We start from the raw sequence: 57,180 nt of genomic DNA, 5'->3' as shown, positions 1-57,180 counted from the left end.
TGCGCACCGCCCTGCTCGCCGCCGTCTCGCACGACCTGCGCACGCCGCTCGCCGGGGTCAAGGCGGGGGTCAGCGCCCTCCGGCTGGAGGACGTCGAGCTCGGCCCCGAGGACCAGGCGGCGCTGCTCGCCGACGTCGAGGCCTCCGCCGACCGGCTGCAGCAGCTCGTCGACGACCTGCTCGACATGAGCCGCCTCGACGCCGGCGCGCTGGCGCTGCGACGACGGCCGACGGCGCTCGACGAGCTCGTGCCCCGCGCCGCCTCCGGCCTGCCCGCGGAGCGGATCCGGCTCGACGTGCCCGAGGACCTGCCGCTGCTCGACGTCGACGCGGGCCTGCTCGTGCGCGCCCTCGGCAACGTGCTCGAGAACGCCGTCCGGCACGCGCCGTCGTCCGCGCCGGTCGTCGTCACCGCCGGGCGGGCGGGCGGGCACCTCGTCGTCCGCGTCGTCGACCGCGGCCCCGGCGTGCCGGAGGACCAGGTGGACGCCGTCTTCACCGCCTTCCACCGCCTCGACGACAGCCGCAGCGAGGAGGGCAGCGGGCTCGGGCTCGCCGTCGCCCGCGGGTTCGTCGAGGCCCACGACGGCACCCTCGAGGCCGAGGGCACGCCCGGCGGCGGCCTCACCGTCGTGCTCCGGCTGCCCCTGACCGGGGCCGCGCCGGCCGCCACCGGCGCTGCGCCGGTCGACGAGGAGCGGGCGCCGGCGGGGAGCGCCCCGTGACGCGGGCGCTCGTCGTCGAGGACGACCGCGCCCTCGCACGCGCTCTCGCCATCACCCTGCGCGCGTCGGGGTACGAGGTCGTGACGGCGGCGACGGGCGCGGAGGGCGTGGCCGCGGCGGCCTCCGCGCACCCGGACGTCGTCGTCCTCGACCTCGGCCTGCCGGACATGGACGGCCTCGACGTGCTCGCCGCCGTGCGGGGCTGGTCGGCCGTGCCCGTCCTCGTCCTCACCGCGCGCTCGACGGGCGACGACGCCGTCGAGGCGCTCGACGCCGGCGCCGACGACGTCGTCACCAAGCCCTTCGGCATGGACGTGCTGCTCGCCCGGCTGCGCGCCGCCGTCCGGCGCGGCCCGTCGGAGGTCGCCGAGCCGGTGGTGCGCACGGCCTCCTTCGACGTCGACCTCGCCCGCCGCCTCGTCCTGCGCGACGGGGCGCCCGTGCGCCTGACGCCCACGGAGTGGCACCTGCTCGAGCTGCTGGCCCGCGCGCCGGGCCGCGTCGTCCCCCAGCAGCTGCTGCTCGCCGAGCTCCGCGGCCCGCACCTGCGCGGTGACGGCCACTACCTGCGGGTCTACGTCGCGCAGCTGCGCCGCAAGCTCGAGCCCGACCCGAGCCGGCCGCGGCACCTGCTCACCGAGCCGGGCGTGGGCTACCGGCTCGAGGTCTGAGCCGCGTCCCCGCGCGGGCGCGGCACGGGGCGCGAGCGCGGCCCCGCGACGGGCCCCGGGACGGTCCTCGCGGCGGGCGGCGGGGCGTCCAACCACCGCTCCAGGGCCGCCCGGTCCAGCGGGCGGCTGTGCAGGTAGCCCTGCGTCTCGTCGACGCCCAGCTCGCGCAGCGCCGCGAGGGTGCGCTCGTCCTCCACCCCCTCGGCCACCACCGACATGCCCAGCCGGTGCGCCAGGTCGACGGTCGTGCGCACGACGGCGGCCGTGCGCTCGTCGTGCAGCAGCCGGGTGGTGAAGGACCGGTCGAGCTTGAGCTCGGTGGCGGGCAGGTCCGTGAGGTACGTCATCGACGCGTACCCGGTGCCGTAGTCGTCGATGCTCAGCCCGAGCCCCCGCTCGGCGAGGCACCGGGCCGTCCGGACGGCCGCCTCGGCGTCGTGCATGAGCATCGTCTCGGTCACCTCGAGGACGAGCTCGGACGGCGCCGTGCGGCTCGCGGAGAGCACCTCGTCGACGAGGGGCAGCAGGTCTGGGTTGACGAGGCAGCTCGTGGAGAGGTTGACCGAGACGCGCAGCGGGCGCCCCTGCGCGCGCCAGCGGGCCGCGTCCTCGACCGCCTGCTGGAGCACCCGCGTGGTCACCGCGGCCATGAGGCCGTGCTCCTCGACGAGGTCGAGGAAGACGGCCGGCGGCAGGAGCCCGCGCCGCGGGTCCTCCCAGCGCACCAGCGCCTCGACGCCGGCCACCTCGCCGCGGGCGGCCACCTGCGGCTGGTAGTGCACGACGAGCCGGCCGACGCCGGCCGCGGGGTCCCCGCCGGCGAGACCGGCGCGCAGGTCCTCCACCAGGGCCCGGCGCTCGCGGAGCTCGGCGTCGACGGCGTCGTCGTGGGCGACGACCGCGTCGGCGCCCCCGTCGCGCTTGGCGCTGCGCAGGGCGGCCTCCGCGCGGCGGAGGAGCTCGTCGGCGCCCAGGGCGCGCCCGTCGACCCCGGGCGAGGTCGCGACGCCGGCGACCACGGCCACGCCCACGACCCGCTCCCCGACGACGACCGCCCCTGTGGCGCGCGCGACCGCCGCCCGCGCCGCCGCCGTCGCCGTCGCCGTGCCGGCGCCGGGCAGGAGGACGGCGAACTCGTCGCCCCCGAGGCGGGCGAGGTGGGCCCGGGCGGGCAGGCCGCCCGCCACGAGGGCGCCCACCCGGTGCAGCAGAGCGTCGCCGGTCGCGGTGCCGAAGCGGCCGTTGACGTCGGCGAAGCGGGCGAGGTCCAGCAGCACCAGCGCGAGACGGTCGCCCGCCTCGAGGCCGGCGCGCAGGCCCGCCTCGAGCGAGCGGCGGTTGCCCAGGCCCGTGACCTCGTCGGTCATCGCGAGGCGGTGGCTGCCCGCGAGCGCGACCACCTCGCGGATGACGAGGAGCAGCTTGACGCCCACGAGCGCGACGGCGGCGAGCAGCAGGAGCACGGCCGGGCGCGGCAGGGGGTGCAGCTGGTCGGCCACGAGCAGGGCGACGCCGACGGACAGGCCGAGGACGGGGGTGACGACGACGGCGAAGCTCTCCGAGCGCCACGACGAGGGGGGCCCGGCGGGGCTCGTCGCCGCTGCGGCCACGAGGAGCAGCGCCACCAGCCGGCCCAGGTCGACGGCGGGTCCCACGACCCCACCGGCGAGGAGGCCGGCCACCTGGAGGGCGCCCGCGGCGTCGCTGGCGAGCAGGGCCGTGAAGGCCGCGGCGAGGAGGGGCAGGCGGCGGTCCGCGCGCCACCCCGACAGCGACCAGACGGCGACGGCGAAGGCGGCGAGCAGCAGGTCCAGCAGCGGCCGAGCCGACAGCAGCACCGCGCCGACGGCGTCCATCCCCGGCTCCCGCGCGGCGGCGGGGACGAGGAAGCCCGTGCTCACCGCGGCGAGGAGGACGGCCGTGACGGCGCCGTCCAGCCAGGCGCTCGGCAGCACCCGCGCCACGCGCTCCCGCAGGAGGAGCATGAGGCCGAGGTAGAGCACCGGGTAGGCGACGAGGCCGACGGCGAAGGCGGCCGGGTGCTCGCGCAGGCCCCGCTGCCAGACCTCCTGGCTGCGCACGGGGTCGTAGTCGGGCACGAGCCACATCAGGGCGAGCTGGCCGCCGACGAGCGCGGCGGCGCCCGCACCGAGGAGCAGCCAGGGCGCGCCCCCGGTGCTGCGCCGCGCGGCGCCGAGGAGCACGAGCGCGACGCCCGCGACCGCCATGGCCGAGTAGAGGACGGCAGCGGCGGCGCCGCCCCCGGGAGCGGCGCCGAGGGCGGCCACCGCGACGAGCCCGGCGGCGGCCGCGACGACGGCGCCGCGACGGCGCGCGCGGGCGCCCGCTCGCGGGCCGCCCGGAGCGGTCGTCGGTCTCGGCATCGGGTCCACACCGGACCCTCGACGGGGCGGGAGGAGGTCTTGAGGGACCTCCTGGTCGGTGCGCCCGACGGAGCAGCGCGCCGGCCTCAGCGCGTGGCGGCCGCCGGCGCGGCCGTCCCGGAGCCGCCGGCGCCGCAGGAGCCCGCGCCGTGCGCCCCCGGGGCGTGCGCCCCCGGGCCGGGCGCGTCGACGCGCGGCACGGGGGCGCAGCGCCGGTCGAGCCACCGACCGAAGGCGGCGGCGTCGAGCGGGCGGCTGTGGAGGTAGCCCTGCGTCTCGTCGACGCCGAGGTCGTGCAGCGCCCGGAGCGTCGCGACGTCCTCGACGCCCTCCGCGACGAGGCGCAGGCCCAGCCGGTGGGCGAGGTCGACGGTCGTGCGCACGATGGCGGCGGTCCGCTCCCGCCGGCCGAGGCGGGCGGTGAAGGCGCGGTCGAGCTTGAGCTCGGTGGCCGGCAGGTCGTCGAGGTACCCCATGGAGGCGTAGCCGGTGCCGTAGTCGTCGATGCTCAGCCCGACGCCCCGCTCGGCGAGGCGGCGGGCCGTCGGCAGGGCCCGCTCCGGGTCCCGCATGAGCATCGTCTCGGTGATCTCGAGCACGAGGTCGGACGCCGCGAGCGGGGTGCGGGCCAGCACCTCCTCGACGAGGGGCATGAGCCCGGGGTCGACGAGGACGCTCGTCGAGACGTTGACGGAGACCCGCAGGCGGTGCCCCCGCCGCGCCCACCCGGCCGCGTCCGCGGCCGCGCGGCGCAGGACCCTCGACGTGAGCGCGCCCATGAGGCCGTGCTCCTCGGCGAGGTCGAGGAAGGCGGCCGGCGACAGCAGGCCCCGGTCGGGGTGGCGCCAGCGGACCAGCGCCTCGGCACCGACGACGACGCCGGACGCCGCGAGCTGCGGCTGGTAGTGCACCTCGAGGTCCCCGACGCCCGGCGCCCCCGACAGCACCGCGCGCAGGCCCTCGAGGGTCTCCCGGCGCTCGCGGCGCTCGGCGTCGGCGGCCTCGTCGTAGACGCCCCACGCGCCGGCGGCGCCGTCCCGGGGACCTGCGCGCTCGGGGGAGCCCTCCCGGCCCGCGCGCTTGGCGACGAACATCGCGGCGTCCGCGCGGCGCAGCAGCTCCTCGGCGGCGACGGACCGCCCGCTCGCGTCGGGCGTCGTCGCCACGCCGACGCTGGCGCCGACGGCCGGCCCTCCCGCGTCCGGCCCCGCCCCGGCGCCCGACGCCGCTCCCACCGCGGCGACGACCGCGCGCGCGGCCTCGGAGGCCGCGCCGACGTCCGCGCCGGGCAGCAGGACGGCGAACTCGTCGCCGCCGAGGCGCGCCACGAGGGCCGTGCGTGGCACCACGTCCCGCAGCGCCGTCGACGTGCGGCGCAGCAGCGCGTCGCCCGCCGCGTGGCCGTGGCGGTCGTTGACCTCCTTGAAGCGGTCCAGGTCCACGAGCAGCAGGCCAGCCCGCCGGCCGTCCCCGGCGGCGGCCAGCGCCCCGTCGAAGGCGCGGCGGTTCGCCAGACCGGTGAGGTCGTCGGTGAGCGCCTGCTGGCGGCTGCCCGCGAGCCGCACGACCTCGCGGATGACCACGAGGAGCTTGGCCCCCACGAGCAGCAGCGTCAGCAGCACGAGGCCGACGGCCGTCGGCGGCAGCGGCCGCACCTGGTCGAGCGCCAGGAGGGCGACGCAGAGCACGAGCGCGAGCACGGAGGTGGCGACGGCGCCGAGGGTGTCGACGCGGGCGCCCGTGGGGCGGCTCGCCCGCGTGGCGGCGGCCGCGGCGGCGACGCCGAGGGCGACGAGCCGGCCGACGTCGACGCCCGCCCCGACGACCGGCCCGCCGACGACGCCCGCCACGTGCAGCGCGCCCGCGGTGTCGCTGGCGGCCAGGACGGCGAAGGCGAGCACGAGCATCGGCAGCCGCCGGTCCGCCCTCCAGCCGGAGAGCCCCCACGTCGAGGCGGCGAGGACGAGCAGGAGGAGGTCGAGCAGCGGCCGCGCCGAGAGCAGGAGGGCGCCCAGCGGCTCGAGGCCCAGGGTGCGCCCCGCGGCGGGGACGAGGAACGCCCAGCTGGCCGCGGCCAGGAGGGCGGCGGCCGCCGTCACGTCGAGCCACGAGCTCGGCAGGACGCGGCTCACGCGCTGGCGCAGCAGCACGAGCTGGCCGGCGAGGAGCACCGGGTAGGCGACGAGGCCGACGGCGAAGGCGCCCGGCCGCTCCGCCAGGCCGCTGAGCCACACCTCGGGGCTGCGCTCGGGCGCGTAGTCGTCGACGAGCCACATGAGCGACAGCTGGCCCGAGACGAGGACGCCGACCCCCACGGCCAGCAGGACCCACGGCGCCCGCCCCGCCGGCTGGCGGCGCGCGGAGGCCGCGAGGACGACGAGGCCGGCGACCGCGAGGACGGAGTAGGCGACGGATCCCGCGAGGCCCCACCCCGCCGCGGCGAGCAGCGACAGCAGCGCGACGACGCCCACGGCGGCCCCCGCCCGGACGAGGCGCCGCGCGTCCCGCAGGGGGGCCGGGCTGGTCGGGCGCACGGGTCCTCCTCGGCACGTCGGGCCCCGACCTTGAGCCCTCGGCGCGGACGACCTCCGCGCGTCCCCGGACGGGCTCCTCAGACGAGCGCGCGCCCGCTGACGCCCACGACCGTGCCGCCGCCGACCCACACGTCCTCGCCCACGCGCTGCACGTGGACGCGGCCGCGGCGCCCCAGCGCCGTGCCCTGCGCGGCCGTGTAGGCCGCCGGCACCCGGCCGCTCGCCTGCAGCCACTGGGCCAGGCCCGCGTTGAGGCTGCCCGTCACCGGGTCCTCCGCGGCGACGGACGCCATCGCGAAGGCGCGGACCTCGACGGTCGCCGGACCGCCGCCGACGTGGGGGCCGACGAGGCCGACGTCGAGGCCGTCGAGGGCCGACCAGTCGGGCCGCACCGCGAGGACGGCGTCGGCGTCGCGCAGGAGCAGCGACACCCAGCCGGGGCCGTTGTCGGTCCAGGCGGCGTCGACGACGTCGTCCGCCGCCAGGCCGAGGCCGCGCCGGAGCCGGTCCAGGAGGTCAGCGTCGACGGGACCGCTGCGCACGAGCGGCGGGGCGGCGAAGGCCAGCCGCCCGGCGACGTCGGGGTCGCGCCGCACCCGGACGAGGCCGGCGCCGCACTCCTGCACGACGTGCTCGCCGCGCGGCCGCCCTCCCGCCTCGAGCCAGGCGCGCGCGGAGCCGAGCGTCGGGTGGCCGGCGAAGGGCAGCTCGCGCGCGGGGGTGAAGATCCGCAGCCGGTAGTCGGCGGACGGGTCCTCCGGCGGGAGGAGGAAGGTCGTCTCGGAGAGGTTCGTCCACCGCGCGAAGCGCTGCATCGCCGCGTCGTCGAGGCCCGCGGCGTCGTGGACGACGGCGACGGGGTTGCCGAGCCCGGGCGCGGGCTCGTCGGTGAAGACGTCGACCTGGGTGAAGGGGCGCACGCCCCCAGCCTGCCCCTCACCGGGGCGAGTCGTCGCCGGCTCGCCCTCCCCGGCCCCCTCACGGGGGCGAGTCGTCGCCGGCTCGCCCTCCTCGGCCCCCTCCCGAGGGCGAGTCGTCGCCGGCTCGCCCTCCCCGGCCCCCTCCCGAGGGCGAGTCGTCGCCGGCTCGCCCTCCCCGGCCCCCTCCCGAGGGCGGGTCGTCGCCGACGTGCCCGGCCGCGTCCTCCCCGAGGGGGACGCGCGGAGCCGTACCGGGGGATGACGACGCCGGGCGGCCGCGCGCGGTCGGATGGGTGCTGCGCGGGCGAGGGGCCCGCGCCTCGACGAGGCACCCGGAGGACGCCGTGCGCGCAGCAGCCCCGAGCCGGACGACGGAGGCCCCGCCCGTCCGCGTGCACCTGCCGCCGGAGGGCCGGGGGCCGGCGATGGCCGCGTGCGTGCGGAGCATCCGGCTCGCCCTGGCGCGCGGCGGCGTCGTCGTCGACGTGCGCCCCGCGCGGGCGTGGCCGCCGGGGTCCCGCCTCGTGCTCGAGCACCTGCGCACCACGGCCGAGCGCCGGGGCCTGCCCTGGGAGGAGCGGCCGCTCGCCTGACTCGCGGCGCGTCGGCCCGGTCCCCGTCCTGGCCCCTGACCGGGCCGAGCGGTCAGTCGAGCGCGCGGCGCAGGAAGCCCTTGAGCCCCGTCGCCGTGAAGAGCGCGAGGAAGCCGACGAGGGCCAGCGCGCACACCCAGGCGGGGATGTGCGGCGTCGCCGGCAGCAGCGAGCCCCGCAGTCCCTCGGAGACGTAGGTCAGCGGGTTGAGGGCCGTGACGACCTGGAACCAGCGCAGCACGTCGAGCGAGGCCCACGGGTACTGCGAGGCGCCGGTGAAGAGCAGCGGCGTCAGGACGAGCGCGAAGACGATGTTGATCTTGCTCGGCGGCACGAGCGTGCCGAGGGTGAGGCCGGCCGCCGCCCCGGTGAGCGCCCCGAGGACGACGAAGAGGACCACCCAGCCGAGCGCCTCGGTGCGCCAGGGGATCTCGCCGAGGATCCACACGCCCAGGGGGAACATCGCCGCCGCGGCGACGAGGGCCCGCAGCGACGAGAAGACGATCTTCTCGAGCGCGACGGCCGTGGTCGGCGTCGGCGCGAGCAGCCGGTCCTCGATCTCCTTGCTGAAGGAGAAGTCGATGACGAGCGGCAGCGCCGTGTTCTGCAGCGCCGTGAGGAACGCCGTCAGCGCGACGATGCCCGGGAAGAGCAGCGCGGCGTAGCCCTCCTGCAGGAAGCCCAGCGAGCCCAGCACCTGCCCGAAGACGAAGAGCAGGAAGACCGGCTGCAGCAGCACCTGCGCGAGGAAGGCGGGCAGCTCGCGCCACGTGACGAAGAGGTCGCGGCGCAGGATCGCCAGCGCCGGGGCGAGGTGGCCGACGCCGCGGCGGGCGCCGTCGCCGCCTCCCGCGGACGTGCCGCCGCCCGTCGTGCTGCCGTCCGTCGTGCTGGTCACCGCAGCTCCCTCCCGGTCAGGCTGATGAAGACGTCCTCGAGGTCGGGCCGGCCGAGCCGGACGTCGGTGACGACGGCGCCGGTGGACGCCACGGCCTCGGCCACGGGCGCGAGCAGGGCTGCGGGATCGCCCGCCACGGTGGCCCGCACGCGCGCCGCCGGGCGCTCCGCGGGCATCTCGTCGGTCCCGCGGACGCCGTCGACCCGCTCGAGGGCCTGCCGCACCGCGCCCGCGACGTCGTCCACCCCCTCGGGGGGCGTGACGACGACCTCGACGGTGCCGCCGTCGCTGTGCCGCGCGACGAGCGCCGCCGGGGTGTCGAGGTCGAGCAGGCGCCCGTGGTCGACGACGCCGACGCGGTCGCACAGCTCCTGCGCCTCGTCCATGTCGTGCGTCGTCAGCAGGACGGTGGTCCCGCGCTCGCGGAGGTCGCGCACCCGCTCCCACACGAACAGCCGGGCCTGCGGGTCGAGGCCGGTGCTGGGCTCGTCGAGGAAGAGGACCTGCGGGTCGTGCATGAGCGCCCGGGCGATCATCAGCCGCTGCGCCTGCCCGCCGGAGACCTTGTCCACCTTCGAGTCCGCGCGCTCCCCCAGCCCGAAGCGCTCGAGCAGGTCGTCCGCCCGCCGGACCCGCTCGCCCTTCCCGACGCCGTGGTAGGCCGCGTGGAAGAGGAGGTTCTGCCGGGCCGTCAGCGACTGGTCGAGGTTGGGCCGCTGCGGCACGACGGCGAGCCGCGCCCGCGCCGCGGGCGGGTCCGCGGCGACGTCGGCGCCCGCCACCACGGCGCGACCGCTCGTGGCGCGCACACGGGTGGTGAGGACGCCGACGGTCGTCGTCTTGCCCGCCCCGTTGGGGCCGAGGAGGCCGAAGACCTCGCCGCGGCGGACCGCGAAGCTCACGCCGTCGACGGCGTTGCTGTCACGCTTCGGGTAGCGCTTGACGAGGTCGACGACCTCGACGGCCGGGGCGGTGGAGGTCACGCGCCCCATCGTGGCCGCGGGCACCGGCCGTCGCAGCCCGGCGACCGGGGACGCGGGGCCGTGCGGATCTCCCTCTCCCGCACGGCTCCGCGTCCCCGGTCGGGCGTCATCCGCGCCGGCGGACGACGACGACGGTGTCGGTGACCTCGCCGACCTGCCCCTCGGGGCCGGTCGCCACGCGCACCGGCGCGTCGACCCGGACGGCCTCGAAGTCCTCCGGCGGCAGGGCGAGCCCGTCGTGCAGCTCCTGCGCCGTCGGGAAGTCGTGGCCGCCGTGCCAGCTCCACGACGGCGCCGAGCCGTGGTCGACGAGGACGAGGTGGCCCTCCGGCGCCAGGAGGCCCGACGCCCGGCGCAGGACGGCGGCGCGGTCCCACTCCACCGGCGACTGGAGGAAGAAGGCGCTCACGAGGTCGAAGGGCCCCGCGGGCAGCGAGCGCTCGAGGTCGTGCTGCTCCGTGGTGACCTCCACACCGGCCGCCGCGGCCGCCTCGCGAGTGCGGGCCAGCGCCGTCGGCGCGACGTCGACCGACGTCACCGCCCAGCCGCGCGAGGCGAGCCACACCGAGTCGCCGCCCTCCCCGCACCCGAGGTCGAGCGCGCGCCCGGGCACCAGCGGCTCCGCCACCTCGACGAGCAGGGCGTTGGGCCGACCGCTCCAGATCCGGCCCCGGGCGACGTAGAAGCCCTCCCACCGCTCCTCGACGCCGAGCGCGTCGTCCTCGAGCACGGCCCGGCCGGCGTCGGTGGTGCCCGCCGCGCGCTGCTGCCCGCCGGGGCCGTGCCCGTGGCCCTCCTGCCCCTGGCCGTGCCCGTGCCCGTGCTGGTCCTGCTCCCCCGCGCTCACGCCGTCACCCTCTCCCGGCCGGCCCCGAGGACGCCGCGGTGGGCGGCGACCGCGACGGCCGTGTCGTCGTCGACGAGGTCCTTGGTGATCATCGAGCCCGCGGTCATGCCGGCGCTCGCGGCGGTGAGCACCGGCGCCATGGGAGTGGTGACGTTGCCCGCCACCCACAGGCCGGGGACGGAGGTCGCGCCCGTCGGCTCGGCCGGGACGTGCTCGCCGAGCACGAGCTCGCCCATGGCGAGCTCGGCGGTGGCGACGCCGAGGTCGCCGAGGAGACCGCCGCGGGCGACGGCCAGCGACATCGTGACGAGCGCGTCGACGGCGACGGCGCGCCCGTCCGCCAGGCGCACGCCGTGGAGCGCGTCGTCCGCGACGTCGAGCGCCGCGACCTCGCCCTCGACGACCTCGACGCCCCGGGCGGTGAGCCTCTCGGCCTGCTCGGGCGTCGGCACCGCCCCGGTGTGCTGCAGGAGCACCACCCGCTCGCTCCACCCGCGCCACATCAGCGCCTGGTCGGGGCCGTGCGCGTTGACGGACAGGACGCCGACGACGCGGTCGGCGACCTCCCGGCCGTGGCAGAACGGGCAGTGCAGGAGGTCGCGGCCCCAGCGCTCGGCGAGGCCCGGGACGTCGGGGAGGACGTCCTCCACGCCCGTCGTCACGAGCAGCCGGCGGGCCAGGACGGTGCGCCCGTCCTGCAGGCCGACGCGGAAGCGCGGCGCGCCGGGGCCGCCGTCCTCGAGGCGCTCGGCCGTGGCGGCCGTGCCCCGGACCACCTGGCCCCCGTACGCCTCGACCTCCGCCCGGCCGATCGCCACGAGCTCGCGCGGGCCCGCGCCCTCGCGGCCCAGGTAGTTGTGCACGCCGTCGGCGGGCGCGTTGCGCGGCTCGCCGGCGTCGACGACGAGGGTGCTGCGCAGCGCCCGCGCCGTCGTCAGCGCCCCCGCGAGTCCGGCCGCACCGCCGCCGACCACGACGACGTCGTACTGCTCGCGCAGCTCCTCGTGCGTCCCCACGGGCTGCCCGCCCACGTCGCTCGTCCCGCTCACAGGTCCTCCTCGCGTCCGTGCGGCCGTCCTCCGACCGCGTCCCGGAGAGCGTGCGCGCGCGAGAGCCGGGTGGCAACGATCCTTGCCGGAACGGCAAGATGCGGGGCGTGGCCGACGACGACCTCTCCCCCGTGCTCGACGCCGTGGGCCCGCGCCTGCGCGCCCTGCGGCAGCGCCGCGACCGCACGCTCGCGGACCTGGCCGCGGAGACGGGCATCTCCGTGAGCACGCTGTCGCGCCTCGAGGCGGGGCAGCGGCGGCCCACGCTCGAGCTGCTCCTGCCGCTGGCGCGGGCGCACCGGGTGGCGCTGGACGACCTCGTCGACGCCCCCGAGACGGGTGACCCCCGCGTCCGCGCCCGCCCCGTCGAGCGCGGCGGCATGACCGTCGTCCCCCTCACGCGCCGCCCCGGGGGCATCCAGGCGATGAAGCTGCTGCTGCCGGTGGGCTACGGCGTCGGGGCCGAGCAGCGCACGCACGAGGGCTACGAGTGGCTCTACGTCCTCGACGGCCGGCTGCGCCTGCGGCTCGGGCCGCACGACATGGTGCTCGTGCCCGGCGAGGCGGCCGAGTTCGACACCCGGACGCCGCACGCCATGGAGAACGCGGGCGACGACGTCTGCGAGGCGCTCGCGCTCATGGGGCCGCAGGGTGAGCGCGCGCACCTGCGCGCCCGGCCGGCGCGCGCCAGGGGCGGGACCGAGAGCTGAGACGCCAGCGCGCAGGTGTTCGACGCTCGTGACCGTGCACGGTCACGAGCGTCGAACAGGTCGTCCTCCGGGTCAGTCGTCGCCCCGCGGCGCCCGCCCACCGGCCGTCGGCGGCACCGGGTCGGCGCCCAGCCCTCCGGGCGCGGGCACCGCGGAGCCGTCCGCGGCCGGCGGGGCGCCGTCGAGCGGGTGCGCGAGCTCGTCGGCGCGCAGACCGGCGAGGACGATCGCCGCCACGGCCAGCGCCGTCGGGGCCAGGCCGGCCACGAGGAAGACGGGCGTGAGGCCGACCGCCGCGCTCACCGGGCCGGCGAGGGCCATGGAGACCGGCATGAGCGCCAGCGACACGAAGAAGTCGAGGCTCGAGACGCGCCCCAGCAGGGACGGCGGGACGCGGCGCTGCAGCAGCGTGCCCCAGATGACGGTGGCCGCCTGGAACGTCGCGCCGACGAGGGCGGCGCCCACGACCATCACCCCCACGCTCGTGGCGACGCCGAAGAGGGCCAGCGGGGCGCACCCGGCACCCCACAGCAGGATCATCACGCTGAGGTACCGGCGCGGCAGGCGCCGCGAGGCGACGACGAGCGAGGCCACCGCGCCGGCGACGCCGAAGGCCGCCAGCACGAGCGCGTGGTCCTGCGGCCCGCCGCCGGCGCGGTCGCGGATCGCGAAGGGCGTGAGCACCTCCAGCGGTCCGATGACGAGCAGCACCATGACGCAGGCGAAGAGCAGGGTCGAGAGCAGCCACGGCGTGCGGCGCAGGTAGGCGAAGCCCTCGGCGACGTCGGCCAGCACCGCTCGCACCGCGGACCGGCCCGAGGCCGACGCCTCGGCGGCGAGGTCACGGCGCAGCGGCGTGCTCGGCAGGCCGAGGAGGAAGCCGACCGCCCCCGCCGAGGCGACCGCCGCCGCCAGCAGGGCCGCCGACGGCGCGACGGCGGCCACGAGGGCGCCCGCGAGCGCCGGCCCCCCGGCGTTGACGAGCAGCGGGCGCAGGAAGCCCTCGAGGCCGTTGGCCGGGAGCAGCTGCTCGGCCGGCAGCAGCGAGGGCAGGAGCGCCGAGTAGGCGGGGTAGTACAGGCCCTGGCCGACGCCGATGACCACCGAGGCGGCCACGAGGTGCGGCACCTCCACGAGCCCCGCGAGCGCCAGCGCCGCGGCGGCCGCGGTGGCGGCGAGCTCCGCCGCGGCGACGGCGAGGAGGATCCGGCGCTGGGGCACGCGGTCCGCGAGGACGCCGCCGAGCAGCGCGGTGGCGAGCATGCCGACGGCGAAGCCGGCGCTCACCGCCGAGACGGCCGTGGCGCCGCCGCCGAGCGCGATGACCTGCCAGACGACGGCGAGGGTCCACAGCCCGCCGGCCGCCAGGGCGCACACGAGGGCGCCCGCCAGCCAGCGGTAGGCGGGCACCCCCAGCGGCGCCAGCGCGCGGGGCAGCCCGCGCCCGACCGTCCTCACGACGCCCCCAGCCTGCGCGCGTCCCTCGCCCGCCGGGGAGCAGTCGACCGCGGCGGGCGCCCCGGCAGCAAGCGGCTTCCCCGGCCGCCCCGCCGACGCACCTCGCTCAGCGCGAGCGGCCGGGGCCAGGGTCACCGGGGTGGGGGCTGCCGGGGTGGGGGGTGGGGGCTGCCGGTGGGCCGTCAGCGCCGCCGCGGTCCGGGGACGGACGGGCGGCCGCCGGTGGGCCGGCCGCCGGGCGCGGGCGGCTCCTCCGGTGCGGGAAGGACGACGGCGTGGTGCGCGGCGCCGGCCACGGGCCGCGCGGCCGGCCCCGCCGTCGCCGGTGCCGCGGCCGACAGGGACGTCGACGGGACGGGCGGGGGCACGAGGTCGTCGGCGTGCCGGGCGGTGTCGCGACCCGCCGCCTTGGCGGTGTAGAGCGCGGCGTCCGCGGCCGCGAGGAGCGCGGTGGCCGACAGGTCCGCGCCGAGGCCCGACCCCCCGCGCCCGAGCGTGCGCGCACCGCCCGGGTGCCCTGCCCCGTGGAGCCCTGCGCCGGGGTGCCACGTCGCCGCCCCGACGCTGATGGTGACGCGCCCCCCGGCGCCCGGGCCGCCGTGCGGCAGCTGGGCCGCGCGGACGGCCTCGACGAGGCGCCGGGCGACGACGGCCGCGCCCGCGGCGTCGGTGTCGCCGAGGACGACGGCGAACTCCTCGCCGCCGTAGCGGGCCACGAGGTCCCCGCCGCGCTCGGCGGCGTCGGCGAGGACGTCGGCGACGCGCCGCAGGCACGCGTCGCCGGCGAGGTGGCCGTGCGTGTCGTTGTAGGCCTTGAAGTGGTCGACGTCGACCATGAGGACGGACAGGGGCGCCCCGCGCCGGGCGTGGGCGCTCGACTGGCGCGCGAGGTGGTCGTCGAGGCAGGGGCGGTTGGCGAGGCGGGTGAGCCCGTCGACGAGCAGCAGCCGCTGGAGCTCGGTGTTGGCCGACGCGAGCTGGTCCTGGGCGGCGCGGCGGCTGGCGACCTCGCGCTCCAGCAGCACCCCGCGCTCGCGCACCTGCCGGTGGGCCTCCTCGACGAGCCGCCGCTGCGCGCGGTCGGCCGTCACGTCCGCCATGACGACGACGGCGCCCAGCGCCGTCCCGTCGGCGCGGTGCATCGCGCGCCCGGACACCGAGACCGTCCTCGCCGGCTGGCCCGCCGGGGCGATGACGATCTCCGCTCCCGCCACCTCGACGTCCTCGCGGAGGGCGCGGACGAGGGGGATCCGCTCCGCGGCGAGCGGCGTCGTCCCGTCGGCCTCGAAGAGCGCGTAGCGGCCCGCCAGGTGCTCGGGGGCGACGGCGGTGTCCACGTCCATCCCGTGCCACTGCCGCGCGGTGCGGTTGAAGAGGGTGAGCCGCCCGTCGGGACCGCAGGCGACGACCGCGACGTCGACCGTGGCGAGGACGGCCTCGATGAGCTCCGAGCGCTCCTCGATGTCCTCGCTGCGCGCGGCGAGCTCGCCGATGACGAGCTCGGCGAGGTCGCGCTGCTCGTCGGCCTCCTGCGCGAGGCGGGCGCTGACCTGCGCCTCGCGGCGCCGCTCCAGCAGCGCCGTCACCGCGAGCGCGAGGTCCTCGAGCCGCGCCAGCTGCCGGGCCGTCAGGTGCCGCGGCTCGTCGTCGAAGACGCACAGCGTGCCCAGCGGCGCGGGAGCGCCCGGCGGCACGAGCGGCACGGAGGCGTAGAGGCGGACGCGGGCGCGCCGCCCGTCGACCCAGGGCGTGCGCGCGTACGCGGGCTCCTCGGCGGCGTCGGGGACGTGGACGGTGCGGCCCTCGGCGAGGCGCACGGCGCACAGGGACTCCGCCGCCGGCGTGGTGCCGATGACGACGTCGTGGGCCGCGAGCTCGCACTGCTCGGAGCCGTCGAGGAGGTTGACCGAGGCCGACGAGGAACCAGTCACGGCGGCGGCCACGCGGACCAGCGCGTCGAGCTCGGGGTCGCCGGCGGCCGAGCGCCACGCCGCGGCACCGCGCGCCGCCTCCGTCGCCGCTGCCTGGAGGACCCGGTCGTCGTGCATGGGGCGGGCATCGGCCGCCCTCCCGGCCGACCTCACGTCGGTGATCACCGCGGACGGGTCTCCTCGCCCGATCGGACCAGCGGGACCACCGGACCGGCCCCGCGGCGGAGGAGCCGTCCGGGTGGGCGCGCCCACGCCGACCCGGAGGTGCTGCCGCGCAGGCGGTCCGAGGAGGGCGGCGCCCGTGGCCCGCCCCTCAGCCGCTCCAGCGCTCGGCGGGGAGCCCGTACAGGGCCACGTCCTCGCGCCGCCCGCGCAGCGGCATCGCGGCCGGCAGCACGCCGTCGAGGCGCAGCCCGAGCCGCTCGGCGACGGCGCGGCTGCGCGCGTTGGCGACGACGCACCGCGCCTCCACGCGGCCGACGCCGCGGTCGCGCACGAGGTGGTCCAGGAGCGCCCGGCACGAGCGGGTCACGACGCCGTGCCCCTGCGCGTCGGCCGCCACCCAGTACCCGAGCTCGGCCGTCCCCGTCCACGTGTCGACCGACGCGCCGACGGCCCCGACGAGCCGGCCGCGCCAGCGCACGGCGGTGGGGACGGCGCGGCCCTCGAGCCACGCGGCGAGCTGGACGCGCGTGAAGGCGGTGAGGCCCTCGAGCGTCTGCTCGCCCTGCGCCCACGGCTCCCACGCGCGCAGGTGCTCGAGGTTCGCCCCGATCACCTCGGCCAGCGGCACCGCCGTCCACGCCTCCCGCAGGACGAGCTCGAGGTCGTCGTCAACGCGCAGGGCGAAGGCGGGGGCGGGTGCGCTGTCGGCCACGCGCGGCAGGCTAGGCGGGTCAGGTGGCGGGGCACCTCTCCCGCGGGCTCAGCCTCGGGGGCCGCTCGAGGCGCGGACCACCAGCCGGCACGGCAGCCGCTCGCGACCGCGGCGCACGTCCCCCGTCATCGCCGCCTGGAGCCGTTGTGCGGCCACCCGCCCCAGGTGCTGGAGCCGCATGTCCACCGTCGTCAGGGACGGGCGCGTTCCTGTGACGATCGGCTCCCAGTTGTCGAAGCCGACGACGGCGACGTCCTCCGGCACGCGACGGCCGGCCTCCCGCAGGACGTCGAGGACACCGCGCGCCACCTGGTCCGAGCCTGCGAAGACGGCGTCGAGCCGGGGCTCGGCGCGGAGCAGTGCGCGGGTGGCGTCGCGGCCCCACTCCTCCGACCAAGCGCCGAAGAGGGGGCCGCCCCCCGCCGGCGGCAGACCGGCCCGCTCGAGCGCCGCGAGGGCACCGGCCGCGCGGTCCTGCGCGGCGCCGTACGCGGGGTCGCCCGTGACGTGGCCGATCCGTCGGCGCCCCGACGACAGCAGGTGCTCGACGGCCATGGCCCCCGCCCCCTCGTCGTCGCTCACGAGGGAGAGGTCGGAGGGGTCGTCCGAGGGGGCGTAGGCGTACACCACAGGCACCGGGACCCGGCCGATCGACGGCCTCTCGTCCGGCCTGGCACCGACGACGATCAGCCCGTCGACCCGGCGCGACAGCAGGGCGGCCAAGTGGTGGCGCTCACGGATGGCGTCGCCGCGCGCGTCGCAGAGCAGCACCGCCACCCGGTCGGAGCCGAAGGCGTCCTCGGCCCCCATGAGCACCGGGATGGAGAAGCGGCCTTCGAGGTCCGAGGTGAGCAGGCCCACCGTGCCGGTCGGCTCGGGGGCGGGCACCGACGAGCCGGTCGGGAAGGACAGCCGGCGAGCGGCGGCGAGCACCCTCGCACGCGTGCCCGCGCCGACGTCCGGGCGTCCGTTGAGGGCCTTCGACGCCGTCGACGGCGAGACGCCCGCGAGGCGAGCGACGTCACCGAGCCTCGTCGGGCCCGCCGACGACGAGCCGGCGGGGGCCTCACGATCCACCGGGCGACGGTAGCCGCCCCCGGGGTCTCCGCCCGTGCGCCCCCGGCTCTCCCGGTCCGCCCTGCCGCGGCCCGCGGCCGCACGGCTCCGCAGGCGACGACCTACGCCGGCGGCCCCGTCGACCCGCGCACGACGACCCGGGGCTCGACGAGGAGCGTGCCGCGCGCGGGGCGGCCCGCCATGGCGTCCTCGAGCAGCTGCGCGGCGCGGCGCCCGATGCCCTCGAAGTCCATGTCGACGCTGGTGAGCTCCGGCCGGCTGCCCAGGACCATGGGGGCCCAGTCGTCGAAGCCCATGACGGCGACGTCCTCGGGGACGCGGACGCCCCCCTCGCGCAGGGCCTCCAGCGCGCCGCGGGCGATCTGGTCGCTGGCGCAGAGCACGGCGTCGACGTCCGGGTGCTGGTCGAGCACGGCGCGTGCGCCCGCGCGGCCCCACTCCTCCGTCCACGCCCCGTAGCGCACCGGCCCGAGGAGCTCGAGGCCCGCGTCAGCCAGCGCGTCACGCGCCCCGCGCGCCCGGTCGGTCGCCGCGAGGTAGTCCTGCACCCCCGAGACGTGCGCGACGCGTCGTCGACCCGAGGCCAGCAGGTGCGCCACGGCCAGCCGACCCGCCTGGACGTTGTCGGGGACGACCGCTGGGTCACCGGGGCGCTCCGACGGCGCGTAGGCGTAGACGACGGGGACAGGGACGTCCTCAGGCAGGGGCGGCCGCGGGTTCGTGGTCTTCCCGACGACGATCAGTCCGTCGACCCGACGGCTGAGGAGCGCCCGCAGGTGGTGGCGCTCGCGGATCGAGTCCTCCCGCGCGTCGCAGAGGAGCACCGACGTCTCGCCGACGCCGAAGGCGTCCTCCGCGCCCATGAGGATCGGCAGGCTGAAGCGCCCGTCGAGGTCGTGGGCGAGGAGGCCCACCGTGCCCGAGCGTCCGGCGTGCATGGCCCGCGCCAGGGCGTTGGGGGTGAAGCGCAGCTGCTCCGCCGCCTCGAGGACGCGCGACCGCGTCTGCGCACCCACCCGGTCACGGCCGTTCATCGCTTTCGACGCCGTGGCGGTCGAGACCCCGGCGAGGCGGGCGACGTCCTTGAGGGTGACAGACCTCGCACCGGTCGTCGGCCCGTCGTCCTCGGTCATCCCCGCGCCCCCCTCCCTGCCATGAGGCTGACCCGCATCACGACTCAGCATCGGACCCTACCCGGCGTTGACGGCGACGCAGACGTCTCCTACCGTCGGCTAATCGGTTTCGCAGCGTTTCGCTCGGACCGCCCGCCGGGCCGCATGGCGCCAGGCGGGAGCGACAGTCGACGACGACCGAGGAGCTCCCATGGGCACGACCACCAGAAGCCGCGCACGACTGGCCGCCGGGGCGGTGGCCACCTCCGCCGCGCTCGCGCTCTCCGCGTGCGGGGGCGGCGACGCAGGCACCGCCGAAAGCGGGGGCGAGGGCGACGGGGTCGTCACGGTCTGGCACTACTTCACGGTCGACGAGCAGGTCGCCGCGATGGACGCGATGGCCGAGCGCTTCGAGGCGGCCAACGACGGCGTCACGGTCGAGAACGTCTACGTCCCCTACGACCAGATGAACTCCAAGGTGATCTCCGCCGCGGGTGCCGGCGAGGGCCCGGACGTCGTCCTCTTCAACGGCGGCGAGGCGGCGGCCCTCGGCCTCGCCGGCGCCCTGGCGCCGCTCGACGAGCAGTGGGCCTCCTACGAGGACGCCGACCAGTTCCCCGACTCGGTGCTCCACGAGGTCGACGGCAGCCTCTACGCCGTCCAGGGGTACGTGAACCTCCTGGGACTCTGGTACAACGCGGACATCCTCGCCGAGATCGGCGTCGAGCCGCCGACGACCCCCGACGAGCTCGAGGCCGCCATGGCCGCCGCCGCGGAGGCCGGGTACCAAGGCATCACCGTCTCGGGCCTCCCCCAGTCCCAGGGCGAGTGGCAGGCCTACCCGTGGCTGACCGCCGAGGGCTTCGACTACGAGTCCCCCGACGCCGCGCCGCTCGAGGCGGCCCTCGCCCGCGCCCGCGGCTGGGTGGAGAACGGCTGGCTGTCGCAGCAGGCCACGACCTGGGACCAGACGGTGCCCTTCCAGGAGTTCACCGGCGGCGGGGTCGCCTTCGCCGAGAACGGCAACTGGCAGCTCGGGGCCGCGGCCGCGGACGCCGACTTCGAGTACGGCGTCGTGCCGATGCCCCTGGGCGACGGCGGCCAGGTCTACCTCGGTGGCGAGGGGCAGGCGATCGGCGCCAACAGCGACGACCCGGACCTCGCGTGGGAGTACCTCACCGGCACGTTCCTCGACCCCGAGGCGCAGGTGCAGCTGGCGCAGGACGTCGGCTACATCCCGGCCCGTGCCGACGCCGGCGAGGACGAGGCAGTCACGAGCGACGAGCTGCTCGCCCCCTTCGCGCAGTCCGTGGCCGAGCTCGGGGCGACCTACCCGGCGCCGTCGATCCCGCCGGAGGCCGTGGCCGACGTCCAGACGACCATGGGGCAGGCGTGGAGCGCCGCCCTCGGCGGCCAGCAGTCCCCCGCCGACGCCGCGCAGCAGGCGCTGTCCGCGATCGAGCCCGCCCTCGGCGGCTGAGGCCGGTGACGACCTCGTCCGCCCAGGCGCCCGTGGCCGCCCCCGGGCGGCCGCGGGGGGAGGGGTGGGTCCCAAAACAAAACACCCCCCACCCCACCCCCCCCATCCCCCGCCCCCCCCTCCCCCCCCCCCCCCCCCGGGCCGTCGCCCGCGCCGCCGCCAGCCCCGCCTGCTCTTCCTCGTCCCCGGCGCCCTCTTCCTGCTGCTCTTCAGCGTCTTCCCCCTCGTCCAGCTGGTCCGCCTGAGCGTCAGCGAGGTGCGGAGCAGCAACCTCAGCGGGGCGTGGGAGTTCGTGGGGCTCGACAACTTCGCGCAGACGCTGTCCTCGGGCGGCGAGCAGGCGCTGTGGCGGACGCTCGTGTTCGTGACCGTGGTGACGGTGCTCGGCATGGTCGGCGGGCTGACCGCCGCGATCGCCCTGCGCGGTGGTGGCCGCTGGGCCGCCGGGATCCTCGCCGTCATGGTCTTCGTCTGGGCGCTGCCGCCGGTCGTCAACGGCAGCGTCTGGAAGTTTCTGCTCAACGACGACGGCCTCGTCAACACGGTGCTCGCCGCCGTCGGCCTCGTGGACGGGCCGGTGCCGTTCCTCTACGACCAGTCGTGGGCGCTGATGTCGGTGGCCTTCGTCAACGCCTTCGCCGTCGTCCCCTTCAACGCGCTCGTCTACCGGGCCGCGCTGCTCGGGATCGAGATCGAGGTCTTCGAGGCCGCCGCCCTCGACGGGGCTTCGCGGTGGCAGGAGATCCGCCACATCATGCTGCCGGCCGTCCGCCCGACGACGCTCGTGCTGCTCGTGCTGACGATCGTCTACGGCTTCCGCAGCTTCGACTTCATCTACGTCATGACCTTCGGCGGCCCCGGCACGGCGACCAACACGCTGCCGTTCCTCGGCTACCTCCAGGCCTTCGCCCGCTACGACTTCGGGCTCGGCGCCGCGACGTCCGTGCTGACGGTCCTCGGGGTCCTGGTGCTCGCGGTGGTCTACGCCCGGAGCATCCGCCGAGAGGAGGCCGAGGGATGAGGACCCGCCCCGGGCCGGTCGTCACGGCCCTCAAGATCCTGCTGACGCTGCTGTACGGCGTCCCCCTGCTGTGGATCGTCCTGACGTCCTTCAAGCGGCCGTCCGACGTCTTCGGCGCCGACACGGCGTTCGTCTTCCGACCCGTGACGACGGCCTACGTCGAGGCCCTGGACGGGGCCCTGCTCGACGCGCTGCGCCAGTCCGTGCTCATCGCCGTCGGCACCACGGCGCTCGTGCTGGTCCTCGCCGTGCCGGCGGCCTACGGCCTGGCGCGGACCCGCGGGCCGCTGCCGAGCATCGGCCTCGGCCTGCTCATCGTCTTCCAGATGATGCCCCAGACGGCGCAGGTCATCCCCTTGTTCCAGGTCTTCGGCCAGTGGGGGCTGCTCGACTCGACGCTCGGCGTCGTCGTCGCGGACGCGGCGCTGCTGACGCCCTTCGCGACGCTGCTGCTGCGGCCCTTCTTCCGAGCCGTCCCGCACCAGCTCGAGGAGGCCGGCGCCATCGACGGGGCGTCGATGTGGCGGACCTTCTGGGCCATCGCCCTCCCCGTGGCCCGCAACGGGGTGGCCACCGTCGGCACGCTGATCTTCCTGCTCGCGTGGGGCGAGTTCCTCTACGCCGTGAACTTCTTCCTCTCCCCCGGCTCCTACCCGCTGAGCGCGCTGCTCGCCGCCCAGGTCTCGGCCTTCGGCATCGACTGGCCCGGGCTCATGGCGCTGGCCGTTCTGACGTCCCTCCCCATCCTCGCGGTCTTCGCCGCGACGTACCGGCTGCTGCGCGACGGGCTCACCGTCGGCGCGGTCAAGTGACCACCGGCGACGCCGGCCTCCCCGACACACCTGGAGCACCGATGACCGTGCAGGACACCCGGCCGACCGACCCCGGGAACGCGACCGCCCGGCGGGGCGCGTCTCCCGTCGCACCGTCCCGAGGACGGCTCTCCCCGCTCGGGCTCGGCGTCGTGGACCTGACGGGCGGTGGGCTCGGCGACCTCCAGGACCTCGGCAGCCGCGGAGTCCTCCAGCACTGCGCGGAGTGGCTCGAGCGCGCGGGCTGGGTCGGCAACTTCGACGCGGCCGCCGAGGGCCGCCTGCCCCAGGACCGCGCGGGCCGGGAGTTCAGCGACTCGGAGGTCTACAAGCTCCTCGAGGCGCTCGCCTGGGAGTCCGGGCGGACCGGCGACCCGGCCCTCGAGGATCAGATCGCGGCCCTCACGGCCCGGGTCGCCGCCGCCCAGGAGCCCGACGGGTACCTGAGCACCGCCTTCGGCCGCCCCGGCCAGCCGCCCCGGTGGAGCGCCCTGGACTGGGGCCACGAGCTCTACTGCGTCGGCCACCTCGTGCAGGCGGCCGTGGCGCGGCTGCGCACCGGGCACGACGACGAGCTGGTCGGCGTCGCCCGACGGGCGGCCGACCTGGTGTGCGACGTCTTCGGCGCCGACGGCGACGGCCGCGTGTGCGGCCACCCGGAGGTCGAGGTCGCCCTGGCCGAGCTGGGGCGGGCGACGGGCGACCGGCGCTACCTGGAGCAAGCACGGCGCTTCGTCGAGCGTCGCGGTCATGGCGTCCTCGGGGACGGCGTCTTCGGGCCCGAGTACTTCCAGGACGACCTGCCCGTCCGCGACGCGACGGTGCTGCGCGGCCACGCCGTCCGCGCGCTCTACCTTGCCGCCGGGGCCGTCGACGTCGCCGTGGAGGAGGGCGACGACGAGCTCCTCGGGGCGGTCCGCCGCCAGGCCCTCACGACCCTCGCCCGCCGCACGCACCTCACGGGCGGCATGGGGTCCCACCACGAGGGCGAGTCCTTCGGTCTCGACTTCGAGCTGCCGCCGGACCGGGCCTACGCCGAGACGTGCGCCGGTGTCGGCTCCGTCATGGTCAACCAGCGGCTCCTGCTGGCCACCGGAGACCCCGTGCACGCCGACGCCGTGGAGCGGGCCCTGCACAACGTCGTCGCCGGCTCCACCGGCGAGGACGGCCGCTCGTTCTACTACACCAACCCGCTGCAGGTGCGGGAGCCCGCCGAGGCGCCGCCGGCCGACCGCATGGTCCCCCGCGCCGCCTCCTCCCTGCGGGCCCCGTGGTTCGCCGTCTCCTGCTGCCCCTCGAACGTGGCGCGGACCCTCGCCTCGCTGGCGGCCCTCGTGGCGACGACGGACGACGACGGCGTGCAGCTGCACCAGTACGCCTCGTGCACCGTGCGCGCCCCGATGGCGGACGGCGACGTCGTCCTCGCGGTGACGACGGACTACCCAGCGGACGGCCGCGTGCGCGTCGAGGTGCTCGAGGCGCCGGGCGGCCCCTGGTCCCTGTCCCTGCGAGTCCCCTCCTGGGCCGACGGCGCCCGCCTGACCGCGGGCGGCGGCTCGCGCGAGGTGGGCCCCGGCACGGCCGTCGAGCGCCGCGACTTCGTCGCAGGTGACGTCGTCGAGCTCGACCTCCCCGTCCGGGCGCGCTGGACGCACCCGGACCCGCGCGTCGACGCGCTCCGGGGCCAGGTCGCGGTGGAGCGCGGGCCGGTCGTGTGGTGCCTCGAGTCCGTGGACCTCGGGGACGACGTGGGCCTCGCGGTCGTCGACGCCTCGCGGCCGCCGGTCGAGGAGGACGGGCGCGTGCTGGTCCCCGTCGCGGTCCGCCGGGTCGAGGACCGCTCCTGGGCCTACGGGGACGCGCCGGCGCCGCTGCCCGGGGACGAGGACCGCCGGCTCGTGCCGCTCGTGCCGTACAGCCGGCGCTCGAACCGGGGGCCGTCGACGCTGCGCGTCTGGTTGCCGACCTCCTGACACCGGGCCGGGGAGCGCGCGCCGGGAGCGGTCGGGCGAGGACGCGGGGGACGGCGTCGTCCGTGCACCGCCGCTCTCCTCAGGTCGCGACGAGGGCGGGCTCCCCGGTCCCGCGGAAGGTCCGCCGGTAGGCCTGCGGCGAGGTGCCGAGGCGCCGCGTGAAGTGCTGGCGCAGCGTCGTCGCCGCGCCGAAGCCGCACCTGCGGGCCACCTCCTCGACGGGGAGGTCGGTCGTCTCGAGGAGCTCCTGGGCGAGGGCGACCCGCTGCGCGAGGAGCCACGCGAGCGGCGTCGTCCCGGTGAGCACGCGGAAGTGGCGGGCGAAGCTGCGCGGGGACTGCAGCGCCCGGGCCGCCAGGCGCTCCACGGGCAGGGGCTCGTCGAGCCGCTCGGAGGCCCAGACGAGGACGTCGCGCAGGCGCTGGCCGTCGTCCGGCGGCAGCGCCGGGCCCTCGACGAACTGCGCCTGCCCGCCCTCGCGGTGGGGCGGCACCACGAGGCGGCGCGCCACCGCCGCCGCCACGGCGGCGCCGTGCTCGCGCCGCAGGAGGTGCACGCACGTGTCGATCCCGGCCGCCGAGCCGGCGCTGGAGAAGAGCGGGTCGTCGTCGACGTAGAGCACGTCGCTGTCGACCCGCACCGCCGGGTACCGGCGCGCGAGCTCGTCCGCGTAGCGCCAGTGCGTCGCGAGCACCCGCCCGTCGGCGACGCCGGACGCGGCGACGACGAAGGCCCCGGTGCACTGGCTCATGACGCGGGCGCCCCGGGCGACGGCGTCCCGCAGCACCTGCCCGTAGGCCTCCGGCGGGTCGACGTCGCCGTGCTCCCAGCCGAGCGCGATGACGAGGTCGGCGCGGGCGGCCCGCTCGAGGCCGTGCTCGACGTGCACGTCGAGCCCCGTGTCGGTGCGCACCCGCCCCGGCTGCTCGGTGACGACGGCGAAGTCGTACGTCGGCAGCCCCTCCGGCCCGCGGTCGAACCCGAAGACCTCCGACGCGATGCCGAGGCCGAAGGTGCCCACGCCGTCGTAGGCCAGGGCGACGACGTCCCTCAGCACGGCTGCGTCCCGCTCATGGTCCGAGGGTGCCACGGCCGTGGCAGGAAGTCGTCGGTCGACGTCGTTCCTGCCACTCGTCGCCCGACGCGGTGCCCGGGAGGCTCGTCGCACCAGCCAGCAGCCCCACCACCCAGCAGCCCCACCACCCAGCAGCCGGGCGCACGACGCGCCCCTCCCCCGGAGCCGGCCATGACGACGACCCCCTGCCCGACACGCCCCCTCGACCGCTCCGGCCCGCTCGCGGTCCGTCGCCCGTCCGGCCCCGGCCGCGGGGCCACGGGCGCGCCGCCCGCCGTCCTCCGCCGGCAGGACCTGGACGACCTCGCCGACGCCGCCGCCGGCGCGGAGGGCCACCTCGGCGCCGAGGTGCTCGCGGGCGCCGTCGCCCGCCTCGAGGCGCTCGCCGGGGCGCCGCTCGGCCCGGTCGCCGGCGAGCCGCTCGTCGTCCTCCAGCGGCGCGCCGGCCGGGCGCTGCGGCTGCTCGCCGCCCGCACGCCCGCCGTCGACGGCGGGAGGCTGGCGGGCCTGGCGACCGACCTGCGCGAGCCCGCCGCCGCCCTGCTGCGCGCGTCGGCCGCCCCCGACTCGGCGGGGGGCAAGCGGTGAGCGCCCTGGCCGCCGTCCTCGTCGCGGCGGGCGTCCTCGCCTGGGCCGTCGCGCTCGGGCGGCAGGCCCTGCCGCGCCGGCTGCGCTCGCCCCTGTGGCGGGGCACGGCGCGCGAGCTCGGCCGCGACGCGGCCCGCGGCGGGCGCGAGCTCGTGCGGCTGCACCCGGGCCGCTGGCCCGGTCGGTGGCCCGGTCCGGCGGGTCAGGCGAAGCCGAGGCGCGCGAGCGGCTCGACGAGCTCGCGCTCCTCGTAGGCCAGGTGGCTGAGGAGCACGTCGGAGAGCAGGTCGACGGCGGCGCGCACCTCGGCGACGCCGGCGGGGCCGGGCGCCGCGACCGACGCGACGAGCGCCCGGTCCACCCGCTCGAGCACGTCGTGGATGGCGTGGTGCTCCTCCTCGAGCCGGTCCACGACCGGCCCGAGCCGCGGGTCCTGCGCGCGCAGGCGCGGGAACATCGACTGGTCCTCGATGGTGTGGTGCGTCGTCACCACGCGGCAGTAGCTCTGGCAGTACGTGCCGAGCGTCCAGGCGTTCTGGCGCAGCGTCATGGTGGCGATGTGGCTGCGCGCGACGCCGGGCGGCACGGAGCCGGCCGCCACCTGGTCGACGAGGTCGTGGAGCTCGGCGACCTCCGAGCGCAGGTGGTCGTGGACGTCGACGAGGTGGCGCCCCTGCGTCGCCTCGTCCTCGGTGTAGGTGCGCCCGGCCTCCGGCTCGGGGCCGCGCGGGCGGGCCGCCTCGTCCCACACCCGCTCGGCGCTGCGGCGGACGCCGTCGTCCGGGGTCGGGATCACGGGCAGCCCGGGCGCCGCGGTGGCGGGTGTCCGCTCGGGCACGGGTCCTCCTGGTCCTGCCGTCCCCGGGCCGGAGGCGGCGCTCAGGTCCAGTACAGCAGCCGGGCGGCGGGCAGCCGCTCGGCCAGCGCGGACTCGAACCACGTCCGCAGCTCGGCCATCACCGGCGCCGGGTAGACGTGCTTGACCGCCCCGTACTTGCCGCGCTTCTGCCGCCGGGCGTCCTCGTCCATCTCCAGGGCGGTGCGCGGGTACCAGCCCTGCAGCACCTCCTTGCTGCGCGGGGTGAAGCGGTGGGTGATGAGCTCGGTGGTGAGGTCGAGGCCGGGGACGTCGGCGGTCGCCGCGGCGACGGCGTCGAGGAGGGCGCCGTACTGCTCGCGCCACCCCTCGACCGGCATGATCGGCGCGACCGTGAGGCCGACGGGGTACCCGGCGATCGCCAGTCGGCGCAGCGAGCCCACCCGCTCGGGCATCCGCGCCGTCCCGCCCTCGAAGCGCTGCACGTCGAGGGCGTTGACGGACAGCCGCACCCGCGTCCGGCCGCCGTGCGGGAGGTCGAGGAGCGGCTCGACGTCGTCGAACTTCGTCGTGAACCGCATCTGCACCGGGCCGCCGAAGTCGGCCGTCCCGACGTGCGTGATCGCCTGCGACAGCGAGCCGGTCACGTGCTCGAGCGCGAGCGGGTCGGTGTAGCAGGAGGTCTCGAACGTCGTGCCCTCGGCGCGGCGGTCCTCGCTCGCGCTCGTCACGGCGCCGCTGCCGACGAGCGGGGCCACGCCGTCGAGCACCTCCTCGAGGTTGGCGTAGACGCGGGTGATCGGCGGCCCGCCGAGCGAGCCGGCGAGGTAGCAGTACTGGCAGTGGGCCGGGCAGCCCTCGGCGAGGTCGACGCGCCAGTCGGCGCTCGGCGGGATCGGCTGCGGGCGCCGCTTGCTCGGCGGGGCCACGACGACGGCCAGCGTCTGCTTGGCGAGCGCGTACGTGGAGCGCTCGTCCTCGCCGCGCAGCGGCGGCAGCCGGTCGCCCCTCAGCAGCTCGACGTCCTGGACGCCGGCCGCCTCGACGCGCCGCAGTATCCGCTGCCCGTGCGGCAGCTCCGCCGCCGAGCGCGTGACGAGGACGCGCCTCGGCACCCAGCGCCGCGGCGCGGCGGCAGCCTGGGGAGCGGTCACGGTCATACCGGGCCCAACACCCGGGACCCCGGCGACCATCCGACCAGGGGCGCCTCGCTGCCGCCGCCAGGGAGGACGAAGGCGGCCTCCGCGGAGCCTCCGCGCCTGTGACCTGGGACGACGCGCGGGCGCGAGACCTTCGTCCTCCTCGGCGGCGGACGGGCGGGCTCAGCCGGCGGCCTCCTCGCGCTCGACGTCCTGCACCGTGCGCTGCAGCAGGCACAGCTCGTTGCCCTCGGGGTCGGCGAGCACGACCCACGTGACGTCGTCGCCCTGCCCGACGTCGACGCGACGGGCCCCGAGCGCCTCGAGCCGGGCGAGCTCCTCGGCCGTGGTCGAGCCGTCGGCCCGCAGGTCGAGGTGGAGCCGGTTCTTCACCGTCTTGCCCTCGGGGACCCGCAGGACGTCGATCGTCGGCCCGGCGGCGGCGGCCCCGCCCGGCGGGCCGATGCTGATGCCGTCGTCGTCCTCGTCCACCTGCTGCCAGCCGAGGACGGCGCACCAGAAGTCGGCGACGGGCCGCGGGTCCACGGCGTCGAGGGCGATGGCGGCGATGCGGCTCGTCATGTCCGGCAGCATGGCCCCGCGGGCGCCGCCGCGGCGCCGTGCGTGACGACGGAGGTGCCCGGGATGGCCGAGGACACGACGGCCGAGGGGCCCGCGACGGCGCAGGCGCCGGAGGACCCCCTGCTCAGCGCTCCCCCGACCCCCGCCCCGCTCGTGGGCACGTGGGAGGCGTCGGGCGAGGTGCTCGGCGAGGACGGCGCCACGGTCGTCGGCGCCGTCACCGGGACCGCCGTCTACCGGTGGCTGGGGCCGACCGTCGTCCACGAGGTCGACGTCGAGGTCGCCGGGAGGCGCACCCGGGTGCTCGAGGTCCTCGAGCCCTTCGACCCCGCGCTCGGCGCCTTCCCGACGCGGGCCTACGACGACGCGGGCGGCGTCGCGTCGTCGACGGCGTCCGTCGACGCCAGCGGCACGTGGACCGTCCGGGCGCCGGGGTCGCGCGCCACCCTGCGCCTCGCCGACGACGGCACTGCCATGAGCGCCGAGTGGTCCCGTGAGACGCCGGGCGGCGACGTCCCCTGGATGCGGCTGGCCTGGCGCCGCACCTCCTGAGATCCCCCTCGCACGCGCCGGGCACGTCGGCCCCGGCACCGTCGGAGCTCGGGCCGTCAGCCCCCGAGCCCGGCGAGCAGCGAGAGCGCCAGCGCGGTCATGACGACGGCGATGAGCGCGTCGAGCACCCGCCAGGCCCCGGGCCGCGCGAAGAGCGGCCGCAGGAGGCGGGCCCCGAAGCCCAGGGCGAGGAACCAGGCGGCGCTCGCCGCGACCGCCCCGACGGCGAAGGACCACCGGTCGTCGCCGTGGGTGCCGGCGATGGAGCCGAGGAGCACGACCGTGTCGAGGTAGACGTGCGGGTTGAGCCACGTCAGCGCGAGCGCGGTGGTGAGCGCCCCGGCGAGGGTCCCGCGCTCGGGGGCGGTGCGGGCGTCGAGCGCCGCGTCCGCCAGGCGCACGGCCCGCCGCAGCGCGTGGGCGGCGTAGCCGAGGAGGAAGGCCGCGCCGCCGACGCGCACGACGACGAGCGCCCACTCCGCCTGCTGCACGAGCGCGCCGACGCCCGCGACGCCCGCCGTGATGAGGACGACGTCCGAGGCGGCGCAGACCGCGACGACGGCGCCGACGTGCTCCCCGCGCAGCCCCTGGCGCAGCACGAAGGCGTTCTGCGCGCCGATGGCGACGATGAGCGAGAGGCCGAGCCCGAGGCCGGCGAGCAGGGCGTGCGCGTCCACGGGCGGGACGCTAGGGGTCCGGCGCTGACGAAGACCAGATCAGGTCGCTGCGGGATCCGTAGCATCTCTCAGCATGCGCGACGACAGCCCGCGGCGGCTGCGATGGGACGTCGGCCAGCTCGAGGCCCTGTCCGCCGTCGCGGCGACGGGCTCCTTCGAGGCGGCGGCGGAGCGCCTGCACGTGACGCCCTCGGGGGTGAGCCAGCGGCTGCGCGCCCTCGAGGCCGCCACCGGGCGCGTGCTGCTCGTGCGCTCGCGCCCCGCGCGCCCGACGCCGTCCGGTGAGGCCGTGCTGCGCCTGGCCCGCCAGGTGGAGGCCGCCGCCGCGCAGACGGCGGCCGAGCTCGGCGCGGGCGACGGGGGGCTCCCCGAGGTCGCGGTGGCCGTGGGCGCCGACGCCCTCACCACCTGGGTGCTGCCGGCGCTGGCGCCGCTGGCCGCGGAGGTCCGCCTGGACCTGCGCCGCGAGGACGAGTCGCGCACCACGGCGCTCCTGCGCTCCGGCGAGGTGATGGCCGCCGTCACGAGCGACACCGCCCGGGTGCCCGGCTGCTCGACGACCCGCCTGGGCCGGATGCGCTACCGCCCCGTGGCCTCGCCCGCGGTGGCGCGGCGCTGGTTCCCCGACGGGCTGTCGCCGGCGGCGCTCTCGGCGGCGCCCGTCGTCGTCTACGACCGCGGCGACCGGCTCCAGCACGACTTCGCCGCCCGGCGCGCGCGCCGACCCGTCGACCCCCCGTCGCACCACGTGCCCGGGTCGACGGCCTTCCTCGCGGCCGTGCGCGCGGGGATGGGGTGGGGCATGCTCCCCGACCTGCAGAGCGCGCCCGGGCTCGCCGACGGCTCGCTCGTCGCGCTCGCACCCGGTGACGCGCCGCGCGACCGCAGCGACGTCGTCCTCCACTGGCAGCAGTGGTCCCTGCGGTCGCCCGCCCTCGACGCGGTCGCCGACGCCGTCCGGGGCGCCGCCCGCACCGTCCTGCGCTGAGGGCGGACGGCGCACCGGCACGGCGCCGCGTCGTCGGGCTCGTCAGGGGGCGAAGAGCTCGCCGGACATCTGCCCGCCGCTGCCGGCCAGGTTGACCAGGACGGTGACGATGAGCCCGACGTAGGCGAGGACGACGAGCAGCAGGAGCGCCCCGAGGACGACGCCGGTGATCGCGAAGCCCTTGCCGCCCTCGCCGGTCCGCTTGATCTCCCGCAGCGCGAGGATCCCGAAGACGAGGCCGACGAGGGGCGCGGCGAAGCCGAGGCAGAGGGCGACGATCGCCTTGCTGTTCGTCGCCGCGGTCGACGTCGGCGACGGACGGCCGCCGTAGGGCTCGGCCTGGCCGTACGGCGCGGGCTGCCCGTAGGGGGCCGGCTGCTGGCGGTACGGGTCGTCGCTCACGGGCTGCTCCTGCGTCGGTCGGTGGGACCGCAGCCTGCCGCGCGAGCGGGTCCGGCGCCCGCGGCGCGCCCGGACGGGGCGCACGACCGCCCGTCCGGGTGCGAGCCGAGGGCGATCCGGCGCGGCACCCGACGACGGGCCCGCTCAGCGGGCGAGGGAGGGGAAGCTCCACGCGATCGGCGTCCCGGCGGTGACGGTCCGGCCGCAGGGGAAGCTGGCGTTGATGCCGGACTGGCGCACGTTGTCGAGGCGCACCTCGAAGTGGAGGTGGCTGCCGTAGCTGTTGCCGGTGTTGCCGACGTAGCCGATGACCTGCCCCTCGGCGACCGTCTGCCCGGGCACGACGGCCAGCTTGCTGAGGTGCGCGTAGATGGTGCGGTAGCGCGTGCCGTGGTGGAGGCGGACGAAGATCCCGTAGCTGGCGGAGTCGGCGCGCGTCCCGGCGATGCTCACGACGCCGCTGTCGGCGGCCCGCACGGGCGTGCCCGTGGCCGCCGCGATGTCGACCCCGCCGTGCGCGGCGCCCGAGGAGCAGTACTTCCCGACGATCCCCGTGACCCGGCCGGTCGTCGGGACGGACATGGCGCCGGTCTCGGCGTGCGCGGGGACGAGCGACGCCGTCGTGGCGACGACGAGGGCCGCGGCCACGGCGGCGAGGCGGCCGAGCCCGCGCCGGAGGCCGCGCGCGGTGGTGGGGCGGGTGCGGGTGGTCGTCGTCATCGGAAGGTCCCCCAGGTGGCTGGTGCGCCGGCGCCGCCGGGGCTCCGGACGGCGCGCTCTCCCCCGGGGCATCGGCGCGCACGCCGCCGTCCTTGACGCCCAGGTCTCGACCCGGTCACGTCCCGGTCTCGTCCGGGTCACGCGCCCGGGGGTGGGCGACGACGCGGCCCGGGGCGTCAGCGGCCGCGCAGCAGGCGTCGGCCCGGGCCGGTGGACCGGGCGAGCAGGCCCAGCACCCGGGTCGAGGCCCCCGGCACCAGGCGTTCCAGCAGCGCGGGCAGCCTCGCCGACCAGCCGACGAGCAGCCGCGGGCGCCGCCGCTCGACGGCGCGCAGGACCTGCTCGGCGACGTCGACCGGGTCCATCGTCAGCAGGCGCTGGAAGGACGCGCGCCCCGCCGCCACGTCCTCGGCGGACAGGCTCGCGGCGCCGCGGGCGTCCTGCGCGATGCGGGTGCGCACGCCCCCCCCGGCATGACGCACGTGACGCCCACCCCGTCCTGGCGCAGCTCGTCGCGGAGCGCCTCCGTGAAGCCGCGGACGGCGAACTTGCTCGTGGCGTAGGCGCTCTGGCCGGGCGGCGCGACGACGCCGAAGATGCTCGCCACCGTGACGACGTGCGAGCCCGGCTGCTCCCGCAGGGCCGGGAGGAGCGCGGAGACCACCTGGACCGTGGCCCGGAGGTTCACCTCGACGACCCACCAGAACTCCTCGAGGGTGAGGTGGCGGAAGAGGCCGCCGAGGGCCACCCCGGCGTTGCTGACGACGAGGGTCACGCGCGGGTGGTCGGCGCGGACGGCGTCGAGCGCGCGCGCCGTCGCGTCGCGGTCGGCGAGGTCGACGACGTAGGTCCGCACCGCGAGGCGGGGGTGCGCCGCCCGCAGGGCCGAGGCCACGCCCACGAGCCGCTCGGCGTCCCGGTCGAGCAGCGCGAGGTGGCTGCCGCGCGCGGCCAGCGCCCGGGCGAGCGCCTCGCCGATGCCGCCGGCGGCGCCGGTGACGACGGCCGTACCGCCCTCGAAGACGTACGGGTGCACGGAGCCCACCTCCCTGGGAGCGACGCCGCACCGGCCGGGCGGCGACCTCGCATCCTGCCCGGCGCGTCACGCCCCCGCGCTCCGGCGGTGGCCGCGGACGAGCCGGACCCTTCGGGACGAGACGGGTCTTGACCACGCCCGGCGACCGTGGTCCCCTTCCGGGGCACGGTGTGGAAATCGTTTTAGTCGCAGCGACGGCGCTGCGCACGAGGAGGAGCTCCATGGGACGACGACGTCTGGGAGCCGGGGCCCTGGCCCTCGGCGTGCTGGCACCGCTCGGCGTGGTGCTGGCACCGACCGCCGGCGCGGAGCCGGCGACCGTCTACGAGACGGGCTTCGAGGACGGCCTGTCGGGATGGTTCGGCCGCGGCACCGCCGAGGTCGAGGTCAGCACCGCGCAGGCGCGGACCGGCGAGGCCAGCCTGCTCACCACCGGCCGGACCCAGGCCTGGAACGGCCCGGCGCTCGACGCGCTGGGCCTCATGCCCGCCGGCACGTACGAGGTGGAGGCGTGGGTGCGCCTCGTCGACGGCAGCGGCGAGGACGCGGTGACGATGAGCGTCGCGCGCACGCCGCAGGGCGGCGACGCGGCGTTCGACTCGGTGGCCTACCAGGTGCCGGTGACCGACAGCGGCTGGACGCGGGTCGGCGGCACCTACGAGCACGGCACGCGGAACAGCCAGCTCGAGCTCTACCTGGAGAGCCCCGACGCCACGCAGGCGTACTACGTCGACGACGTGAGCATCGTCGGCGAGGCCGCGCCGCCGCCGGGCGAGAGCACGCGCAGCGACCTGCGCACCGACTTCGAGGACGGCCTGCAGGGCTGGGGCCCCCGCGGCGACGCCCAGGTCGCCCTCTCGACCGACGACGCCCACGGCGGCAGCGCGAGCCTGCTCACGACGAACCGCCTGCAGAGCTGGCAGGGCCCGGCGCTCGACGTCACGAGCGCCCTGGCGATCGGCCAGCGGGTGCAGGTCTCGATGTGGGTGCGCCTCGCCCCGGGGCAGGAGCCGACGGGGCTGAACGCGACCGTCCAGCGCGACCGCGGCACCGCCACGAGCTACGACGGCGTCGCCGGGGCCAGCGGCCAGGTCACGGCGGACGCCTGGACCGAGCTGCGGGGCACCTACACCCTCGGCGCGCCGGTCGACACGGCGACCCTCTACGTCGAGGGGACCGCCGGCGTCGACTTCTACCTCGACGACGTCGCGGTGGTCGGCGTCGAGGAGACGCCCATCCAGGACGTGCCGGCCCTCCAGGACGTCCTGGCGGCGGACAACATCGAGCACACCGGGGTCGCGATCGACCCGCGCGAGACGGTCGGCCGTCCCTCGGAGCTCCTGCAGAAGCACTACAGCGCCTTCACGCCGGAGAACGACGGCAAGCCCGCCGAGATCCAGCCCGTCGAGGGGCAGTTCACCTTCGGCGACCTCGACGCCCTGCTGGACTACGCCGACGCGACCGGCACCGACGTCTACTACCACGTGCTCGTCTGGCACTCCCAGACGCCGGACTGGTTCTTCCTCGACGGCGACCGGCCCCTCACGAGCAGCCCCGAGGACCAGGCGCTGCTGCGCTCGCGCATGGAGGCGCACATCCGGGCGATCTCCGAGCACGTCGCGGAGCGCTACCCCGACGGCGACAGCCCGATCTGGGCGATGGACGTCGTGAACGAGGTGATCAACGACGGGCCGAACGGCAACCCGCACGACATGCGCGACAGCCGCTGGTTCAAGGTGCTCGGCGAGGGCTTCGTCGACGAGGCCTTCCGCCTGGCCGACCAGTACTTCCCCGGGGTCGAGCTCTTCATCAACGACTACAACACCGAGATCCCGTCCAAGCGCGAGGACTACCTCTCGCTCGTCGCCGCGCTGCAGGAGCGGGGCGTGCCGGTCGACGGCGTCGGGCACCAGGCGCACGTCGACTTCGCCCGGCCCGTGGAGTGGCTCGACGACACCATGGACGCCGTCACCGCGCTCGACCCGTCGCTGCTGCAGGCGATCACCGAGCTCGACGTCAACTCCTCCACGGAGAACCGCGGGGCCGACGTCGGCAGCGGCGGCACGTACGTGCCCGTCACCGAGGACCGGGAGAAGGCGGCGGCCGAGCTCGGGTACTACTACCGCGACCTCTTCGCCATGCTCCGCACGCACAGCGACTCCCTGGCGTCGGTGACCTTCTGGGGCATCAGCAACGCGCGCAGCTGGCTGCGCACGTGGCCCGGCCCCCGCCCGTGGGAGCAGCCGCTGCCCTTCGACGACGACCTGCAGGTGCTCCCGGCCTACTGGGGCGTCGTCGACCCGTCGCAGCTGCCGCCGCGGCCCGAGGACTTCCTCCCGCCGCGCTTCGAGGGCCCGCAGACCGTCGAGGTCGTGGCCACCGACCCGGACGGCACGCCGGTGGACTACGCGCTGCCCGCCGCCCGCGACACCCGCGACGGCGTCGTCACGCCGACGTGCGCCCCCGCGCCGGGCTCGGTCTTCGCCCTCGGCACGACCGAGGTCACGTGCACGGCGAGCGACAGCGCGGGCAACACCACCCCGGCGACGACCTTCGACGTCGTCGTCACCGCCCCGCCGACCCAGGCGGAGCTGGGGATGGAGCTGCGGCGCGACGAGGTCCGGGCGAAGGTCGGGCAGAGGCTCACGGTGCCCGCGCAGGTGGAGAACACCGGCGCCGGGACGCTCGTGGGCGCCTCTCTCGCGACGACCTGCGTGCAGACGAACGCCGGTGAGGCCGGGGCCGGGGCGGCCTCGCTCGCGCCGGTCGACGGCACCGCGGACCGCGTCGGGCGCCGCGACTACGGCGCCGGCCAGGGCACGGCGCTCGTCCTGCGGGGCACCGCGACGGCGCCCGGCGTCGTCGAGATGACCTGCACGACCACGATGGCCGACGACTGGGGCACCGACCTCGAGGCCTCGGCCGACCTCGTGGTGGAGGTCCGGCGCTGACGAGGGAGCGCTGACGCACGACGACGGGGCCCGTCCCCTCCCGGGAGGAGGGGGCGGGCCCCGTCGTCCGTGCTGGTGCCGTGGCGCGGGGCGGCCTCAGCCGGTGACGAGCACCCGCACGTCCCACGGGCCGAGCTCGAGCGCGGCGTCCTCGGCGAGCGCCTGGCCGCCGAGCACGTCGGTCGCGGCCGCGGGCAGATGCGCGCGCGCCGGGTCCCAGGACCAGTTGTGAACCACGTGCACCCGCCGCCCGTCGGCGGCGGTGGCGCTCATGACCGTCACCGACGGCCCGCCGCCCCAGCGCCGGTCCTCCCGCGGCGCGGCGCCGTCGAGGCCGGCGCACCAGTCGAGCAGCGCCGCGCCGGTGGCGGCGTCGGGCACGGTGCCGACCGTCGTCACCCGCCCGGCGCCGTGCCGGTGGGTCACCACCGCGGGCCACCGGCCGAGCTGCGGGTGCTCGTAGCGCGCGAGCACCTCAGCGCCCTCGACCACGAGCGCGTCGGCCCACGTCGTCGCCGCCGCGTCGGCGGGCCACAGCGCGGGCGGCTCACCGTCCGCCCAGCGCACGGGGACGGGCTCCCCGAGGTTGCTGAACTCCTGGTACGAGGTGCCCGCCGCGCCGACGAGGCGGCTGGGCTTGACCTCGCGGCGCGCCCGCGCCAGCGGGTCGGCGTACCCCGTGCGCGGGCCCAGCACGAGGTGGCCGCCCGCCGCGGCGTAGGCCGCGAGCCAGTCCAGCAGCGCGTCCTCGGCCACGTAGAGCCCCGCGACGACGAGCACCGGCAGCTCGGCGACGACGTCCGCCGGCTCCCGCACCACGGCGCCCGCCTCCACGAGCTGCCGGTCGTGGACGACGCGCACGCCGAGGCCGGCGTCGAACGCCGCCCGGGCCCACGGCCCGGTGAGCCGCTCGTAGGCGGTCTCGTCGGGCGGCGAGTGCCCCGCGCCGCGCGGGCCGTCGTAGGGCTGGAAGGCCAGGCCCCACTTCGACGGCACGGAGAAGAGGAGGCCGACCTGCGCGTCGGGCCGGAGCCCCGCCACGAGGGAGCCCGCCGTCCCCAGCTCGGCGCCGAGCTGCGCGAGCTGCTCGTAGACCCGCCCCGGCTGCTGGTCGTGGGGCAGCACGCCGCCCCAGTACGTCTCGGTGCCGGCGTGCAGCGTGTGCCAGTGCCAGTACTCGACCATCCGCGCGCCGCGGGCGACCATCGCCCACGCCACCTGGCGCCACTGCCCGTCCCACGCCGGGAAGTTCGTCGACGACCCGCCGATGGGCCCGGCGTTGGTCTCCGTGACGAGGAAGGGCGCCTGCTTGGAGGCCCACATCCGGTCGGCGCTGTGCACCACCGACCACGTGCCCGCCGTCGCCCAGCCCTGCGGCACCGGCGCGGCCGGCGCCGGGACGGCGAGCGCGTCCTGCATCGCGTAGTAGGGGTTGCCGGCGGCGACGTCGAGGGCGCGGTCGACCTCGTACTCGTCGACGGCGGGTCGCGTGTACGACACGCACGTCGTCACCCACTGGTCGGGCCGGGCGATCTCGCGCACGAGCCCCGCCTGCCACGCGATGAAGTCCGTGGTGAGGCGGGCCTGGTGCGCGCGCCACGCCTGGTCGTACTGCGGCTGCGCGTTGCCGCGCGGCTCCCACAGGTCCGCCCACGTCGAGAGCCGGTGCGACCAGTACGTGAGGCCCCACGCGTCGTTGAGCGCCTCGACGCTCCCGTAGGTGCGGCGCAGCTCGTCGACGAAGCCCTGCACCACCGAGCGGTTGGAGAACAGGTGCAGCCCCGGCTCGTTGTCGACCTGGAAGCCGACGACGGCCGGGTGCGCCGCGTACCGCCCGACCACCGCGCGGATGACCCGCTCGGCGTGGAAGAGGAAGGCCGGGTGCGTGTAGTCGACCTCCTGGCGCGCGCCCCACGCCCGCGGGTGGCCCGTCTCGTCGACTGCCGCGACCTCGGGGTGCTTGCGCACCAGCCACATCGGCACGGCGTACGTCGGCGTGCCGAGGACGACGGAGATGCCGCGCTCGTGGGCGCCGTCGAGGGCCTCCTCGAGCCAGTCGAGGTCGAAGACGCCGTCCTCGGGCTCCCACGTCGACCACACCGACTCCCCCACCCGCACCACGGTGAAGCCCGCCTCGACCATGAGGTCGAGGTCGGTCTTCACCCGCGGCTCGGGCGTGTACTCCGGGTAGTAGGCGGCGCCGAAGAGGACGCGGTCGGGCAGGGGCAGCGCCCCGGCTGGCCGCTCCGGCGGCGCGGGCGGCGCACCGGGCGGGCGCGTCAGCGGGGCGTCGCCCCAGCTGCGCCCGACGTCGTCGGGCGGCGCGCTCCCCTCTCCTCGACCTTCTGCTGCAGCGGGACTCATCCCTTGACACCTCCGGTGGCGAGCCCCGCCTGCCAGTACTTCTGGAGGTAGAGGAACGCGATGACGAGCGGCACGATCGAGACGAGCGAGCCGGTGATGACGCTCGAGAACAGGGCCTGCGCCCCCGAGCCGCCCGCAGCCGTCGACTGCCACTGGGCGAGGCCGACGGTGAGCGGGAACTTGCTGGGCGTGCTCAGCATGATCAGCGGCAGGAAGTAGTTGTTCCACGTCGCGACGAGCTGGAAGAGCAGCACGGTGATGAAGCCCGGGGCGAGCAGCCGCAGCGCCACGGTGAAGAAGATGCGCATCTCCCCCGCGCCGTCGACGCGCGCCGCCTCCATGAGCTCGGTCGGCACGGCGTCCGCCGCGTAGACCCGCATGAGGTAGACGCCGAAGGGGCTGACGAGGCTGGGGAGGATGACTGCCCACCGCGTGTTCGTGAGGTCGACCTCGGCGAACAGCAGGTACGTGGGGATGGCCAGCGCCGTCGTCGGCACCATGATCGCGCCGAGCACGATCGAGAAGAGCAGGGTGCCCGCGGGGAAGGAGTACTTGGCGAAGGCGTACCCCGCGGCCGTCGCGAGGAAGGCCGCGCCGACGCCGGCCACGCCGGCGTACAGCGCCGTGTTGCCGATCCACGACCAGAACACCCCGCCCTGCGCGGTGAAGACGTCGCGGAGGTTGTCCACGAGGTTGAAGTCCGCGAACCACAGCCCGAAGGAGGAGAAGAGGTCCGCGTTGTCCTTCGTCGACGCGACCACCAGCCAGTACAGCGGCAGGAGGAAGTACGGCAGCGTCAGCAGGACGAGCACGGTGAGCAGCGGGCTCTTGCGCCCGGTCGAGCCCTTGGGCCGCGGCCGCGGCTGCGGCTCGACCTCCTCGACGGTGGGCGCCGGCGTCGTCGCGGTCATGAGCGGGCCCTCCGCTGGCTCGTGAGCTGGACGACGTAGGAGACGACCGCGATGCCCGCCGCGAGGAGGAAGGCGACGGCCGCCGCGTAGTTGAGGTCCTGGCTCGTGAAGGCGAGGTTGTAGGCGTAGAGGTTCGGCGTGTAGGCGCTGTCGATGACGTTGGGCGCCAGTGTCTGGAGGAGGTTCGGCTCGTTGAACAGCTGGTAGGAGCCGATGACCGAGAAGATGACGGTGAGCAGGATCGCCGAGCGGATGGCGGGGATCTTGATCGACCAGGCGATGCGGAGCTCGCCGGCGCCGTCCATGCGCGCCGCCTCGTACAGGTCGGCCGGCACCGCGCGCAGCGCGGCGAACATGATGATCATGTTGTAGCCGATGAACTCCCACGTGAGGATGTTCATCAGCGAGCCGAGCATCCAGCTCGACGACAGGAACGGCGGGGCGGGCAGCTGCAGCCCTTCCGCGACCTGCGTGAACGGGCCGAAGTCGGGGCCGTAGAGGTAGCCCCACATGAGCGTCGCGACGACGCTGGGGACGGCGTACGGCAGGAAGATCGACAGCCGCACGAACCGCTGCGCGTAGAGCCGCCCCGAGTCGAGCGCCAGGGCGAAGAGCAGGGCGAGGCCCAGCATGATCGGCACCTGGATGACGAGGAAAAGGCTCACCCGGAGCACGCCCTCGCCGAAGGCGGAGTCGCCGAGCGCGCGGGCGTAGTTGGCCAGGCCGACGAAGCTGCGGCCGCCGACGAGCTGCTCGCGGAAGAGCGAGAGGTAGGCCGCGTAGACGAGCGGCACGACGAGCATCGCCGCGAAGACGACCATGAACGGCGCGACGAGCAGGTACGCCGCGCGGTGCTGGCGGCGGACGGCGGGGCTGTGCCCGCGACGGCGGGGGCCGGCCCGGCCGGGGGCGGTGGTGCCCCCGGCCGAGCCGGTCGTGGTGGGGGCCGTCACTGGACCGTGAAGCCCTGCTGCTCGGCGTAGGAGGTGATGTCGTCCTCCCACGCGGCGAGGCCCGCCTCCAGGTCGCCGCCCTCGTCGATCGCCGTGCCGAGGGTGTCGTTGAAGGAGTTGTAGACGTAGTCCATGAACGGCAGCCAGCCGAAGTCGGTGTCGACCTCGGTGGTCAGCTCGCTGTAGAGCTTGTTGACCTGCTGGCCGCCGAAGAACTCCGGCGCCGCGTCGAGGAACTCCTGGTCCTCCAGCACGACGTCGTGCGGCACGAAGAGGAACTGGTCGAGCGCCAGCGTCAGCGCGGGCTCGGGGTCGGTGTTGATCCACTTCGCCAGCTGGGCGGCGGCGATGGGGTTCTCCGTGGAGGACAGGACGGCGTCGGTCGAGCCGCCCCAGTTGCCCGTGGCGGTGTCGCCCTCCTCCCAGGCGGGCAGCGGCGCCGCGCGCCACAGGCCCGAGGTGTTCCCGGCCGTGCCCTGGAGGAAGACCGGGCCCCAGGCCGCCGTCTGCCACGAGGCGTACTTGCCGTTGGCGAGACCCTGGTACCACTGGTCGTTGAAGTCCGCGTCCGTCGAGACGAGGTCCTCGTCGATGAGGCCCTGCCAGTAGTCGACGACCTCGGTGACCTCGGGGGTGTCGAGGTCGATGGTGACCGTCTGGTCGCCGTCGAAGCCGAAGGGCTTGGCGCCGTTCTGCCAGAGCAGCCCGACGAACTGGCCCGGGTCGTTGCCCGGCATGTTCGTCAGGTAGGTGCCGGGGACGGCCTCCTTCATCGTCCGCGCCGCCTCCTCGAACTCCGCCCACGTGGTGGGGGCCTCGATGCCGGCCTGGTCGAGGAGGTCCTGGCGGTAGAGCGAGCCCATGGGGCCGATGTCCTGCGGGATGCCGTAGACGGCGTCGCCCTCGGTGATCTGCTCCCACACCCACTCGGGGTAGGAGTCCTGCAGCTCGCTCGCGCCGTAGGGGCCGAGGTCGAGCAGGTCCCCGCCGAGGGTGAAGGACGGCAGGTACTGGTACTCGATCTGGACGACGTCGGGGGCGCCCTCGCCGGCCCGGATCGCCGTGCGGAGCTTCGTGTACTGGTCGAGGCCCTGGCCGGCGTTGACGAGGTTCACCGAGATCTCGGGGAAGGCCGCCTCGAACTGGTCGACCTCCTTCTGCGCGTCGGGCAGCCAGGTCCAGAACGTCAGCTCGGTCGGCGTCGACATCGCCTCGTCGATCTGCTCCTGGGTCACGGGCTCGACGTCCGAGCCGGCGTCGCCGCCACCGCCGCCGCCGTCGCCCCCACCGCCGCAGGCGGACAGGACGAGGGCGGTCCCGGCGAGCGCCGCGGCGAGCGCGCGGCCGCGGGAGCGGGAGCGGAGGGGGGTGCGGGGTGCGGTCATGGTCGGGCGACTCCTTCGTCGTCGTGCTGCGGTCCCTGCGGTCGTGCGGTCGTGCGGTCCTGCGGTCGCGCGGCCCGGCGCTGCCGGGCCGGGCTCGTCACGTCGGCGGGCGACCACCCCCGGCGGCGCGGGGGGCCGGGCCCGTGCTGCTGCGGACCCGGAGCTCCACCGGCACGACGTCGAGGCGCGGCTCGTCGCCGGTCCCCGCCGGCGCCTGGCCCTCGACGAGCTCGACGAGGCTCGCCACGGCCCGCTCGCCGACGAGGGCGAGGTCCTGGCGCACCGTCGTCAGCGGCACGGGCAGGTACTCCGCCTCCGGCACGTCGTCGAAGCCGACGAGCGAGACGTCGTCCGGCACGGACAGCCCCGCCTCGGCGAGCGCACGCATCGCGCCCACGGCCATGTGGTCGTTGGCGGCCACGAGGGCGGTCACCCTCCCGGCCGGCTCGCGGGCGAGCAGCTCGCGGGTCGCCTCGTACCCCGAGCGGGCGCTCCAGTCGCCGCGCACCGGCTCGACGACGGGCAGGCCGCGGGCCTCGACGGCGGCGCGCCACGTGCGCTCGCGCACCAGCGCGCTGCGCCACGTGGTCGGCCCGGCCAGGTGGCCGATGCACCGGTGCCCGAGGGCCACGAGGTGCTCGACCGCCTCCTCGACGCCGCCGACCTGGTCGGCGTCGACCGTCCAGGTCCGCTGGCCCTCGTGCGCGGAGCGGGCCGCGGCGACGACGGGCGTGCCGGCGAGCGGGCCGCGCAGGGCGCGGGTGTCGAAGTAGGGCTCGACGAGGACGACGCCCTCGGCGCCGAGCTCGAGCGCCCGCTCGACGCCGCGGAGCACCTCGTCGGCCTCCCCCGACTCGGTCGAGACGACGACGACGCCGTAGCCGCTCGCCTGCGCCGCCCGCTCGAGGCCCATGACGTGCTGGGAGACCCCGTAGAGGGCCGACCGGAGGCCCACGACGCCGATGACGTGCGTGCGACCGCGGACGAGCGCGCGGGCGGCGGCGTTGCGGCGGTAGCCGAGCTCGTCGACGGCGCGGCGGACCCTCTCCCGCACCTCGGGGCGCACGTGCGCCGAGCCGTTGAGCACGCGCGAGACCGTCTTCTGGCTGACGCCCGCGGCGCGCGCGACGTCGGTCATGACGACCACGGGGGCGCGTCGCTCCCCGGAGGGCGGGCCGTCGACCACCGCGGGAGCCGGCGTCGCCGCGGCTCCGGGGTCGGTCGTCGTCATCATGCCGCCTCACGTTGACTGCGCTGTCACGGTGCCTGCGGCCTGAACCGTAGAGCGCTCCTGACTACGCAGTCAACGGGTGTCGGCGTCACGAGCCCGGTCACATCGGCGCGTGCACGGGGACTGACCGGGACGGACCGCGGCGATCGGGCGGGGAGGCGCGGCGCCACGAGCCGTGGCCTCTCCTGGGTCCGCCCCCGCTCAGGCCATGCTGGGGCGGTGGACGAGCGCTACCTGCCCATCGAGGAGCACGGCGTCATCGGCGACCTGCGGACGGTCGCGCTCGTCGGCACCGACGGCACGATCGACTGGTACTGCCCCTCGCGGTTCGACGCGCCGTCGCTCTTCGCCTCGCTGCTGGACGCCGACCGCGGGGGCTCCTTCCGCCTCTCGGCCCGTGCGGGCGCCCGGCCCAAGCAGCTGTACCTGCCCGACACGAACATCCTGCTGACCCGCTACCTCACGCGGGACTCGGTCGGCGAGGTCGTCGACTTCATGGTCCCCGAGACCAGCGACGTCGCCGCCGCGCGCGACCTCGTCGTTCGGCGCGCGACCGCGGTGCGCGGCATGACGACCTTCGACCTCGTGTGCCGCCCGGCCTTCGACTACGGCCGCGTCCCGCACGAGGTGCGGCTCGTCGACGACATCGGCGCGGTCTTCAGCTCCTCGGCCGGCGACTTCGTCCTGCGGACGTCGGCGCCCCTGCGCGTCACGGACGACGGGCGCGGCGTCGAGGCCGTCTTCCGCGTCGAGGAGGGCGACCAGGTCGACGTCGTCCTCGAGTGGCGCGGCGTCGTGCGCCCGCTCGCGCTGCACGAGACCGACGACCTCTTCACGCGCACGAGCGACTACTGGCAGCGCTGGGTCTCCGGCTCGCGCTACCGGGGGCGCTGGCGCGAGATGGTCCAGCGCTCGGCGCTGACGCTCAAGCTGCTCGTCTACCACCCCACCGGCGCCCTCGTCGCCGCCCCGACGACGTCGCTGCCCGAGCAGCTGGGCGGCGCGCGCAACTGGGACTACCGGTACGCGTGGCTGCGCGACGCCGCCTTCACGGTCTACGGCCTCATGCGCCTGGGCTTCCTCGACGAGGCCGCCGCGTTCATGGACTGGATCAAGGAGCGGTGCGAGGCGGCGTCCCTCGAGCACGACGTCATGATCATGTACGGGATCGACGGCAGCGAGGAGCTGCCCGAGACCGTGCTGGAGCACTTCGAGGGCTACCGCGGCTCGCGGCCCGTGCGCATCGGCAACTCGGCCGTGACCCAGCGCCAGCTCGACGTCTACGGCGAGGTCATGGACTCCGTCTACCTCTACAACCGCCAGGTCCCCATCAGCTACGACCTGTGGACGACCCTCGGGCACCGCCTCGACTGGCTCGCCGAGCACTGGCAGGAGCCCGACGAGGGCGTGTGGGAGGTCCGCGGCCCGCGCCAGCGCTTCACCTACTCGGCGCTCATGACGTGGGTGGCCTACGACCGGGCCCTGCGGGTGGCGCGCGACCGCGGCCTCCCGGCGCCGACCGAGAAGTGGCGCAAGATCGCCAACAAGGCGCACCGCTTCGTGCAGGAGGAGTGCTGGGACCCCGACCTCGGGGCCTACGCCATGCACCCGGGCAGCCGGCTGCTCGACGCCTCCGTGCTCGTCATGCCGCTCGTGAAGTTCGCCGGGCCGACCGACCCGCGCTTCCTGTCGACCCTCGACCGCATCGGGGACGAGCTCGTCGCCGACTCCCTCGTGTACCGGTACGCCATCACCGGGCACGACGGGCTCGACGACGACGAGGGCACCTTCAACCTCTGCTCGTTCTGGTACGTCGAGGCGCTCACGCGCGCCGGCCGCCTCAAGGAGGCGCGCATCGTCTTCGAGAAGATGCTCACCTACTCCAACCACCTCGGGCTCTACGCCGAGGAGATCGGCCCCTCGGGCGAGGCGCTCGGCAACTTCCCGCAGGCCTTCACCCACCTCGCGCTCATCTCCGCCGCCGTGAACCTCGACGCCGCGCTCGACCGGCAGCGGGAGCGCTGAGCCCGTGGCGCCGCAGCCGTCCGCCCCCGACCGCACCGCCGCGCCTCCCGTCCCCCTGCCCCCGCGCGGCACCCGCTGGGTGGGGACGAGCTGGAAGATGACGAAGACGCGCGCCGAGGGCCTGGCGTGGGCGCGCGGCCTCGTCGACGGCCTGGCCGCGCGCGGGCGCGAGCCCGGCGCCGGCGCGGGGCCGGGCGTGCCGCAGGTCTTCGTCGTCCCGCCGGCCACGGCGCTGGCCGAGGTGTCCGCCCTGCTCGCCGAGCGCGCCCCTCACGTGCTCGTCGGGGCGCAGGACGCCCACTGGGAGGACGAGGGGGCCTGGACGGGCGAGCTGTCCGTGCCGCAGGTCGCGGACGCGGGCGCCCGCCTCGTCGAGGTGGGCCACTCGGAGCGGCGGGAGCACTTCGGCGACACCGACGAGCGCGTCGCCCTCAAGGTCCGCGCCGTCCTGCGGCACGGGCTCGTGCCGCTGCTCTGCGTCGGCGAGACCACGGCGGTGCGCTCCTCGGGGCGGCACGCCGAGCACGTCGCCGACCAGGTGCGCAGCGCCGTCGACGCACTCGAGCCCGCGGCCGCGGCCCGCGTCGTCGTCGCCTACGAGCCCGTCTGGGCCATCGGCGCCGCCGGCCGGCGGGCGCGACCCGAGGAGGTCGCGGAGGTCGTCGAGCCGCTCGTCGCCGAGCTCGGCGACCGGGTGGCCGGCGTGCTCTTCGGGGGCTCGGTCGACGTCGCCGGCGCACCGGACCTGCTGTCGGTCCCGGGCGTCGACGGCCTCTTCGTCGGCCGCGCGGCGTGGGACGTCGAGGGCTTCCTGCGCCTCGTCGACGTCGTCACCGGCACCACCAGCCGCTGACGGCCCTCACCCGAGCAGGGCGGCCAGGCCGACCATGACGGGGACGGAGACGAGCGTCGTCGTCGAGACGGCGTCGCGCGCCGCGAGCAGCGCGCTGCCCGGGCCGGGGCCGGTGTCGTAGCGGGCCGCGACCACGAAGACGTTCTGGGCCGCCGGCAGCGCCGAGATGACGGCCGCAGCGAGGACGTCCCCGGGCGCCAGTCCCAGGACGGGGCCGGCCACGAGCAGGGCGACGCCGGGCTGCACGAGCGTCTTGAGCACCGTGATGACCGCCAGCTCGGGCGCCGACGTGCCGCGCCCGGGCAGCGGGCCGAGCCGCAGGGAGACGCCGAAGGCGAGGAGCATCGTGGGGACCGCCATGCCGGCGACGAGGTCCAGCGGCGCCCCCAGGGCCACCGGGAGCCGCAACCCGGTGAGGTTGAGCGTGAGACCGGTGAGCGCCCCGACGGTGATGGGGTTGCGCACCGGCGTCGTGAGGAGCCGGAGCGCCGAGGGGCGCCGCTCGGCGGCGGCGCGGTCCAGCAGGGCGAGCGCGACCGGCTGCAGGACGAGCATCTGCAGCAGCAGTACGGGGGCCATGAGCGCGGCGTCGCCGAGGACGTACGCCGCCACCGGCAGCCCGAGGTTGCCGGCGTTGACGTAGCCGGTGCAGAGGGTGCCGACGACCCCGCCCGCGAGGTCCCGGCGGAAGACCCAGCGGGCGAGGCAGGCGTAGGTGGTCGCCGTGACGACCACCCCCGCGGCGATCGCGGCGACGTAGCCGGTGAACAGGCGCGAGACGTCGGCGTCGGCGAGGACGACCACCATGAGCGCGGGGCTCGCGACCGTGAAGGCCACGCGGGACAGGACGCGCCGCCCGGCCTCGTCGACGACGCGCAGGTGCGCCACGAGGGCGCCCGCGGCGATGACGAGCAGGATCGTCGCGAAGCCGTCGACGACGCCCTGCACCCGTGCTCCCCCCGCTCGACGCCGACCCGGTCCGGGAGCCTAGGGGCGCACCGGCGGCCGGTCTGGGAGGGTCGCCACCGGGGGCGCCCGTCCGCACCCAGGTGGCCCCGCCCGCCCGCCCGTCCGCCCGACGCACCCGGAGGCACCGTGGCCCTGCAGCAGGCACGCACCACCCCGACCGGCCCGGAGGACTGGCCCATCGCCGCCGCGATGATCCAGTACCCGGGCACGCTCCCCGACGGCACCTCGGTGCAGGACCAGAGCGCCGAGGAGTGGGCGCTCGCGCTCGGCGACGTCGCCGACGCGGGCTTCGACTGCGTCGACCCGACCGAGTCCTGGCTGCGCATCGGGGACCTCTCGCCGGAGCGCCTGCGGGAGTTCCAGGACGTCGTCGCCGACCTCGGCCTGCGCGTGCCGGCGGTGTCCTCGGCCCGCCGCAGCCCGGTGGACCCCGAGCACGGCGAGGAGCACATGGCGACGCTGCACCGCGGCATCGACGCCGCGGCCGCCGTGGGCGCCGAGGTCTTCAACGTCGGCTTCTTCCGGGCGCTGCTCCCGGCCCAGCAGCGCGCCCTGTGGTTCTGGACCGCGCAGGGCCCCGTCGACGCCGGCCCGGACGAGGACCCGGAGACCTACCGCCTCGCCGTCGACCGGGTGCGCGAGCTCGGCCGCCACGCGGCGGAGAACGGCCTCGTCCTGTCGCTGGAGATGTACGAGGACACCTACGTCGGCACCGCCGACGGCGCGGTCCGCCTCGTCACCGACGTCGACCTGCCCGAGGTGGGCCTCAACCCCGACCTCGGCAACCTCCAGCGCCTCCACCGGCCGGTCGAGCGCTGGACCGAGATGGCGGCGAAGGTGCTGCCGCACACGAACTTCTGGCACGCGAAGAACTACCTGCGCACCGAGGACGAGACCACCGGCGCCATCAGCACCGCCCCGGCGCCGCTCGAGACCGGCGTCATGAGCTACCGGCAGATGCTCGCCGACGCCGTCGCGCTCGGCTTCCGCGGTCCCATCACGTGCGAGCACTACGGCGGCGACGGCCTGTCGGTCAGCGCCCGCAACCGCGACTACCTGCGCGGGCTCCTCGGCACGCGGCGCATCCGGGGGATGCTCGCCGGCGGCTGAGCGCCGGCCGCCCGGGGGGCGGCGCGACGGGCCGGTCCCGGCGTCCGCGCCGACGGACCGGCCCGTCGCGTGCTCGGGGCATGTACCGTGACATCGGTGTCAGAGCGGACATCCCTCCCAGCCCTGCGGCGGGCGCGCGTGCGCCGTCCGTCCACCCTCGTGTCGCTCGCCCTCGGCGCCGGCCTCGTCGCGGGGCTCGTGCCCGGCGCCCCGGCCACGGCCACCGAGCCGACGCCCTGGTCGGGGACGCCCGGCGTCTTCCAGGAGGGGCGGCTGCCCGCGACGGCGCGCACCGTCCCGCTGACGAGCGCCGGCGCGGCCCTGCAGGCGCCCGACCTGCTCACCGCCGAGGAGCGCTCGCGCTGGATGCGCTCGCTCGACGGCACCTGGGCGTTCCGGTGGTCCCCGAGCGCCGACGCGGCGCCCGAGGGCTTCGAGGCCCCCGGCTACGACGACCGCGGCTGGGACCGGGTGTCCGTGCCGCACGACTGGCAGATCGACGGCTACGGCGAGCCGGGCACGGGCGACATCGTCTACCTCAACCAGGAGCACCCCTGGCAGGGGTACGGCCGCATCGCCCCGCCGCAGACCCCGACGCAGGGCGCCTCCGTGGCCACCTACCGCCGCGACGTCCTCGTGCCGGGGCGCTGGGAGGGCCGGCGCAGCGTCCTGGCCTTCCAGGGCGTCAAGTCCGCCTTCACCGTGTGGGTCAACGGCGAGCGCGTCGGCTACAGCGAGGACAGCTACGCGCCGGCCGAGTTCGACGTCACCGACGCCCTCCACCGCGGGCGCAACACCGTCGCCGTCGAGGTGCACCGCTGGTCGGACGGGTCCTGGCTGGAGGACCAGGACATGATCGACCTGTCCGGCATCTTCCGGAGCGTCGAGCTGTACTCCACACCGCTGGTCCACCTCGACGACCAGGCCGTGCGCACCGACCTCGACGACGACCTCGACGACGCCGTCCTCGCGGTCGACGCCCGCGTCACCGCGGCGCCCGGCGCCGCCGCCGCGGGCACCCGCCTGCGCTCGACCCTCCACGGCCCGGACGACCGGACGGTCGCCACGACGACCACCGACGTCGAGGTCGCCGCCGGCGGGGCCGCCGACGTCGTCGTCGCGATGGACGTCGACTCCCCCGCCCTGTGGACCGCCGAGACGCCGACGCTCTACACGCTCGTCCACGAGCTGCTCGACGCCCGCGGCCGCGTCGTGGAGACCACCGCGACGCGCGTGGGCTTCCGCGAGTTCGGCGTCGTCGACGGCGTGATGACGCTCAACGGGCAGAAGCTCGACATCAAGGGCGTCAACCGCGGTGAGATGCACCCCGACACCGGCCAGGCGCTGACCCTCGAGCAGATGCGCGAGGACCTCGTCCTCATGCGGCAGCACGGCATCACCGCGGTGCGCACCTCGCACTACCCCGCGCACCCCGCGCTGTACTCGCTCGCCGACGAGATCGGCCTGTACGTCATGGACGAGGCGAACCTCGAGACGCACGACATGCGGCCCTTCCCGGGGGACGCGCCCGACTGGTACGACGCGGTCTTCGACCGGGTCCGGAGCATGTACGAGCGGGACAAGAACCACCCCTCGGTCCTGTGGTGGTCCATGGGCAACGAGGTCGGCTCCGGCCCGGTGTTCCAGGACATGGCCGCGTGGTTGAAGGAGGAGGACCCGGGCCGTCTCCTGCACTTCCAGCAGGACAACTCCCTCGCCGACGTCGACGGCTTCTTCTACCCGCCGCTGTCGCAGCTGCAGCAGCGCGTCGACCGGGGCGGCGGCAAGCCCTGGATCATGAGCGAGTACGAGCACTCCATGGGCAACAGCACCGGGAACATCGCCGAGTACTGGGAGCTGGTGGACTCCGACCCCGAGCTGCAGGGCGGCTTCATCTGGGACTGGGCCGACCAGGCCGTGCGGCTGCCCGTCGACGGCGGCGTCGACGCGCTGCCCGTCGAGCCCGGCACGCCCGAGGAGGACACCTACTTCTCCTACGGGGGCGACTGGGGCGACTACGCCACGGACGGGTGGTTCGAGGTCAACGGGCTCGTGCTGCCCGACCGCACGGTGCAGCCCGAGCTCCTCGACGTCGCCGCCGTCTACGCGCCGGTGGAGGTCGTCGAGGAGGACCTGGCCGCCGACGCCGGGCCGCGCGTGCGCCTGCGCAACGAGCACGTCGCCACGGACCTCTCCGAGCTCGACGCCACCTGGGTGCTGCGGGAGGACGACGAGGTCGTCGGCACCGGCGACCTCGACGTCGCGCTGGCGCCCGGCGCGGAGGGCTGGGTCGACCTGCCCGTCGCGGCGCCGCAGGACCCGCCGCCCGGGGCGCAGTACTGGCTGACGGTGTCCTTCGCCCTGCCGGAGGCCACCGCCTGGGCGCCGGCCGGCCACGAGGTGGCCTCGACGCAGCTGCGGATGCCGTGGACCGCTCCCCCGGCGCCCGACCTGCTGGCCACTGGCAGCGGGACCGAGGAGGGTGCCCAGGAGGGGGAGCTGGCGGTCGCCGACGACGAGGCGCAGGTGCAGGTGGCCGGCGACGGCTTCACCGTCGCCGTCGACAAGGCCACCGGGACCATGACGTCCTTCACGCACGAGGGCCGCGAGCTGCTCGAGCAGGGCCCCGTGCCCGACTTCTGGCGGGCCCCCACGCAGAACGACGTCGAGAACGGCCTGGCGTCGCGGGCCGCGCCGTGGCGGGACGCCGGCGCCGACCGCGAGATCACCTCGGTCGACGTCCGCCGCGCCGGCGACGGGGCGGTCCAGGTGCAGGTCGAGGGGACGCTGCCCACGCCGAGCCGGCCGCAGTTCCGCCTCGGCTACCTCGTGCTCGCGAGCGGCGACGTCGTCGTCCGCAGCACCTCGGCGGCCGAGCCCGCCCTGTCCGAGGTGCCGGCCGTCGGCACCGTCATGGACCTGCCCGCCGACCTCGACCAGCTCACCTGGTACGGGCGCGGCGAGCACGAGACGTGGACCGACCGCCACGACGGCGCCCGCATGGGCCGCTGGAGCGGGGACGTCGCCGACCAGTTCTTCCCGCAGGTCGTGCCCCAGGCCACGGGCAACCACACGGGCGTGCGGTGGGCCAGCCTCACCGACGCCGCGGGCGCCGGGCTCATGGTCTCCGGCGAGGACCTCGAGGTGACCGCGCTGCACCAGGGCGAGGCGGCGATCGAGGCGGCGGCCCACCCGTTCGAGGTGGCGGCCGACGACGTCGTGCACCTCACCGTCGACGGCCGCCAGACCGGCCTCGGCAACAGCTGGACCGACGCGGCGCTGCCGCAGTACACGGTCAGCGCCGACGAGCCGCGCTCGGTCTCCTACGTCCTGCGCGGCGTCGGCCCGGGCGACGACCGGACCGCCCTCTCGCGCCGCTCGGTGGACCTCGACCTGCTGGCCGACCTGCGGGTCGACGGCGAGACCGTCGCCGGGTTCCACCCCGACGTCACCGACTACGTCCTGACGTCGTCCAGCGCGCTGGCGGGCGACGCGCCGGTGGTCGAGGCCGTGCCCGCGTCCGACGACGTGGACGTCAGCGTCGAGCAGGCCGCCGGCCGGCCGGGCGTCGCCGTCGTCACGGCGCGCAGCGCCGACGGGGTGCTCGAGACGACGTACGAGGTGCGCTTCGAGGTCGTCGACGAGCTGCCCCTCAGCGACATCAGCTGGGAGTCGGCGGTCGTCGGCTACGGCACCCCCGGCCGCGACGTGACGATCGAGGGCCAGCCGATCCAGCTGCTCACCGAGGACGGCGTGACGACCTTCGCCGAGGGCCTCGGCGTCCACGCCGAGGCGCGGATCGAGTACGACCTCGAGCCGTGGGACTTCGACACGTTCACCTCCCTCGTCGGCGTCGAGCAGCACGCGGCCCGCGACGGGCGGCGCTTCGTCTTCGCGGTCGAGCTGGACGGGCAGGAGGTGTGGACCTCGCCCGTCATGACGCGCGGGACCCCGGCCGTGCCGGTGGAGGTCGACCTCGGCGACGCCACCGACCTGGCGCTGGTCCTGCGCACGGCCGGTGACGGCATCGGCCACGGCCACGGGGCGTGGGGGGACCCGCTGCTCTCCTAGCGCGGGTCAGGCGGCACGGGGCCCGGTCGGCGAAGGGTCGACCGGGCCCTCGCGCGTCCGAGCATCGGCCGGCTCGGCGGTACCCGGGGGACCGCCGAGCCAGCCGCAGCGACGTCCCGACGCGCCGGGCCGTTCACCCGCTCAGGTGAACGGCCCGGCGTGCCGATGCGCCCGGTATGAGCCGTGACACCCGCTCCCGCGCCGCCGCACCGTCGCGGCGGTCGTGCACCTTCTCGCCGCTCCTCGTCGCCCCGGGCGACGAGGAGCGGTGGGCCGTGGACCGGTCGTGTCCCGAGGTCGCCCTCCCGCCGGTCGACGCCCTCCCCCCGGTCGAGGCGCCCACGCGCCCGGTCCAGGCGACGGAGGCCCTCCCCGAGCCCGCGGCCGCGCCGACGTCCGAGCCCTGCCGGACCGAGGGCTCTGTGCCGGTGCCCTCGCCGCGCCGGCCCGAGCCGGCCGCCGCCGCTCCCGCCGCCCCACCCGCAGCGGAGCCCGACGACGGCCCGCGGCCCTTCGGCACGCCCGGCACGCGCGAGCAGCGCCGGGACCCCGAGCTGCGCCGCGCCTTCGGGGCCCTGCTGCGCGACCTCACGGGCTCGGAGATCCTCACCCAGCAGGCCGTCACCCTCCTGCGCTCGGTCGTCGACCGCTCCACCGCGGGCTCCGGGACGGCGCCCGACGAGGACGCCGTCGCCGCCACCGCGCTGCTCGAGGACCTCGGCCGCGACCTCGCCGCCGCCCAGGCCCGGCTCGAGGAGGCCGAGGCCGCGCACCAGGAGGAGCAGCTCGAGCGCGCCCTCGCCGAGCAGGCGCGCCTGGAGGCCGAGCGCCGCCTGCGCGAGCTCCAGCGGCGCGTCCAGCGCAGCGGCGTCGAGATCGACGCCTGGTCCACCGCGCCCGCCGACGAGGACGAGGCCGTGCCCGCGACGACGGCCGAGCTGCTGGAGCGGCTCGCGGCCGGCCGCCTCGCGCGCGTCGTCTTCACCGGCGACCCGGCCCGGGCGCTCGAGCTCGACGACGTCGTCCACACGGGCCTGCACGTGCAGCGCACCTGGGAGGCCCTGCTGGCGCTGCGCGACTACGCCGCGGCGAAGGCCGACGGGTCCGTGGACAGCGACGTGCAGGGCTACCTCGAGCGCACGCCCGACGGGATGTGCTCGTGGCCCGCCGGCCGGCACGCGCGCGGCGAGAGCTCGACCGTCCAGAACGACCCGCGCCTGCGGGCGCCGCGGCTGCTGCCCGTGCCGGTGGAGGTGGACCCCTCCGGGCGCGCGCCGATGTGGGCGCACATGAAGCTGCTGAGCCTCGGCCAGACCAGCCCGCGCCTGCACTACCTCGACGACACCCGGCGCAGCGGCCGGGTCTACGTCGGCTACGTCGGGCGCCACCTGCCCAACACCCAGACCAGCTGACCCGGGGCCCACCGGCCGGGGTGGCTGCACGAGGACGCCTTCTACGCCGTCCGCGTGCAGCCACCCGCGCCCCGCGCCCGTCAGGGCCTTCGCGTCACGGTCTCGTCACGTCGGGCCCGCAGGCCCCTGCTGGCGCTGCAGCTCCCGACCGACCGTCCCATGCTCGGCAGCACCGCCCGGTCGCAGCCCGCGCCGGCGACCACCCGCCCCCGCCGGACGGAGCCGCCGTGAACGCCGAGAACCAGTTCTCGTACAACTTCTTCCAGTACTCGATCGTCGACCACGTCTTCACCTTCGGCTACGCCGCGATGGCGGCCGGCCTCGTGTACTTCCTCGTCACGAGCAAGAACGCCCTGCCGCGCTACCGGCTGGCGTCGTCGCTGTCGGCGGTCGTCATGGTGTCGGCCTTCCTGGAGCTGCTCGTCATCTCGCTGCAGTGGCAGCGCACCTTCGTCTGGGACGGCAGCGCCTACGTCGTCGGCGACCAGCTGTTCTCCAACGGCTTCCGCTACATGAACTGGTCGATCGACGTCCCGGCGCTGCTCGTGCAGCTGCTCGTCGTCGTCGGCGTCACGGGCGTGGCCTTCCGGCGGGGCGTCGTGATCTTCGTCGCCGCGGGCCTCGCGATGGTCTACACCGGCTACGTCGGGCAGTTCTACGAGGTCGACCGCTCGGCGCCCTTCTGGGTGTGGGGCGCCGTCAGCACCGTCTTCTTCGCGGTGATCCTCCTGGTCGTCTTCCGCACCACCTACGGCAACGCGAGCCGGCTGCCCGAGGAGGTCCGCCCCCTCGTCAAGGCGGTGTTCTGGCTCCTCGCCGTCACGTGGATGCTCTACCCCGGCGCCTACCTCATGCCGGCGATCTGGGACTCGGCCGACGGCGTCGTGGCCCGGCAGATCACCTACACGGTCGCCGACGTCACCTCGAAGGTCGTCTACGGCGTCCTGCTCGGGATCATCGCCCAGCGCATCAGCCGTCTCGAGGGCTACGGCGAGGCCCGCGCCCAGCAGGCGACCGCGCTGCGGGGCGGGGTCACCGAGGTCGACCCGCCCGGGCGGGTCTGAGCTCCTCCCGCTGAGGTCCTCCCGCCGAGGTCCTCCCACGGGCTCTTCCCGCCGGCCGGCTCTCAGGGGCGGGCCGGCGGGCGCGTCCCCGCCCGACCGCGCGCGGCGGCGGCGAGGACGACGGCCGCCGGCACGAGCAGCGCCGCCCCGAGGACGTTGACGGCCTCGAAGCCGCCGAGCGCCAGCACCGGCCCGGCGAGGGCGGCGGCGAGCGCGCCCGCGTAGCTCATGCCCGCGTCCGCGGCCCCCTGCAGGGGCAGGCGCACGGGGTCGGGCGTCGCGGCGAGCAGCGACGACGCGGAGATCGTCGCCGCCGACCACCCGAGGCCCAGCAGCACGAGCGCCGCGGCGGTCAGCGCGTGGCCCCCGCCCGCCAGGGCGCTGACGAGGCCGAGCGCGGTCGCGGCGCCGAGGACGGCGACGCCGAGCGCCGCCGTCCGGCGGACGCCCCAGGCGTCGGCGAGCCACCCGAAGAGCGGGCTGAGGACGTACATGCCGGCGATGTGCACGCTGATGACGAGACCGACGACCTGCAGGGACGCGCCCTCGTGCCGCATCGACAGCGGCGTCATCGTCATGACCATCACCATCACGCCGTGCGCCGTCGCCAGGAGCAGGAGCCCGGCGCGCGCCGCCGGGTCGCCGGCCGCCCACCGCAGCGCCGCCCGGGCGCCGACCACCGCCGACCTGCCGGTGGCGCGCTCCCTGGCGTCGGCCTCCACGGCCGGCGCCTGCGCCCCCGCGGCGGTCACGGCCGGGGCCGTCGGCGCACCCGCCGCCGGGGGCGCCCCGGGGGCGGGCGCTCCAGGGCCGGGCGCTCCGGGGGCGGGCACGGCGTCCGGCCGAGCCCGGTAGGCGACGGCGACGACGAGCGCCGCGAGCGCGAAGGCAGCCCCGGAGAAGAGGTAGGGGCCCGCCAGCGCGGGCAGCCCCAGCGCCTCCCCGAGCCGGCCGCCCGCCGGCGCGAGGTTCGGCCCGGCGACCGACCCCACGGTCGTCGCCCACACGACGACGGCGATGGTGCGCCCCCGCCGGCGCGCGGGGACGCCGTCGGCCGCGGCGTAGCGCGACTGCAGCCCGGCCGCCTGCGCGACGCCGAAGAGCACCAGCCCCGTGACGAGCAGGAGCAGCGACGCCGTCGCCGCGCCGACGAGGACGCCCGCCGTCCCCACGCACGCGACGCCGTAGCCCACGGGCAGCGACCAGCGGCGCCCGCGCCGCGCCGCCAGCCGCGCCAGGGGCACGGCCGCGACGGCGGCGCCGAGGACGCCGACGGCCTGCCCGAGCCCGGCCGCGCCCGTGCCCGCGAGCTGCTCCACGAGCAGCGAGCCCACCGCGATGCCCGACGCGACGCCGACGCCGCCGAGGAGGTTGGTCGCGACGAGCGACCCGACGCGGCGGCCCTCGCCGACCGGTCCGCCGCCCGTCGCCGGCGTCGCCCCGGGCGCCCGTCCGGCCTCCACGTCCTCGGTCATGGTCGGATGCTCCCGCACGTCCGCCCGCGCGCACCGGAGGTCGACCGTGACGAGCCCCGCCCGCACCGACGCCCGGCGCGGCGTCGACGACCTCACCCTCGAGGAGCTGCGCGCCCGCGGCGGGCTGAAGTGGACGCACTTCCCCGACGCGATCGGCGCCTTCGTCGCCGAGGGCGACCACGGCACGGCGCCCGCGGTGACCCGGGCGCTGCACGAGGCCGTCGACGCCGGCGCGCTCGGCTACCTGACGCCGGCCCGCCAGCGAGCGATGGCCGAGGCGTGCGCGGCGTGGACGGCGTCCCGCTACGGCTGGGAGGTGCCGCCCGAGCGCGTGCGACCGCTGGGCGACGTCCTCGCCGGGCTGCAGGCCGCCGTCGAGCACTTCTCGCGGCCCGGGTCGGCCGTCGTCGTGCCGACGCCCGCCTACATGCCCTTCCTCACCCTGCCGCGGGCGCTGGGCCGCGAGCACGTCGAGCTGCCCATGGCCCGCGACGGCGGCCGCTGGGTCTACGACCTCGACGCGCTCGACGCCGTCCTCGCCGCCGGCGCCGGCCTGCTCGTGCTCTGCAACCCGCACAACCCCGTCGGCCGCGTCCTCGAGCGCGCGGAGATGACGGCGATCACCGAGGTCGTCGAGCGCCACGGCGCCCGCGTGCTCTCCGACGAGATCCACGCCCCGCTCGTCTACTCCGGGCACCGGCACGTGCCCTACGCGTCGACGTCGGAGGCGGCCGCCCGGCACACCGTGACGGCGACGTCCGCGTCGAAGGCGTGGAACCTGCCAGGCCTCAAGTGCGCGCAGCTGCTGCTGTCGAGCGACGCGGACGCGGAGCGCTGGGAGGAGGTCGGCGCCGTCCTCGAGCACGGCGCCTCGACGCCCGGCGTGCTCGCGGCCACGGCCGCCTACGCCGAGGGCGGGGCCTGGCTCGACGAGGTGCTCGCCCACCTCGAGGGGACCCGCGACCTCCTCGCGGACCTCGTCGCGGAGCACCTGCCGGGCGTCGTCATGGCACCCGTCGAGGGCACCTACCTGGCGCTGCTCGACTGCCGCGCGCTCGACCTCGGGCCCGCGCCCGCGGCCTTCTTCCGCGAGCGCGCCGGCGTCGCGCTCACCGACGGCGCCGCGTGCGGACGGGCCGCCGAGGGCTCCGTCCGGCTCACCTTCGCGATGCCCCGGCCGCTGCTCGAGCGGGCCGTGCGGCAGATGGGCGAGGCGCTGCGAGGCCGCTGATCCGCACGACGGTCGGACGCGGTCGGGGACGAGAGCCACCGCACGGTGCCGAGCGCTGGCCTCATTTGACCGCCCCGCCCGTGACCCCGGCCGCGATGTACTTCTGGGCCAGGACCAGCAGCACGGCGGCCGGGATGCTCGCGAGGGTCGCCGTCGCCATGAGCGCGCTCCAGCTCTGGGTGTGGGCCCCGATGAACTGGTACATGCTCAGCGTGATGGGGGTCACCTCCGACCCCGTCGTCAGCGTCAGGGCGAAGAGGAAGTCGCTCCACGCGAACAGGAAGGCGAAGACCCCCGCGGTCACGAGGGCGTTGCGGCTGAGCGGCAGCACGATCGAGGCGAAGACCCGAGGCTCGCTCGCGCCGTCGATCTTGGCGGCCTCGACGAGCGAGGTGGGGATGTTCGCCATGAACGAGCGCATCAGCAGCACGCAGAAGGGCACGCCCAACGAGGCGTCCGCGAGGACGAGCCCCAGGTAGCTGTTGACGAGCCCGAGGCCGTTGTAGAGCGAGAAGAGCCCGTTCGCGATGACGATGCCCGGGAT

The 57,180-nt window shown here is 76.5% G+C and carries 49 protein-coding genes (2 of these 49 running past the window's edge); 20 read left to right on the top strand and 29 right to left on the bottom strand.

Annotated elements, in window-relative coordinates; translation table 11 throughout:
- Window positions 1-725 carry the 3' portion of an ATP-binding protein gene (locus WDV85_RS04840; protein ID WP_339569550.1) on the top strand. It extends 1,825 nt beyond the left edge of the window, so only the last 725 of its 2,550 coding nucleotides appear in the window; its start codon lies off the left edge, out of view; the stop codon is at window positions 723-725.
- Entirely contained in the window at window positions 722-1,396 is a 675-nt protein-coding gene (locus WDV85_RS04835; RefSeq protein WP_171202424.1) for a response regulator, read from the top strand. The genes WDV85_RS04840 and WDV85_RS04835 overlap by 4 nt, the downstream gene beginning before the upstream one ends.
- On the opposite strand, the gene WDV85_RS04830 is transcribed toward WDV85_RS04835, so the two are convergent.
- From WDV85_RS04830 to WDV85_RS04820, 3 genes are all read right to left on the bottom strand, one after another.
- Complete coding sequence (locus WDV85_RS04830) at window positions 1,378-3,780, bottom strand: putative bifunctional diguanylate cyclase/phosphodiesterase (protein ID WP_339569549.1); 2,403 nt, start codon at window positions 3,778-3,780, stop codon at window positions 1,378-1,380. The genes WDV85_RS04835 and WDV85_RS04830 overlap by 19 nt on opposite strands.
- A gap of 86 nt (window positions 3,781-3,866) precedes the next feature.
- Entirely contained in the window at window positions 3,867-6,314 is a 2,448-nt protein-coding gene (locus WDV85_RS04825) for a putative bifunctional diguanylate cyclase/phosphodiesterase (protein ID WP_339569548.1), read from the bottom strand.
- A 77-nt stretch (window positions 6,315-6,391) separates the two neighbouring features.
- Window positions 6,392-7,234 carry a PhzF family phenazine biosynthesis protein gene (locus WDV85_RS04820; protein ID WP_339569547.1) on the bottom strand — a complete coding sequence of 281 codons (843 nt, stop codon included), beginning with the start codon at window positions 7,232-7,234 and terminating at the stop codon, window positions 6,392-6,394.
- A 344-nt stretch (window positions 7,235-7,578) separates the two neighbouring features.
- Here WDV85_RS04820 and WDV85_RS04815 point away from each other — a divergent pair, with 344 nt between their 5' ends.
- Window positions 7,579-7,827: a hypothetical protein gene (locus tag WDV85_RS04815; RefSeq protein ID WP_298805746.1), complete on the top strand. Its 249-nt coding sequence runs from the start codon at window positions 7,579-7,581 to the stop codon at window positions 7,825-7,827.
- A gap of 52 nt (window positions 7,828-7,879) precedes the next feature.
- Here the strand turns inward: WDV85_RS04815 and WDV85_RS04810 are convergent, their stop codons facing one another.
- The 4 genes from WDV85_RS04810 to WDV85_RS04795 form a co-directional block, all read right to left on the bottom strand.
- Window positions 7,880-8,629, bottom strand: coding sequence for an ABC transporter permease (locus WDV85_RS04810; protein ID WP_445263223.1), 750 nt, complete (start codon window positions 8,627-8,629; stop codon window positions 7,880-7,882).
- Between the two features lie 92 nt (window positions 8,630-8,721).
- A complete protein-coding gene (locus tag WDV85_RS04805; RefSeq protein ID WP_445263222.1) occupies window positions 8,722-9,717 on the bottom strand; it encodes an ABC transporter ATP-binding protein in 996 nt (331 codons plus the stop codon).
- A 97-nt stretch (window positions 9,718-9,814) separates the two neighbouring features.
- Window positions 9,815-10,555: a class I SAM-dependent methyltransferase gene (locus tag WDV85_RS04800; RefSeq protein WP_339569544.1), complete on the bottom strand. Its 741-nt coding sequence runs from the start codon at window positions 10,553-10,555 to the stop codon at window positions 9,815-9,817.
- Window positions 10,552-11,604: an NAD(P)/FAD-dependent oxidoreductase gene (locus WDV85_RS04795; RefSeq protein ID WP_339569543.1), complete on the bottom strand. Its 1,053-nt coding sequence runs from the start codon at window positions 11,602-11,604 to the stop codon at window positions 10,552-10,554. The genes WDV85_RS04800 and WDV85_RS04795 overlap by 4 nt, the downstream gene beginning before the upstream one ends.
- Window positions 11,605-11,702: 98 nt before the next feature.
- Between WDV85_RS04795 and WDV85_RS04790 the strand changes: the two genes are divergently transcribed.
- Window positions 11,703-12,314, top strand: a complete 612-nt coding sequence (locus tag WDV85_RS04790; protein ID WP_445263221.1) for a helix-turn-helix domain-containing protein — start codon at window positions 11,703-11,705, stop codon at window positions 12,312-12,314.
- 72 nt (window positions 12,315-12,386) lie between these two features.
- Here the strand turns inward: WDV85_RS04790 and WDV85_RS04785 are convergent, their stop codons facing one another.
- The 5 genes from WDV85_RS04785 to WDV85_RS04765 form a co-directional block, all read right to left on the bottom strand.
- Entirely contained in the window at window positions 12,387-13,772 is a 1,386-nt protein-coding gene (locus WDV85_RS04785; protein ID WP_339569541.1) for an MFS transporter, read from the bottom strand.
- A gap of 182 nt (window positions 13,773-13,954) precedes the next feature.
- On the bottom strand, window positions 13,955-15,820 hold the full coding sequence (locus WDV85_RS04780) for a diguanylate cyclase domain-containing protein (protein WP_339569540.1): 1,866 nt from the start codon (window positions 15,818-15,820) through the stop codon (window positions 13,955-13,957).
- A 196-nt stretch (window positions 15,821-16,016) separates the two neighbouring features.
- Window positions 16,017-16,580 (bottom strand): GNAT family N-acetyltransferase, encoded by a 564-nt coding sequence (locus tag WDV85_RS04775; RefSeq protein ID WP_339569539.1) that lies wholly within the window; start codon window positions 16,578-16,580, stop codon window positions 16,017-16,019.
- Between the two features lie 48 nt (window positions 16,581-16,628).
- Entirely contained in the window at window positions 16,629-17,657 is a 1,029-nt protein-coding gene (locus WDV85_RS04770; protein ID WP_339569538.1) for a LacI family DNA-binding transcriptional regulator, read from the bottom strand.
- A 101-nt stretch (window positions 17,658-17,758) separates the two neighbouring features.
- The gene (locus WDV85_RS04765) at window positions 17,759-18,790 is read right to left on the bottom strand and encodes a LacI family DNA-binding transcriptional regulator (protein WP_339569537.1); all 1,032 of its coding nucleotides are present in this window, start codon (window positions 18,788-18,790) and stop codon (window positions 17,759-17,761) included.
- 190 nt (window positions 18,791-18,980) lie between these two features.
- On the opposite strand from WDV85_RS04765, the gene WDV85_RS04760 reads away from it, so the two are divergent.
- From WDV85_RS04760 to WDV85_RS04745, 4 genes are all read left to right on the top strand, one after another.
- Window positions 18,981-20,249 carry a sugar ABC transporter substrate-binding protein gene (locus WDV85_RS04760; RefSeq protein ID WP_339569536.1) on the top strand — a complete coding sequence of 423 codons (1,269 nt, stop codon included), beginning with the start codon at window positions 18,981-18,983 and terminating at the stop codon, window positions 20,247-20,249.
- A gap of 256 nt (window positions 20,250-20,505) precedes the next feature.
- Complete coding sequence (locus WDV85_RS04755) at window positions 20,506-21,270, top strand: carbohydrate ABC transporter permease (protein WP_339569535.1); 765 nt, start codon at window positions 20,506-20,508, stop codon at window positions 21,268-21,270.
- Window positions 21,267-22,082: a carbohydrate ABC transporter permease gene (locus WDV85_RS04750; RefSeq protein ID WP_339569534.1), complete on the top strand. Its 816-nt coding sequence runs from the start codon at window positions 21,267-21,269 to the stop codon at window positions 22,080-22,082. Before WDV85_RS04755 ends, WDV85_RS04750 begins: the two co-directional genes overlap by 4 nt.
- 41 nt (window positions 22,083-22,123) lie before the next feature.
- Window positions 22,124-24,055 (top strand): glycoside hydrolase family 127 protein, encoded by a 1,932-nt coding sequence (locus tag WDV85_RS04745; protein ID WP_445263205.1) that lies wholly within the window; start codon window positions 22,124-22,126, stop codon window positions 24,053-24,055.
- A gap of 79 nt (window positions 24,056-24,134) precedes the next feature.
- Here WDV85_RS04745 and WDV85_RS04740 read toward each other — a convergent pair whose 3' ends face one another.
- Complete coding sequence (locus tag WDV85_RS04740) at window positions 24,135-25,112, bottom strand: helix-turn-helix domain-containing protein (RefSeq protein ID WP_339569532.1); 978 nt, start codon at window positions 25,110-25,112, stop codon at window positions 24,135-24,137.
- A gap of 189 nt (window positions 25,113-25,301) precedes the next feature.
- Between WDV85_RS04740 and WDV85_RS04735 the strand changes: the two genes are divergently transcribed.
- Entirely contained in the window at window positions 25,302-25,718 is a 417-nt protein-coding gene (locus WDV85_RS04735; protein WP_339569531.1) for a hypothetical protein, read from the top strand.
- The gene (locus WDV85_RS04730) at window positions 25,715-25,972 is read left to right on the top strand and encodes a hypothetical protein (protein ID WP_339569530.1); all 258 of its coding nucleotides are present in this window, start codon (window positions 25,715-25,717) and stop codon (window positions 25,970-25,972) included. The genes WDV85_RS04735 and WDV85_RS04730 overlap by 4 nt, the downstream gene beginning before the upstream one ends.
- On the opposite strand, the gene WDV85_RS04725 is transcribed toward WDV85_RS04730, so the two are convergent.
- From WDV85_RS04725 to WDV85_RS04715, 3 genes are all read right to left on the bottom strand, one after another.
- The gene (locus WDV85_RS04725) at window positions 25,921-26,556 is read right to left on the bottom strand and encodes a hemerythrin domain-containing protein (RefSeq protein ID WP_339569529.1); all 636 of its coding nucleotides are present in this window, start codon (window positions 26,554-26,556) and stop codon (window positions 25,921-25,923) included. The genes WDV85_RS04730 and WDV85_RS04725 overlap by 52 nt on opposite strands.
- 41 nt (window positions 26,557-26,597) lie before the next feature.
- Complete coding sequence (locus WDV85_RS04720) at window positions 26,598-27,695, bottom strand: radical SAM protein (protein WP_445263204.1); 1,098 nt, start codon at window positions 27,693-27,695, stop codon at window positions 26,598-26,600.
- 162 nt (window positions 27,696-27,857) lie between these two features.
- Window positions 27,858-28,256: a VOC family protein gene (locus tag WDV85_RS04715; protein ID WP_339569527.1), complete on the bottom strand. Its 399-nt coding sequence runs from the start codon at window positions 28,254-28,256 to the stop codon at window positions 27,858-27,860.
- 63 nt (window positions 28,257-28,319) lie between these two features.
- On the opposite strand from WDV85_RS04715, the gene WDV85_RS04710 reads away from it, so the two are divergent.
- Window positions 28,320-28,808 (top strand): hypothetical protein, encoded by a 489-nt coding sequence (locus tag WDV85_RS04710; RefSeq protein ID WP_339569526.1) that lies wholly within the window; start codon window positions 28,320-28,322, stop codon window positions 28,806-28,808.
- 56 nt (window positions 28,809-28,864) lie between these two features.
- Here WDV85_RS04710 and WDV85_RS04705 read toward each other — a convergent pair whose 3' ends face one another.
- Window positions 28,865-29,485 (bottom strand): LysE/ArgO family amino acid transporter, encoded by a 621-nt coding sequence (locus WDV85_RS04705; RefSeq protein WP_298805778.1) that lies wholly within the window; start codon window positions 29,483-29,485, stop codon window positions 28,865-28,867.
- Window positions 29,486-29,558: 73 nt separating this feature from the next.
- Between WDV85_RS04705 and WDV85_RS04700 the strand changes: the two genes are divergently transcribed.
- A complete protein-coding gene (locus WDV85_RS04700; RefSeq protein WP_339569525.1) occupies window positions 29,559-30,473 on the top strand; it encodes a LysR family transcriptional regulator ArgP in 915 nt (304 codons plus the stop codon).
- Between the two features lie 42 nt (window positions 30,474-30,515).
- On the opposite strand, the gene WDV85_RS04695 is transcribed toward WDV85_RS04700, so the two are convergent.
- The 4 genes from WDV85_RS04695 to WDV85_RS04680 all read right to left on the bottom strand — a co-directional run bounded on the left by WDV85_RS04695 (window position 30,516) and on the right by WDV85_RS04680 (window position 32,631).
- Complete coding sequence (locus WDV85_RS04695) at window positions 30,516-30,875, bottom strand: DUF4190 domain-containing protein (RefSeq protein ID WP_339569524.1); 360 nt, start codon at window positions 30,873-30,875, stop codon at window positions 30,516-30,518.
- A 144-nt stretch (window positions 30,876-31,019) separates the two neighbouring features.
- Window positions 31,020-31,595: a M23 family metallopeptidase gene (locus WDV85_RS04690; protein WP_339569523.1), complete on the bottom strand. Its 576-nt coding sequence runs from the start codon at window positions 31,593-31,595 to the stop codon at window positions 31,020-31,022.
- Between the two features lie 176 nt (window positions 31,596-31,771).
- The gene (locus tag WDV85_RS04685) at window positions 31,772-31,999 is read right to left on the bottom strand and encodes a hypothetical protein (RefSeq protein ID WP_339569522.1); all 228 of its coding nucleotides are present in this window, start codon (window positions 31,997-31,999) and stop codon (window positions 31,772-31,774) included.
- On the bottom strand, window positions 31,963-32,631 hold the full coding sequence (locus tag WDV85_RS04680; protein ID WP_339569521.1) for an SDR family NAD(P)-dependent oxidoreductase: 669 nt from the start codon (window positions 32,629-32,631) through the stop codon (window positions 31,963-31,965). Before WDV85_RS04680 ends, WDV85_RS04685 begins: the two co-directional genes overlap by 37 nt.
- 221 nt (window positions 32,632-32,852) lie before the next feature.
- Between WDV85_RS04680 and WDV85_RS04675 the strand changes: the two genes are divergently transcribed.
- On the top strand, window positions 32,853-35,582 hold the full coding sequence (locus tag WDV85_RS04675) for an endo-1,4-beta-xylanase (protein WP_339569520.1): 2,730 nt from the start codon (window positions 32,853-32,855) through the stop codon (window positions 35,580-35,582).
- Window positions 35,583-35,678: 96 nt separating this feature from the next.
- On the opposite strand, the gene WDV85_RS04670 is transcribed toward WDV85_RS04675, so the two are convergent.
- From WDV85_RS04670 to WDV85_RS04650, 5 genes are all read right to left on the bottom strand, one after another.
- Window positions 35,679-37,946, bottom strand: coding sequence for a beta-galactosidase (locus WDV85_RS04670; RefSeq protein WP_339569519.1), 2,268 nt, complete (start codon window positions 37,944-37,946; stop codon window positions 35,679-35,681).
- Entirely contained in the window at window positions 37,943-38,857 is a 915-nt protein-coding gene (locus WDV85_RS04665) for a carbohydrate ABC transporter permease (protein ID WP_339569518.1), read from the bottom strand. Before WDV85_RS04665 ends, WDV85_RS04670 begins: the two co-directional genes overlap by 4 nt.
- Window positions 38,854-39,810 carry a carbohydrate ABC transporter permease gene (locus tag WDV85_RS04660; RefSeq protein WP_339569517.1) on the bottom strand — a complete coding sequence of 319 codons (957 nt, stop codon included), beginning with the start codon at window positions 39,808-39,810 and terminating at the stop codon, window positions 38,854-38,856. The genes WDV85_RS04665 and WDV85_RS04660 overlap by 4 nt, the downstream gene beginning before the upstream one ends.
- Entirely contained in the window at window positions 39,807-41,195 is a 1,389-nt protein-coding gene (locus tag WDV85_RS04655; RefSeq protein ID WP_339569516.1) for an ABC transporter substrate-binding protein, read from the bottom strand. The genes WDV85_RS04660 and WDV85_RS04655 overlap by 4 nt, the downstream gene beginning before the upstream one ends.
- A 97-nt stretch (window positions 41,196-41,292) precedes the next feature.
- Window positions 41,293-42,429 (bottom strand): LacI family DNA-binding transcriptional regulator, encoded by a 1,137-nt coding sequence (locus WDV85_RS04650; protein WP_339569515.1) that lies wholly within the window; start codon window positions 42,427-42,429, stop codon window positions 41,293-41,295.
- 216 nt (window positions 42,430-42,645) lie between these two features.
- Here WDV85_RS04650 and WDV85_RS04645 point away from each other — a divergent pair, with 216 nt between their 5' ends.
- Both WDV85_RS04645 and WDV85_RS04640 read left to right on the top strand, forming a co-directional pair.
- Window positions 42,646-44,451, top strand: coding sequence for a glycoside hydrolase family 15 protein (locus tag WDV85_RS04645; protein WP_339569514.1), 1,806 nt, complete (start codon window positions 42,646-42,648; stop codon window positions 44,449-44,451).
- Window positions 44,452-44,455: 4 nt separating this feature from the next.
- A complete protein-coding gene (locus WDV85_RS04640; RefSeq protein WP_339569513.1) occupies window positions 44,456-45,304 on the top strand; it encodes a triose-phosphate isomerase in 849 nt (282 codons plus the stop codon).
- Between the two features lie 6 nt (window positions 45,305-45,310).
- Here WDV85_RS04640 and WDV85_RS04635 read toward each other — a convergent pair whose 3' ends face one another.
- Window positions 45,311-46,252, bottom strand: a complete 942-nt coding sequence (locus tag WDV85_RS04635; protein ID WP_298990175.1) for an AEC family transporter — start codon at window positions 46,250-46,252, stop codon at window positions 45,311-45,313.
- A gap of 210 nt (window positions 46,253-46,462) precedes the next feature.
- Here WDV85_RS04635 and WDV85_RS04630 point away from each other — a divergent pair, with 210 nt between their 5' ends.
- The 4 genes from WDV85_RS04630 to WDV85_RS04615 all read left to right on the top strand — a co-directional run bounded on the left by WDV85_RS04630 (window position 46,463) and on the right by WDV85_RS04615 (window position 53,930).
- Window positions 46,463-47,383: a sugar phosphate isomerase/epimerase family protein gene (locus tag WDV85_RS04630; RefSeq protein WP_445263220.1), complete on the top strand. Its 921-nt coding sequence runs from the start codon at window positions 46,463-46,465 to the stop codon at window positions 47,381-47,383.
- 96 nt (window positions 47,384-47,479) lie between these two features.
- On the top strand, window positions 47,480-51,454 hold the full coding sequence (locus tag WDV85_RS04625; RefSeq protein ID WP_339569511.1) for a glycoside hydrolase family 2 TIM barrel-domain containing protein: 3,975 nt from the start codon (window positions 47,480-47,482) through the stop codon (window positions 51,452-51,454).
- A 176-nt stretch (window positions 51,455-51,630) separates the two neighbouring features.
- The gene (locus WDV85_RS04620) at window positions 51,631-52,866 is read left to right on the top strand and encodes a hypothetical protein (protein WP_339569510.1); all 1,236 of its coding nucleotides are present in this window, start codon (window positions 51,631-51,633) and stop codon (window positions 52,864-52,866) included.
- 227 nt (window positions 52,867-53,093) lie between these two features.
- Complete coding sequence (locus tag WDV85_RS04615; RefSeq protein ID WP_339569509.1) at window positions 53,094-53,930, top strand: bacteriorhodopsin; 837 nt, start codon at window positions 53,094-53,096, stop codon at window positions 53,928-53,930.
- Window positions 53,931-53,992: 62 nt separating this feature from the next.
- On the opposite strand, the gene WDV85_RS04610 is transcribed toward WDV85_RS04615, so the two are convergent.
- A complete protein-coding gene (locus WDV85_RS04610; protein WP_339569508.1) occupies window positions 53,993-55,405 on the bottom strand; it encodes an MFS transporter in 1,413 nt (470 codons plus the stop codon).
- A 46-nt stretch (window positions 55,406-55,451) separates the two neighbouring features.
- Here WDV85_RS04610 and WDV85_RS04605 point away from each other — a divergent pair, with 46 nt between their 5' ends.
- Window positions 55,452-56,636, top strand: coding sequence for a MalY/PatB family protein (locus tag WDV85_RS04605; RefSeq protein WP_339569507.1), 1,185 nt, complete (start codon window positions 55,452-55,454; stop codon window positions 56,634-56,636).
- Between the two features lie 61 nt (window positions 56,637-56,697).
- On the opposite strand, the gene WDV85_RS04600 is transcribed toward WDV85_RS04605, so the two are convergent.
- Window positions 56,698-57,180, bottom strand: partial view of a carbohydrate ABC transporter permease gene (locus WDV85_RS04600; RefSeq protein WP_339569506.1) — the 3' portion only. It continues 336 nt past the right edge of the window; the window shows 483 of its 819 coding nt (coding positions 337-819); the start codon falls outside the window, past its right edge; the stop codon is at window positions 56,698-56,700.

This window comes from Pseudokineococcus sp. 5B2Z-1, from assembly GCF_037482305.1.
GTDB lineage: Bacteria > Actinomycetota > Actinomycetes > Actinomycetales > Quadrisphaeraceae > Pseudokineococcus.
This window is presented reverse-complemented; position numbering and strand designations above follow the sequence as displayed.

Coding starts and splice junctions, on each gene's coding strand:
- WDV85_RS04830 (WP_339569549.1), bottom strand. CDS start 3,780: ATGCCGAGACCGACGACCGCTCCGGGCGGCCCGCGAGCGGGCGCCCGC.
- WDV85_RS04805 (WP_445263222.1), bottom strand. CDS start 9,717: ATGGGGCGCGTGACCTCCACCGCCCCGGCCGTCGAGGTCGTCGACCTC.
- WDV85_RS04790 (WP_445263221.1), top strand. CDS start 11,703: ATGCGGGGCGTGGCCGACGACGACCTCTCCCCCGTGCTCGACGCCGTG.
- WDV85_RS04780 (WP_339569540.1), bottom strand. CDS start 15,820: ATGCACGACGACCGGGTCCTCCAGGCAGCGGCGACGGAGGCGGCGCGC.
- WDV85_RS04765 (WP_339569537.1), bottom strand. CDS start 18,790: ATGACCGAGGACGACGGGCCGACGACCGGTGCGAGGTCTGTCACCCTC.
- WDV85_RS04760 (WP_339569536.1), top strand. CDS start 18,981: ATGGGCACGACCACCAGAAGCCGCGCACGACTGGCCGCCGGGGCGGTG.
- WDV85_RS04750 (WP_339569534.1), top strand. CDS start 21,267: ATGAGGACCCGCCCCGGGCCGGTCGTCACGGCCCTCAAGATCCTGCTG.
- WDV85_RS04745 (WP_445263205.1), top strand. CDS start 22,124: ATGACCGTGCAGGACACCCGGCCGACCGACCCCGGGAACGCGACCGCC.
- WDV85_RS04735 (WP_339569531.1), top strand. CDS start 25,302: ATGACGACGACCCCCTGCCCGACACGCCCCCTCGACCGCTCCGGCCCG.
- WDV85_RS04720 (WP_445263204.1), bottom strand. CDS start 27,695: ATGACCGTGACCGCTCCCCAGGCTGCCGCCGCGCCGCGGCGCTGGGTG.
- WDV85_RS04715 (WP_339569527.1), bottom strand. CDS start 28,256: ATGACGAGCCGCATCGCCGCCATCGCCCTCGACGCCGTGGACCCGCGG.
- WDV85_RS04710 (WP_339569526.1), top strand. CDS start 28,320: ATGGCCGAGGACACGACGGCCGAGGGGCCCGCGACGGCGCAGGCGCCG.
- WDV85_RS04700 (WP_339569525.1), top strand. CDS start 29,559: ATGCGCGACGACAGCCCGCGGCGGCTGCGATGGGACGTCGGCCAGCTC.
- WDV85_RS04690 (WP_339569523.1), bottom strand. CDS start 31,595: ATGACGACGACCACCCGCACCCGCCCCACCACCGCGCGCGGCCTCCGG.
- WDV85_RS04675 (WP_339569520.1), top strand. CDS start 32,853: ATGGGACGACGACGTCTGGGAGCCGGGGCCCTGGCCCTCGGCGTGCTG.
- WDV85_RS04670 (WP_339569519.1), bottom strand. CDS start 37,946: ATGAGTCCCGCTGCAGCAGAAGGTCGAGGAGAGGGGAGCGCGCCGCCC.
- WDV85_RS04665 (WP_339569518.1), bottom strand. CDS start 38,857: ATGACCGCGACGACGCCGGCGCCCACCGTCGAGGAGGTCGAGCCGCAG.
- WDV85_RS04655 (WP_339569516.1), bottom strand. CDS start 41,195: ATGACCGCACCCCGCACCCCCCTCCGCTCCCGCTCCCGCGGCCGCGCG.
- WDV85_RS04650 (WP_339569515.1), bottom strand. CDS start 42,429: ATGATGACGACGACCGACCCCGGAGCCGCGGCGACGCCGGCTCCCGCG.
- WDV85_RS04630 (WP_445263220.1), top strand. CDS start 46,463: ATGATCCAGTACCCGGGCACGCTCCCCGACGGCACCTCGGTGCAGGAC.
- WDV85_RS04620 (WP_339569510.1), top strand. CDS start 51,631: ATGAGCCGTGACACCCGCTCCCGCGCCGCCGCACCGTCGCGGCGGTCG.
- WDV85_RS04610 (WP_339569508.1), bottom strand. CDS start 55,405: ATGACCGAGGACGTGGAGGCCGGACGGGCGCCCGGGGCGACGCCGGCG.